Raw genomic sequence first — 55,037 nt, forward strand, 5'->3', positions numbered from 1 at the left:
CCGCCGCCCCCCCCCCCCCGCGCCCGCCGCCCCCGCCGGGCCGCCCCCCCCCCCCGGGGGGGGCGGCGGGGGGGGGGGCCGCCCCCCCCCCCCCCCCGGGGGGGGGCCCCCCCCACCGCCATGCAGTGTCTGAACTGCACTGTCGTCATACGGCTACCAGCGATACCAGCGGCCGCTACCGCCCTTCGGACGGGCCACGAAACCGATAAGCCACAGGACGAGGACTGCGATCGCGACCCACCAGAGAATCTTCACCGCGAAACCGGCGCCGAAGAGAAGCAGGACCAGCAGGAGAACAAGAAGCAGGGGAACCATAGTCATCAACCTCCGAAGCATCATCTGCCCGACCGCATCCGGGGCATGCATCCGATTTTTACTTGTTTCTTATCCTGGTGACCGGGCAGGAGAGCTCGCCCGCATTCCGTAGTTCTCCGAGAGGGCGCTTCGACGGAAACGTGCCGTTGGCCGGGCCGTCTGACGAGACTGCCTTACGCCGATCGGCCCAATCGGCCGCTCGGTGAAGCATTCTTCGGGCAGAACAACCTCCATGGACAGCAGCAATCGCGAGATGGACCCGGCGCACCAGGTGCCGGACGGTGTCGAGGAGAAGACGGTGCGCGCGCTGGGCGCGCTTTCGAAGGCGCTGGAGACCACGGAGCGGGCCCGGGGTCACCTCTACGGTTTCCACCAGCTGACCGGGACCGCGGACTTCGAGCTCGGCGACGCGGTCCGGCTCCTGCGGGAGGCGGGCCACGAGGAGGAGGCCGCACGGGTCGAGCGTGACATCGTCGGCCGCAACGTGATCCCAGGTCATTGGACGTTCCAGATCATCGAGGCGTACAACTCCACCTACTACGAGCCCTTCGTAGGGATGGAACGCGACGTCGTCGACGAGCTGGTCGGCGGGCGCGCTCACCTCCTGGAGGCCCGTCTCAAGACCATCCGCCGCACCCGCCACCATCCGGACCACACCGCAACGCCCCCCACCTCCTGATACGAAGGTCCGTTCCGGCGAGGGCGCGGGAACACGCAAGTCAGCTGACCGGCCGAGGCTCATCGGAGTCGGGCTTGCAGGGGGCACAGGGGTGTCCCTCATGTGGTGGCGTGCGCGCCGACGGCCTGTCGGTACGCCACGTGCCCGCCCAGCGCACCACTGACGGCCACGGCAGCCAGTCCGCCCAGGGACCACAGCCGCCCCTTCGCCGAGCGGCCGCGGAGCCGCGCCGTGAGGGACGCGGTGTAGCAGGCCACCGCAGCCACGTTGGAGACCGCGTGGGCCAGACCGACCCGGGCCTGCTCCGGTGGCAGGTCTGCCCAGTCCACCCAGCCGGCCATCGCTGCCGGGGCGACCCCTGCCAGTCCGACGGCGGTCAGGGTGGTCGTCGCGTGCTTTGCACCGGGTACGACGTCGAGTACAGAGGCTGACAGCCAGCACCCGATGGGCACCTGCACGAGGACGGGGTGCACGGGGTGGCCCAGCGGTCTGCCGTGCAAGGGATCGCGCATCCGGCCCAGGGGGAGCGAGCGGATGCCCCGCTGGAGCACCCGGATGGCCGGATCGGCCATCGTGGTCCGCTCGAGCCGGTCCAGGGTCGTCAGCCACCATGTCGAGGCGGTGTCGAGCACTGCTGTCTGCCTGGCGGTGGGCGAGGTGTCGGGGGTGTGTGAGTTCATACCCGACGCCTACCCGCCGGCACGCTGCCATCACGGCCTGGCCTGGACTGCACCCGAACGACAGGCCCGCCGATGGGGGAGCCTCGGTCTCGGTTCTGCGGTCGATGGACCCGGAGCGCCGTCCGGACGGCGGACGGCAACCAGCTGTTCGGCCCCATCTATGGCGTGGTGGACCATGCGGTGTCCGACCATGACGCACAAGCCGTGGCCGGCGTCCTCGTAGCGGGCACGGACGGTGGCGTCATCGGGGGCCGCGAAAGTACGCCGACGCAGGTCGCGGGGAAACGGGCGAGGTGATGGCGCAGGCTGTACGGGTCCGGCAGGAGCGCCGGCTTGGCCGGGTGGGCCGGGTGGGCTGTGGCAAGGGCATCATCGATCGCTGTCCGCAGAGCGGCCTCGGCTTTGGTCGCGCGGGTGGCCCGTCGCCGCGCGGGGCTGCGGCCGCCTGGGCGGTGCACTCAACGGGCGATGTCGGTGGCCCGGGCAAGGACCTGCTGCGCGGTCGCGGCACCGCAGGGGAGAAGGGCCATCAGCATGCATGCTGATGGCGCGCCCGACCTCTGGCGTCGGTGACGCGGGTACGACGCCTGACATCCCGGTGTCCTGCTCTGGCGCATGCGTCCGATCACTGCCTGGCTGTTGGCAGGTGCGGTGTGCCCGGCCACATCGGGGTGCGCAACGGCCAGTGAACGGGCAGAGGCGGCCGAGGCGGCAGCCCGGAGGTTCGAGCGGGCGCTGATGGCCGCCGACGACGTACGGATGTGTGACGCTCTCGCGCCCGCGACACGGGAGGAGCTGGTGGCCGAGGCGCCGTGCGGGCCGGCCGTGGCGCCCTTCTGCAGGCCCGACACGCCGCCCAGGAATCCCGGTCGGCGTATCCGCCTTCAGGCCCCGCCTCCCCAGTTCGTCCATCCCTGCGGCGGAAGCTTGACGGTCCCTGAAGACGGGGGCCTTCCCGTGCCGCACCTGCAGCCGGGCGGTTTCCGTCGCGCTGCTCTGGGGTCCGCCGTGCGGATCGCTGCGTACCTGTCAACGAATCGGCGGGCTCAGCCGGTCGGGTCGGTCGGGCTCACGGCCGGGGGTACTCCTGGTCTTTCTGGTCGTGTGCGTGCTCTTCCGGGGTTTGCCAGGAGTCCTCGCGGCGCTGTGCGACGGGGTTCTGCTCGGCGGGCGGTGCCTCCCGGCGCCTGCGTCGGCTGCCGTACCAGAAGGCACCGATCAGAAGGACGACCAGGACCACTCCGGCGAAGATGAGGAAGAGTGAGGCCTGGCCTTCGGCCGCGAGCGTTTGGATTGCAGTCATGCGCCGCCCCTACCCGCGATCCACGGACATACCAGACGCCGAACGGGTTTATGTCAGTTGGTATGCATGCGTGGTGGTTCGGTGCCCCCAGCGGACGGGGTAGGCGCGTCGTCCATCCGGGCCAATCCCTCGTTTCGGGCGAGCATCGCGAGCGTGTGCCGGGTAAACGGGCGTGGGGCGGCCGGCTGCGCCGCCCGGTACGGCGAAGCCTCGGAGGCGTTGGTGGACGGGATCGTGCTGCTCAAGGAAGACCACAAGACGGTCGAGAAGCTGTTCAAGCAGTTCGAGAAGGCCGGCGACGACGCTCACGCGGAGAAGCGGAAGATCGCCGACAAGGTCATCGACGAGCTGACCACGCATACGTGGATCGAGGAGAAGATCTTCTACCCGGCCGCCCGGGAGGCGGCACCTGAGACCAAGGACCACGTCCTGGAAAGCATCGAGGAGCACCACGTCGTGCTGTGGATGCTCTCCGAGCTCAAGGACCTCGACGCGGCCGACGAGCGGTTCGACGCCAAGATGAGCGTCCTCATGGAGAACGTCCGGCACCACGTCGAGGAAGAGGAGAAGGAGTGGTTCCCCGACGTACGCAAGGCCATGGGCCGCAACCGCCTCACTGAACTCGGCGGACAGATGGAGGCGGCGAAGAAGAAGGCTCCGGGGGAGCCCTTGGCCGTCCCGAGTGCCAAGCACTGACTGGGGGCGGGCCCTACCCGCCTCGACCTGCTTCCGCTCCCCGCGGCAGGTGCTCGCGCGCCGTGAACCGGCCCGGCCGACCCAGTAGTGCGTGCGGGCCCGACGGCTCCTTCATGAGGGGAGAGCAGGGCGAGCGGCGAGATGGATTACTTGAGGAAACATTCGAGCATCCGTATCGCCTTGCTCAGGGCGGCATCGGCCAGGTCCGAGTGGATGTGGGCGACGGTCGCGGGCGCCTCGTCACGCTCGCTCCCGGTTCTTCGCACAGCGCGGCGTAGATGGTCGGTCCGCTCTGTGGCCGCCAACCGGATCCTTCGCGTTGCATCCGCCCATCTGGGCAAAATCGACCAGCTCCGACGTCCGTCTGCCCCGCCGACCTGTGCTCAGTGGTCGGTTCACCGTCACAAGTGACCCCTCACGGAGTCACGGAGTGATACTCGCGCCCCCTCTGGTCGTGCTCGATGTCGGCGCGATCTTGTGCGAACTCCCGGGTCTACCAGGGTGAGTGGGCGCAGATGGTTTTGCCCCCCTCCGGGGTGGGCTCGATGTGAACGTGGGTGGTGAGGTGGTTGATCAGCAGCCATCCCCAGCCGCCGGTTCCGTCCGTGTGCGGCGGTCGGGGCTGGGGCCGGCAGGGGCTGGTGTCGGTGACACAGATTTCGAGGTGATCCACGTGCAGTTCCAGGTGGAGGGCGCAGGGTCCCCCGGTGTAGCGGAGCGCGTTGGTGACGAGCTCGGTGACGACCAAGAGGACGCTGTCAGCGTTCGAGGGCGGGGCAGGGGGTCTGACCTGGGCGGCGCGGAGGAGGAAGGCGCGGGTGGCGTCGCGTGCGGCTGTGGTGGGCTGACCGGTGCGGGGCACGGGCTGATGGAGAACGGGTGCGGCCATTGAGCCTCCTTCCGCTGGTGGACCTACACAGCGTCTGCCCCCTCTACGGCAAAAGACCCGCTCTGTCCCCACACGGTCGGTTCCGTGGAGAACGTGCTGCGGTGACTGTGCCGGTTCGGCGCAGCCGGTATGGCGGAACGTTCGCGTGCGGGCGACGGTGACTGCGGTGTCGGCGCCTTGACACGCGCCGCGTTCTCTCCGGAAGCCCGGCATGTCCGAACGCAACACCGTCCTGCGCAACATGCACGATGTGGGGTTCGCCGCGTGGTTCGGCGGGTCGCCGATGGGTGTGGTCGGCCCCCACGGCATGGCCAGGGGCCACATTGACGGTCGGCACGACAACGCCCCGGCGGCAGGTGTACCCCGGGCGATGCCCTGCCGCCGTTCCCCGCCTACCGTCCTGGCGCCGACCGCCCCGGGGCGGGCTGGCCAGGCTGCGGTGGTCAACCGGCGTCGTCGCCCGCTCTCCTCCTCACCGACGAGCCGGACCTCGAAGAGGACATCGCGTTCGGCTGCGCCGCGCGCGACCGACCTGCTCGAAGACCGTCTCGCCAGCCACATTCGCGAAGCCTGGTACCGCGAACGCAGCGCATTGCGCACGCCCCCGCCCGAGCCCCCCGCGGAGCACGGAGCCATCGACACGGAGCGACGCGTCGGCCTCAGGCCCGGAGTGCCGCTTTCACGTCCGGCGTGATGCGTAGCGTCCCCGTGGCGCCGCTGCGCTCCAGAAGCCGGCAAAGCTGCCGTCGACGGGGTCGAGGCGGGCGTGCACCAGGGTGCCGCTGGTCTCCATGGGCAGGATCGAGCAGGCCGCGTCGAGGGCGGTCAACGCGGTGGCTGGGCTGTAGGGCGGATGGTCGATGGTGGCCTGCCCCGGCATGCTGCGGATCTGGCCCATGATCGTGGCGGCGTGCATGTCGTGGCCGGTGATGTCGCCGACCGTGACCATGAGCGCCGGGGTCTCACCGTGGGAAGCGGCAGCACGGGGCAGGTGATAGGCGTCGTACCGGTCTCCGCCGATCATGTGGTCGTCCGCGGCAGGCTGGTACAGGGCGCTGATCTCGACGCCGTCGGCGAGGGGGAGGTCGGTGAGCATGGCGGCCTGGAGCTGCCGGGCGACCGAGATCCGTTCGGCCAGATACAGGGCGCGTTCCACCGCCTGCGCGACGTAGCCGCACGCGGCGGTGAGGTTGCCCGCTCGGTGACGCCCACCTCGTGCCGCTTGGCCCAGCAGATCGCGAGCACGCCCAGCAGATCGCGAGCACGCCCAGCAGGGGGCGGCTGCCCCAGAGCGGCAGGCACAGCATCGTGGTGAAGCCCATGCGGTCGAAGAAGCCGACCGCCTCGGGGCTGTAGTCGGCGACGAGCGCCTCGCGGTCGGGTACGAGGACCGCCCGCCGTTCCCGCATGGCCCGGGTGCTCGGGAACGCCGCGTCCACGGGCAGCGCGAGAACCTCCCGTTCCACCGAGTGCTCGACGTCCGGGTCGGGAACCCGGTGCAGTTCGTCCTTGTCGGCGACCAGCAGGCCGACGTACGACGGCTTCCCGACACCGACGAAAAGGTCCCGCACCCGTCGCCGGACGTCCTCCAGCCCCGACGTCTGGGCCGGCTCCTCCGAGGCCCTCAGCAGCAGCTCGGCATGGTCCAATCCAGCCTGGGCTTGCTGCTCCAGGCGCTGCGCGTCGCTTCTGGCCTGCTCGGCGGCGCCCGCGCGGTCTCCAGCACCTGCTGTGCGGACCGGTTCCGGGCCGACAGGATGCGCAGACGCAACTCGGCGGAGCAGGCGGCGGCCAGATCCTCCAGGTCGGAGAGCTCGCCCGGCTCCCACGTACGGGGCTGGTGGTCGATGGCGCACAGCGAGCCCAGGGGACGAGCCCGTCGGTATCGGTCAGCGGCATTCCGGCATACGCGACGATGCCGACGTCCGTGACGGCCGGGTGGGTGCTGAGGTGGTCGTCGGCGCGGGCGTCCGGTACGACGAGGGGCTGCCCGCAGGCCGGCACGTACCGACAGAGCGAATGCGGCAGCGGCAGCGCGCGGCGCCCCGCCCAGGGCTCCGGCAGACCGACCAGTCCAGGCAGGATCTACCGGTGTGCCTCGACCAGCGAAACGAAGGCCACCGGTACGTGCAGTACTCGTGAAACCAGCCGAGCGAACCGGTCCATCCCGGTATCGGCGGCAGCCGTGAGGCCGACCCACCGCAATGCCTCGTGCTGGGCGGCGCTGATCGGGTCAGCCTCCGATCCCCGGCCCTGCTCAGGCATGTGCCCTCCGGTCCCTCGTCCCGAGGCCCTCAACGGCATCGTAGGACAGCTGAGGGCTGCCGGTCACGCCATGCCGACGCCGGCAAGCGCGGAGGGAGGTGGTGAGTGGTTGCGGACCGACTGTCGGCCGATCGGAGGGGTATACGCGAGGCAGTGGGAGCGAGTCGGTCACGGCCTGCTCCAGCCCGTTCGGCGAAGGGCTTCCCCATGTGTGCCATGGTGACCGTTCCGGTACGCGGCGTCGACCCCATACAGGCCGGCCGGCCGCGGGCAGGCCGCCGGATGACGGTGGGCGTCGAGGAGGAATTCCTGCTCGTGGACCGGCACACGGGCACGCCCGTGGCCCGGGGCCCCCGTGTCGTTGAAGCCGCGATGCCGCTCTTGGGCGAACAGGCGCAGACGGAGTTCTTCGCACCACAGGTCGAGGTGTGCACCCGCCCTACGGCGACACTGGCCGTGCTGAGGTCCGAACTCGCCCTGCTGCGGAGGGTGATGGTGGAGGCCGCTGCCAGCGAGGGGTCCTTGCTCGTCGCCACCGGCACTCCCGCCGTCCCACCGCGGCGTCCGCCGACCGTGACCCCGGGCGAGCGTTACAGGCGGATGGCCGCCCGGTGGTCCTCACTGGTGGGTGGGTACGACGGGATGGTGTGCGGTTGCCACATCCACGTCGGAGTAACCGGACACGCCGAGGCGCTCGCGCTGGCCAACCACATGCGACCTTGGCTGCCGACGCTCCAGGCGATCGCCGCCAACTCGCCTTTCTCCCTGGGCCGGGACACCGGCTGGGCGAGTCACAGGTCGGTCGAGTGGGCGCGGTGGCCGGGCGTTGGTCCCGCGCCCCTGCTCGACGAGGCCGGGTACGAGCGCCTCGCCGGCCACCTGGTCCGCAGCGGCACCCTGCTGGACCGCCGGATGATCTACTGGCACGCCCGCCCGTCCGAGCACGTACCAACACTGGAGATCCGCGTCTGCGACGTGAACGCAGACCTCGACGTGGTCGTACTGCTCACCGCCCTGGTACGAGGCCTGGCCACCTCGCTCATGCCCGACATCGGCAACGGACAGCCACCTCCGGACCTTCGCGACCCGCCCCTCCACGCTGCCCACGCGCTCGCAGCCCGTCGCGGGCTGACCGGCGAGGGCCTCGATCCCGCCCGGGAAGAGTACGTACCGGCCGTGACGCTGGCGGAGCGGCTGCTGGAACGTGCGGCGCCCGGGCTGGCTGTGACCGGAGACCTGGACCTCGCGGAGGAGTTGTTCGACCGGGTGCGGCGCTCCGGCGGCGGAGCCGCCCGGCAGCGCACCGCGCACCTGCGCAGGGGGCGCCTGACCGACGTGGTGAGCGAGCTGGCGCGCACGACGGCTGCCGCCTGACCTGGCGCGTCGGGCCGAGCAGCAGCCGATCGGCCGTGTGCCTGGCACGTGGCCGGACTTCCGCCGCCTGTGCCGTGTGTGGAGTCGACGCGACCGCTTCGGTGGACGGTGGGACGATGAGAAGACCAACGGTAGACGCGCTGGCACCGATGCGCGCGCCCCTCCCGAACAGACAGCAGGCCAGGCCAATGACGAAGCAGCCGAAGCCGTCCCAGCCCGCCCACGGCAAGGGTCCGAGTCGCCACGAGGGCGCCAAGCAGCACGGCTGGTCGCCGGACGTGGACGAGACCCGCCAGCAGGACAACCCGAGCGCCCACCGTTCCTTCCACCCGGACGAATACGCCCGGGACAAGGGGTCCGGCCGGACCGTTTCCAAGGAAGAGGCCGGAAACCCGCACGGCAAACCGGTGAAGAGCAGGGGAGCGCGCGGGGAGGACCAGAGCAAGGGCTCTGGCTCTGGGGAGAAGGGCATGCACGATCTGGGTCCCCGGGGCCGGTCGCAGCGTCCCAGCGGAACGAAGGACGCTTCCGCCTCGACGGGCGTGGACCCCCAGGACCCGCCCGGCAAGCGCAGCGGCGGATAGCAGGGCCCGGACACGCCCGAAAGATGAGGCACTGAGAGGCGGAGGTCAGTGCCGCGGCCCGGCACGCCTGAGCATGAGCGCCGGTGGGTCACACGAAGTGACGTGCCCACTGATCCGGGTCGCCCGGCCGTCGACCAAGAGACCGCCGGCCGAGGGGGCGCACGCAGGGGCGCACGCAGCTGGTGCACTGTCCGGCTCGCGCGGCCCGCACACTGTCCGTTTCCGGCAGAAGGACTTCTCCCATGGCCGTCCGAAACCAGCTGATTCACCGGTCCCCCCAGGCGGTGTGGGCGGTGCTGGCCGATCCGACCCTGTACGGGGAGTGGGTGGTGGGACCCTCCGAGTCGACGCCGCTCGATCAGCTCTGGCCGGAGGTCGGATCCCGGCTGCGCTACACCGTGCGGTTGGGCCCCTGGTCGACCGAGGGGGTGACGACCGTCCGCCATCGGGAAACCGGCAGGGAGCTTGAGCTGGAGGCTTCGTTCAAGGCCCTCGGCACGGCGAGGATCTTCCTTCAGCTCCGGCCGTGGGGTGCGGAGACCCTCGTCGTCTGCGACGAACACCCGTTGCGCGGCATCGGCGGCACCCTCCACAACCCGGTGAGCGAAGCGGCGCTCCAGCTCAGGCACCGGGGCATGCTGGCCCGCCTGGCCGGCGTCGTGGAGCAGCGGCCCGGCGAGGTGCTCCGTGCCTGACGCGGTGGTGATCGGCGCGGGCCCCAACGGGTTGGTGGCCGCGAACGTGCTGGTCGACGCCGGATGGAGCGTGGAGGTACTGGAGGCGCAGCCGGAGCCCGGAGGGGCCGTACGAAGTGACCGCGGGGTGCACCCGGACTACATCTCGGACGTCTTCAGTGCCTTCTATCCGCTGGCCGCCGCCTCCCCGGTCCTCGCGCGTCTCGACCTCGCCGCCGAGGGGCTGCGATGGAGTCACGCCCCGTCCGTACTGGCCCACCCGCTGATGGACGGCCGGTGCGCGGTGCTGGAGCGCCGGGTGCGGGACACCTGCACCGGCCTGGCGGACTTCGCGGCTGCCGACGCCGAGGCATGGCAGAACCTGTACCGGACGTGGGCCCGGGTGGGGCCGGACCTCGTACAGGCCCTGTTCACGCCCTTCCCCCCGGTTCGCCCCGGGCTCCGGCTGGCCGCGAAACTCCGTACTTCCGGGGGGCTGCGACTGGCTCGGAAGCTGGCCCTGCCGGTGCGCCGCATGGGCGAGGAGGAGTTCGCAGGCGAGGGCGGGCGGCTCCTGCTGGCCGGGAACGCCCTGCACGCCGACCTGGGCCCCGAGGCCGTCGGCAGTGGCGGCTTCGGCTGGCTGATGTCCATGCTCGGACAGAGCCACGGCTTCCCGGTACCGGTCGGCGGAGCGGGCGCCCTGACCGCGGCACTGGTGAGCCGCCTCCGCCGCCGCGGGGGCGTCGTACGCTGCGGGGAGCGCGTCGCGTCCGTCGTCGTACGCGGCGGCACGGCGGTCGGGGTCGAAACGGCGGGCGGAGACACGATTGACGCGCGCCGGGCCGTGCTCGCCGACACCTCGGCACCGACCCTGTACCGGGACCTCGTCGGTGAGGAGCACCTGCCGTCCCGCCTCCTGCGGGACCTGCAACGCTTCCACTGGGACTTCGCGACGTTCAAGGTCGACTGGGCCCTGACCGGCCCGGTGCCGTGGACGGCGCCGCAGGCCGCCGGAGCGGGGACGGTCCATGTGGCCGACGGCGTCGACGGCCTGACCCGGTTCGCCTCGCAGATCGCCATGGGGCAGGTCCCCGACGAACCGTTCGCCCTGTTCGGCCAGATGACCACGGCGGACCCCAGCCGCTCACCGGCCGGCACGGAGTCGGCGTGGGCCTACACCCACCTCCCGCAGCGCATCACCTCCGACGCCGGCCCCGACCACATCACCGGCCGCTGGGACGCCCGCGAACAAGAAGCCATGGCCGACCGGATCGAAGCACAGGTGGAACGCTTCGCGCCCGGTTTCCGCGGGCTCATCGGCGCCCGCCGGATCCTGGCCCCCACCACGCTCCAGGCCATGAACGAGAACCTCGACAACGGCGCCATCAACAACGGCACCACCTCCCTGCACCAACAGGCGATCTTCCGCCCCACACCCGGCACCGGCAGGCCCGAAACCCCCGTCAAAGGCCTCTATCTGGCGTCCGCGGCCGCCCACCCGGGCGGCGGCGTGCACGGTGCACCGGGCGCGAACGCCGCCCGGGCCGCTCTGCGCGCCCACGGCCTCCACGCCCTCCTCCACCGCGCCCAACGGATCTGAACGGCCCTACCAGGGCCGCATCCCCAGGCCCATGGCGCATCCGCCGTACATGTCGCTGCTGCGGATGCGTTGCTGCAACGTGCAGTTGGAGGCGGCGGAGACGTCGATGCTCACGAGCATCGGGAACTCGGTGTGTCGAGGTCCTTTGCGCGCTCCGTGAACCGAAGGGCTGCCTTGCCCGGAAGCACCAGGTGGACGTGCACGTCCACGGCCAGAGGGACGGACCAGTCGGCGTGTCAAAGCCCTTCAGACCGTGCGGCCTTCCCGGCTGCTCCCTCGATCGGGCCAGTGTGGAAGGGGTGAAGCAGGGCAGACGAGTGCAAACGTGCAGCCCACCCCGGAGGCCTGTCGATGTCCTGTGTGTCTGCGTCCGCTCTGATCGTTGTCCGCCTCGACGCGGCGAGGGGCCGTGTGCCGCTCCTTGCCCGATTCTCCTACGACGCCGATGACCCGTACGTGGTCCAAGCCACGTTCTTCGACGGCCCCACAGTCCTGGCCCGTTGGAACTTCGACCGGCAGATGCTCGCCGAGGGTCTCCACCGTCCGGTGGGCGAGGGAGACGTCACCTTCAGTCCCCACACGGCAGCAGGCGCCGACGAGCTCCGCGTCGCATTGCGAGGCCCCAGCGCCGAGATGCAAGGCAATGCCGTTCTCTTCGTGGAGGCCCGCGCGATCGCATGCTTCCTGGAGCAGTCGTACGCCGTCACCGGCGCGGGGGAGGAGTTCCTCGACCTCGACAAGCTCCTCGACGAGTTCTTGGCCAGCTGACATACAGGCGATGAAGACGCCTGCCCGTCCAGCGGCGGCTGAGGAGGCGGCTGCGCCGAGCAAGCGGCCTCCCCAGCAGGTGAATACGAGGCCCTGCTGGGCACTCCCGCGCCTCGGGGCGGGGCCATCCGGGGCCATCCGGGGCCGTTCGGTGACCCTGCCCCGGCCCTCCGCGGACGTCCGCCCCGCTTTCCGCGTGCATGGAACGGCCTGCCGGGGAAGGTGTGCCGGGGACCCGTACACGCGAGAAGGGACGGACACCATGGCACGACCGAGGATCGTGGTCGTCGGCGCGGGCTTCGCCGGCGTCTCCTGCGTACGCCGCCTGGAGCGCACGCTGTCACCCGGGGAGGCGGAGATCCTGCTGGTCACTCCGTTCTCCTACCAGCTCTACCTGCCCCTGCTGCCGCAGGTGGCCTCCGGGGTGCTCACGCCCCAGTCCGTGGCGGTGTCGCTGCGCCGCAGCCGCCGCCACCGGACCCGGATCGTGCCCGGCGGGGCCGTGGGTGTCGATACCCGGGCCAAGGTCTGCGTCATCCGGAAGATCACCGGGGAGGTGGTGGACCAGTCGTACGACCACCTGGTGCTCGCGCCGGGGAGCGTGACCCGCACCTTCGACATCCCAGGCCTTGCGGAGCACGGCCGCGGCATGAAGACGCTGGCCGAGGCGGCCCACCTGCGCGACCACGTGATCGCCCAGCTCGACCTGGCCGACGCCGCCGCACCGGGCTCGGCGGAACGGGCCTCACGGCTGGGCTTCGTCGTGGTCGGCGGCGGTTACGCGGGCACCGAGACGGCCGCTTCCCTGGAGCGGCTCACCACGAACGCCGTCGGCCGGTACCCCCGGCTGGACCGGCGCGAGATCAGCTGGCACCTCGTGGACGTGGCCCCGAAACTCATGCCCGAGCTCGGCGACCGGCTGGGCCGGGCCGCCCTCGACGTGCTGCGCCGCCGCGGCATCGAGGTCTCGCTCGGCGCCTCCGTCGCCAAGGCCGGCCCCGAGGACGTCACCCTCACCGACGGGCGCGTGCTGCCCAGCCGCACCCTCGTCTGGACGGCCGGCGTCGCCGCGAGCCCACTCATCGCCACGCTGGGCGCCGAGACCGCGAAGAGCGGCCGGCTCGTCGTCGCTCCGGACCTGCGGGTGCCGGGAGCGGACGGCGCGTTCGCGCTCGGTGACGCGGCCGCCGTGCCCGACCTCGCCGGCGGCGGGGACGGAACGGTGTGCCCGCCCACCGCGCAACACGCCGAGCGCCAGGGCAGGATCGCCGCCGACAACGTCGTCGCCACGCTGCGGGGCACGCCGCTGCGCCCGTACGTCCACAAGGACCTCGGACTCGTCGTGGACCTCGGCGGCCGCGACGGCGTCTCCCGGCCGCTCGGCATCGGCCTGCGCGGGATGCCCGCCCAGGCCGTGGCCCGCGGCTACCACTGGGCGGCGCTGCGCACCGGGGCCGCGAAGACCCGGGTGATGACGAACTGGCTCCTGAACGCCGTGGCCGGCGACGACTTCGTCCGGACCGGCTTCCAAACGCACAAGCCGGCGACGCTGCGAGACTTCGAGTACACGGACCACTACCTCACCCCGGAGGAGGTACGGGCCCGCACCGCGGCCGACGGAGGCTGACCGTTCCGGCGAGCGAGATCGCCGTCAGCGGCAGTCGGACCACCAAGACCGGCAGCGCCCGCCGAACACCGAGCAAGGGCGCTGCCATCGTCACGACCTGGCCCCGCCCGGCGGAACACCGCGTCCCCCTCCGCAGCAGCCCTGTATTTCATGCCTGGTGGAAATCCCAGCCGAGGCGGAGTACCGCGAGGTCGTCGGTGTGTCTTCCGGCGTTGAGCGCTCTGGTCTGGCGGATGAGGCTGTCCAGGTGCGCCGCGGGATCCGCGGACGGTGTGGTGTTGATCAGGGGCAGGAGCCCCTCGATGCCGAGCCGGCCGCCGGCGTCCCCGTTGTGCCCTTCGGTGAGGCCGTCGGTGTAGAGAGTGAGCGCTCCGGCGTCCGGGAGGAGGATGACCGTCGCGGGCCAGTCGTGGTGGCCGGGGTCGATGCCGAGCGCGATGCCGTGCTCGGCGGCCACCTCCAGGGTCTTCTCCGAGGTGGTGAGCAGGGGTTCGTGGTGGCCCGCCAGGTAGAGGGTGGCAGCGGCGGCCTTCTGATCGAGGGTGAGGAGCGTGCACGTGGCGAACATGGGCTGGGTGCCGCGCTCCGCCACCAGGAGACGTTCCATGAGGTGCAGCAGTTCGGTGCCGTCGTGTCCGGCCAGGACGAGTGAGCGCCATGCGATGCGCAGGCAGACGCCGAGGGCGGCGGCGTCGGGACCGTGTCCGCTGACGTCACCGACGACGGCGTGCAGCAGTCCGTCGTCACCCTCGACGACATCGAGGAAGTCGCCGCCGAGCAGGGCCTGTTCGGCGCCGGGCAGGTAGCGGGCGGTGACCGTGACGGTGGAGGTGCCGAGGAGGGGCTGGGGCAGCAGTCCGCGTTCCAGCCGGGCGTTCTCCTCCGCGCGCTGCCGGGCCGACTGGGCTTCGGCCGCCACGCGCTCGGTGTGGCTCCGGTAGACGGCGTAGCGGACCGTGCGGCGCAGCAGTTCGGCTTCGACCTTGCCCTTGACGAGGTAGTCCTGGGCCCCGGCGGCCATCGCCTCGGAGCCCGCCTGCTTCTCGGACAGGCCGGTCAGGACGATCACCGCGGTGTGCGGGGCCATGGCGCGGACGGTGGTGACCGCATCGGTGCCCGACACGTCGGGCAGGTGCAGGTCGAGGAGGATGCAGTCGACGGCGCGGGATGCGAGCTCTGAGCGGGCTTCGGCCAGCGAGATGCTCGTCATGAGCTCGAAGCGCAGCTCGGTGTCGTGGAGGAGCTCCTCGACGAGCAGGGCGTCGGCGGCGTCGTCCTCTATGAGGAGGATGCGGTAGAGCGGTTCGTCCGCAGCGGTGCCGTCGATGTGGGTGAGAGTTGCGGTCACGGCGCCGGCTCCGCGGTGGCCCGGGTCGCTTCCGCGATGGTCGACGGGGCCGGGGGAGGTACGGGGGCGAGGGTGAAGCTGATGCGCGTTCCGTCCCAGTACTCCGGGTCGACGGCGATGGTGCCGCCGTGGAACTCGACGATCTTCTTGCACATCGCCAGGCCGATTCCACTTCCGGGATAGGCGTCCTTGGTGTGGAGTCGCTGGAAGATCACGAATACCTTGTCGGCGTACTCGGGCGCGATGCCGATGCCGTTGTCGGTCACCGTGAACCGCCACAGCTCCCCGACGCGGTCGGCTGTCACGTGAATGTTCGGTGCTCGGCCCGGGCGGTGGAACTTGACCGCGTTGCCGATCAGGTTCTGCCAGAGCATGCCCATCTGGGTGGGGTCGGCGACCAGGGTCGGCAGCGGGTCGTGGGTGATGGTCGCCCCGGCTTCTTCGATGCCGAGGCTCAGGGAGGACGCGGTCTGCTCCATGACCGCTTCGAGGTCCACGCTTTCGTGGTCGTGGTGGACACGGCCCACGCGGGAGAAGTCGAGCAGGTCGTTGATGAGGGTCTGCATACGGTTGGCACCGTCGACGGCGATGCCGATGTACTGGTCCGCCTTGGCGTCGAGCTGCCCTCCGTAGCGCCGCTGGAGAAGCTGAGTGAAGCTGGAGACCTTGCGCAGCGGCTCCTGCAGGTCGTGGGAGGCAACGTACGCGAACTGCTCCAGCTCGGCGTTGGACCGCTGCAGGTCGGCGGTCTGCGCGTCGAGGTGCCGCCGAGCCTCCTCGCTGAAGGCGAGCTCCCTGACGAGGCGTCGGCGCATGAAGTCGATCTCGCTGCTCAGCCGCCTCAGGTCCGCGGGGCCTGTAGGGGTGATGGGCCGGTCGAAGTCGCCGCCGGCGATGGCGCGTGCGTCTGTGCCGAGCCGCTCCAGGGGCGTGGTGATGCCGCGGCGCAGGGCTTCGAAGACCAGGCCCGCGAGAAGGGCGATGACCGCAGCGATGGCTCCGAAGACCCAGTTGCGCAGCCTCATCGTGACCATGAGATCGTCTCTCGCCCGGGTCCGCTCCTCGAGCAGCCGTTCTTGCTGGGCGGTCAGGGCCGCGCGGACCTCGTCGAAGGCCGTCTTGCCCTCCGCCGAACGTTCCGCGGCCAGAGACGAGGGCGCGCCGGCGGGAGTGGCGGCGACCGGCCGGGCGATCCTCTCCTGCCAGGCCTTCGCGGCCTCCTGCACCGCACCAAGGTCCCTGAGGCCCGCGGCGTCGGCGCGCAGCAGTTCCGAGAGCCGGGCACTGTCCCTCTCCTGGTCGGTGAGGCCCTGCCGGTAGGGGCCGAGGAAGTCCGAGGTGCCGGTCAGGCCGTAGCCGCGGATGCCGGTCTCCTGGTTCAGCAAGGCCGACTCCAGGCGTATCGCGGTGGACAGCGCGGGAGACTTCACGTCCACGAGGTCCTCGCTGAGGGACGTCGTGCGCCCCAGCATCCACGCTCCCGTCACTCCGAGGAGGGCCAGCACGGCCAGCGCCGTGGCCACCCCGACCCGCAGCCATCGCCGGGTCGTCCATGTGGAAGGCCCCCGCGCCTGTGGCGACCCCGTGTTGCCGGTCATCCGTGAATCCCCTCCGCTGAGACATCCGCCTCGAAAGAAAGCGCAGCGCACACTGTAGAGGGCTTCGGACAACGTTTGTTGTCGTCATCCGGTTTGGGACCTAAGCTGCGGTCCATGCCAGGCAAGAACTTCGTTTTGCGAACCACGGCGCCGGAGACGGCCGCTGTCGCGGATGCGGCTGTCTCCGACCTCGCACGGCGCTTGGCCCTCCATCTGCAGAAGGACCTCGGAAGCCCGGCGGCTGACGGCCGGGCCCGCGCCCTGGTTCGATTGCACGTACTTGAGCAACTCCAGCAGGCAGCCGGACGGCTCCAGCAGGACGCGGCTCTGGATGCGGCCCGCGCGGGTGCCGGGTACCCCCAGATCGGCCGGGCATGCGGCATGACCCGTCAGGGCGCCCGGCGCCGCTGGCCGGGACTCTTCAACCACACCGACGACGCACCTACGGAGCATCCGATGATGACCGGCCCCGCCCGCCCTTTCGACGTTCTGCTCGTGGAGGACGACGCCGCCGACGCCATGCTCATCGAGGAGGCCCTCTCCGAGCGCGGTACCCGCAACCTGGTCCAGGTCACCGACGGGCTCGCCGCCCTCGAACACCTCCGCGCTCCGGGCACCGTACGCCCCGACCTCATCGTGCTGGACCTGAACATGCCCCGGATGAACGGCCGTGACCTGCTCCGGGTCCTGAAGAGCGACGAGACGCTGCAGACCATTCCCGTGGTGGTCCTGACCACCTCCTCCGCGCCCGATGACGTCGTCGGCGCGTACAGCAGCCACGCCAACGCCTACGTGACCAAGCCGGTCAACCTGGAGGAGTTCGAGCGGGCCGTCCAGAGCATTGACTCCTTCTACCTGGACACCGCCACCCACCCGCCCCGGGCGTGACACCCCTGGCAGCGAAGCTCCGGCTCACCGGTAACCAGGATCCTCCGGCCGACCAGCAGGGTACGTACCGGAGTCCCTACCGCCGCCTGAAGCCCGTCCAGTCCTCTTAGCGTTCCGCTGCTCCGCCATCCCCCAGCCGGGAGGCCTTGATCTCGGCCCACACGGCCTTGCCGGTCCCGTACGTGTGGGTGCCCCAGCGATCGGACAGGCGCTCGACTATGTACAGACCGCGGCCGCCCGGGATGCCGCGTTGGGGCGCCGAGTGGCGGACGGGAGGGGTCGTCGTGCCGTCGTGGACCTCGATGTGCAAGGCCGTCTCGTCGGCGGTCAGGGCGAGTTCGTGGCAGCCGTCGGCATGCAGTGACGCGTTGGTCAGCAGTTCGGACACGAGGAGGAGGGTGTCCTCGGAGGTCTCGGTCCTGTCCCAGCCCCAGTCCCGGAGTGCTTGGCGCGTGAAGGCGCGGCCCTTGGCGACCGGCCCCGGGACGCCCGCGAGCGTGAGCCGACGGCGCTGCCTCCCGGAGGGAAGACCAACGCTCATCGGACCGCCCGCCTCCGGTTCCCTGGCCTCCATTGTTGCCCCACCCCCGCGTTCGCCCCTCACCTCGTCTCCCGACACCCGGCCCCGGCCCACGCCATGCTCGCTGCCGGCGCCCCGGGTCGGATGCATGCCCCCGAGTGGTGCGGGAAGCCTCAGCATGGACGTGACAGTGTAGGTGACCCCCCGTCTCAGGGCATTGCCTTGTGAAGCCGCAGCGTGAAGCTGCTGCAGGTGGTGCGGAACGCGACCAGATCGCCAAGACGGCGGGTCGACCTCAGACGGCGGCACCGCGCTCCCCGGTAGGGACGTCATCGGTCGCCCCTACCCGGTGAGCATGCCGGCGCGAAGCCGGACGAGAGTTCGGGACAGGAGGCGGGAGACCTGCATCTGGGAGATGCCCAGTGCGGCGCCGATCTCGGCCTGGGTCTTCTCCTGGCCGAAGCGCATCCGCAGGATCAGCCGATCGCGCTCGTCCAGTTGTCGCAGCAGCGGTGCGAGGGTGTGGAAGTCCTCGAAGAGTTCCATGGCGGGGTCGACATCGCCGACGAGCTCCGCCAGCGGCCGGGTGGTCCGGCTGGTCGGGGACGGAACGTCACTCTCACCGGCGGCGGTGTCGAGGGAGCCGCTCGTATAGCCGTTCGCTGCGATGAGTCCGTCGATGACCTGATCCTCGGTCAGTTCGAGGTGCCCGGCGACCTCCTTGACGGTCGGTGCCCGGCCCAGGACGTCGGTCAGGGCCTCCTGGGCTTTGGCCAGCTCGCTCCGCAGTTCCTGCAGACGGCGGGGGACGTGCACGGCCCAGGTGGTGTCGCGAAAGTGGCGCTTGATCTCACCGATGATGTAGGGGAGGGCCAGGGTGGAGAATTCGACCTCGCGCTCGAGTTCGTAGCGGTCGATCGCCTTGATGAGGCCGATGGTCCCCACCTGGATGATGTCGTCCATGTCCAGACTCCCGCCGAGCACTCGGGCGCGGAAGCGCCGTGCGGCGAACTGCACGAGGGAGAGGTTCATCTCGATCAGGGTGTTGCGCGTGTACTGGTACTCGCGCGTGCCCTCCTCCAGCGTTCGCAGTCTGCGGAAGAAGACACGCGAGAGCTCGCGTGCGTCGCCGGGTGCCATCTCACGGGCGTTCTCCACTCGAACCGGCTCCCGGTCCTCCGCCGGCGTTCCTGGCGTACCTGTAACGTGCGCTTCTTTTGCCCGAACGGGGCCCATCATGCTGGTCGAGCGAGACATGACGACCACTCCCTCCCAGTTGACCGACGGCTGTCCGCACCTTCTGCCCCGTCTTCGCGGTTGTACGCACTTGCCGGGTGCCGGCTGTCGCCGCGGGGGTCCGGCCTGCCGGCAGACCCGGAAGCAGGGGGTGATTGCCTTGCCTCCGTGGAACGCATGGACGTCGAGCGAGTCAGCCGGATTGTCGACGATCCATCGTGCGCGACTGCGTCGTCGGCCGGCAGACCTTCGGCGGCTGGACCAAGACGTTCACCGACCCCCGCCTCTGCGCGGCCATCGTCGACCGTCTCACCTTCAACGGCACCATCATCGAGACCGGCACCGACTCCTACCGCCTCGCCAGCACCCGCGCCCGCGCCGAGGAATCGGCCAAGGCGGGCTGACCGCCCGGACAGCCGACCAGGGATGCCGGACTACCGGCCCGGCTTGGCCCAGAACTGACGCGGCGCGAAACCCTCGCGCCGCAGCCAGTGCTCGGTATAGACGATCCGCTCGGCCTCGATTACCACGAGAGGTCCCGATGCTGGTTCATCGAGAGAACGCGACCGTTCGACATGGTCGGACTGCCAGCGGAACGCCGGCCAGTAGTGCTCGAAATCGGGGTCGTCCTCGGACAGCACGCGAGCCCGCCCGAAGAGCTGAGCACCTCGGCTGCTGGCCTGTCCGACCAGCGGCGCAAAGATCCCCACCGACACCCTTGGGTCAGCGGCGAGGTTCCTCATCTTCGGCGAACCGGGAGCCGTGGAGAAGATCACCGCGAAGTCGAGGTGGAAGTACCGCACCGGCGTCGCCAGAGGCCCTTCCGGCCCTGCCGTCGCGAGCACGCACATGTTCTGCGATGACAGCAGATTGAGTATCCGCTCTTCCAAACGATCTCGATCGAGGCGCTTCTTCGGTGACGGGCCGGCCAGCCACGGGTTAGTCACAGGCATGATCAAGTATCTCATGCCTCCCCTCACTCTCCGGGGTCTGGCAGCAGGCTCAGCCGTCAGCAGTACCGTCGCAACTCGTCATCATCTCCGCAGCCGTTGATCACCAACTGCCGCGGCAAGTCATCAACAAACGCTGTCGAATGCTTCCTGCGGGCGGCGGACGTTCGTCGAGCAGATAGCAGGGCTGACGCGTCGCCACGGCCAGTGGACGGAACGGCTTCGCTCAACGCTGGCCGACATCGGGCTGGCTTTGGCCGGGCGGGCCGGTGCCCGTATGGCCCAGGTGCTCGGCGTCGGCGTCAGACGGAGCACGGTCCTGCGCCTGGTCGACGCTCTGCCAGAGCCTGATCCGCCCGCCCCGCGGGTGGTCGGTGTCGATGAGTACGCGACCCGCAAGGGACGGCACTACGGGACTGTCCTGGTTGATGTCGAGACCCGCCGACCGGTGGACCTGCTGCCCGACCGGGAAGCGGCCAGCCTCGCAGCATGGCTGGCAAAGCGGCCGGGGATCGAGGTGGTCTGCCGGGACAGGGCTCCGTTCTTCGCCGAGGGCGCCACCGCCGGCGCGCCCCAGCCGGTCCAGGTCGCCGACCGGTGGCACCTCTGGCACAACCTCAGTGAGGCGGCCGAGCGGAGCGTCTCCCAGCACCGCCGTTGCCTGCGCGTTCTCGTCCCCGCCGCTCCGCAAGCCGAGGCTGAACCTGCGCCGGAAGCCGAGGCCTCGGCCTCGCCGTGGACGACCAGCAGCCGCTTCGCCGACCGCACCAGGGCCCGGCATGCCACGATCCATGCCCTGCTTGAGGCCGGGCACAGTCGGCGCTCGATCCAGCGGCAGCTCGGCATGACCTACCGCACCGTCCAGCGTTTCGCCGACGCCGCACGGCCGGAAGACCTCTTCACCGGCCAGTGGCAGAACCGGTCCTCCGTCCTGGACGACTACAAGTCCTACCTTGACGGCCGCTGGCGCGAGGGCTGCACCAATGCCTGGAAGCTGTGGGAGGAGATCGTTCCCCTCGGCTACCAGGGGAGCTACGCGCGTGTCCGCGCCTACCTGCATCTCAAACGGACATCGCCACGGCCGGTGGCGGCCCGACCGCCGTCGCCCCGCGCGGTCGCCGGATGGATCCTCCGCCGCCCCGAGACCCTCAGCGAGTCCGAACAGCTCCAGCTCAAGACCGTCTCGACCAACTGCCCGGAGATCGCCGCCCTCACCCGCCACGTTCGGTCCTTCGCGACCATGCTGACCGAGCTCCAGGGCGAGCGTCTGCCGGATTGGCTCGACGCCGTCCGACAGGACGACCTTCCCCGTCTCCACGCCCTCGCGACAGGGTTGGAACGCGACCGGGATGCTGTGATCGCCGGCCTGACCCTGCCCTGGAACTCGGGCGTCGTCGAAGGACATGTCAACAGGATTAAGATGCTCAAGCGCCAGATGTTCGGCCGCGCCGGCTTCGAACTCCTCCGCAAGTGCGTCCTTCTGTCCTGACGCTCTGTGATCGCCGACAAACATTGGCCGCCTCTGGGTATCGACAGGCCAGCAGTGGCATAACCGCATGCGGCAGGTCAGTTGCACCTCTGAGAATGGTGCCCATGGTCCACCGAATCGAAGCGCCCAGTCCCGACGATGCTGCATCCGTGGGCCGTATGCAGCTCACGGCCTGGCTCCAGACCTACCCCAACGAAGACGCCGGCATTGATGAGACGTGGATCCGCGAGCAGCGAGGGTCCGCTGTCACCACCGAGGGCATTGTGCAGTGGCGAGAGTTCATTGACGAGGTCGCACGCCACCCTGACCGGCTTTTCTGCCGTGTCGTCCGATCCGGGGCTGAGATCACTGGCGTCCTCTGTGGCCGCCGGGACGAATTGGTGACCCTTGGACCGATGTATCTGCTGGACGAAGCCCGAGGCCAGGGCATCGGCGGTCAGCTGATGGGTGAGTTCTTCCTATGGGCGGACGGTGCTCCCCTGCACCTGTGGGTGACTGAGTACAACGGGAGAGCGATCCGGTTTTACGAGCGCCACGGGTTCCAGCTCACGGGTGAGCGTGAGCTGTGGCGAGACAGGTTGCCCAACGTGCGTATGGCGCGCGGTCTCGTGCAGCATCCTCGGATTGCATGAGACGCGGGCGATGCACAAGGTGATCGACCACAAAACTTGAGCCAGAACCGCTTGAAGTGAACAAAGCCACTCGCCCCGTCCGGGCACAGTCGATCACCTCGCAAGCCCCGTGTTCCCCGCCGCCCGGTATCAAACGCCGGTGGCGGGGAGCCGAATGGTCAGGAGGCTGCGGTCCGCTGCACGGGCTCCTTCTGGTCGGCTTCGATCTCGGCGCGCTCCTGTGCGATTTCGCGGGTGAGGAAGAAGTTGAGGATGGTGCGGATGGCGGCGATGGCCGCCAGCTGGCCGATCTCGGTGAAGCTGGGAGCGACCGCCGTGCGCAGGACGTCGCCTGCCAGCTGGAATTCCAGTCCCAGGACGAGGAAGCGGCCCAGGCTGAGGCGGATCTTGTTGGACTCGCCGATGAGGGAGCGCCTGCGCAGACCGGTCGTGGCGAACCGGGCGAAGGCCCAGACGGCGCCCGCGAAGATGATCAGTGCGCCGCCTGCCTCGATGACGTGCACCAGCCATCCGATCAGCTCCCGCACTCCGGACTCGGACACCAGTTCACTCGACGCGTTCATGGGGATGCTCATCACCCGCGTCTGCGCGCCTACACGAGCCTGCTCCGGTGTCTCCCGCCACACAGCGGACGCAGGACGAGAGCCGGCTGCGGGCGCATGAAATCGGGCTGGTGAAGCATGCGCGGGAGATGGAATGTGTCATGTACGACCAGGGCTCGGGCCGGTCGGAGCACGTGGAGTGCGAGCTGCCGGACGACGCCTGTCAGTCCGTCCTCAAGCGGCTGCGGGGCTTGGGCGAAGGCGAGTTCGCCTGGGTCCGGCTGGCGGACCCCTCGGAAGGCGAACTGGTCCAGCTGGCCGAGGAACTGGGCCTGCACCCGCTGGCCGTCGAGGACGCGCTCCACGGACGACAGCGTCCGAAGCGCGAGCGCTTCGGCGACGTCCTGGCCGTCGCGCTGAAGACCCTCCGATATGTGGAGGAACAGACGGCGGTGGAGACCGGCGACATCATGATCTTCGTAGGACATCGCAGCGTACTCACCGTGAGCCACGGAACGATCGATCCCTGCACCGAGGCTGCCCGCCGGCTGGACGCCGATCCGGACATGCTGAGCCATGGCCCCTGGGGGGTGCTGCACGCCGTGCTGGACGTGGCCGTCGACGCGTACAGCGACGCCGCCCGGAGGGTGCGCGCCACGCTCAACCGGCTCGAAGACGAGGTGTTCTCGACTTCCCGCGTCGACCACACCGAGAACATCTACTCCCTCAAGCGGGAAGTGCGCGAGTTCCGTGATGCCGTGCAGCCGCTCGTTCCGGTGGTCCAAGGCCTCCTGAGCGGCGGCCCGGGCGAGGAGGACCGCCAGTCGAAGATCGCCCCGTACATCCGCGACGTCGCCGATCACCTTCACCGCACGGACATCGAGGTGCGGACCCTGGACGAACTGCTGGACTCGGTCCTCGGCGCGCAGCAGGCCCGCGTGGGCACCTGGCAGAACGACGACATGCGACGCATCTCGGCGTGGGCGGCGATCTTCGCGATCCCCACGATGGTCGCAGGCGTCTACGGCATGAACTTCGAGCACATGCCGGAACTCGGCTGGACCTACGGCTACCCGCTCGCCGTCGGTCTCATGGCGCTCGCTGCTGGCGCCCTCTACCGTGCCTTCCGCCGCAACGGCTGGCTGTAGAAGCCGGCACCGGGGCCCGGGCCGCGCCGGCCCCGTGTCCTGGTGTTGTGCCGAGGGCCGGGGCGGCGGCGGCCACCGCCGAGACGTGGGGCAATCGATGCACCCCTGTGGGCAAGGCCCCGGTCCTCGCGTGCCTTCGCGTGCCCTCGCGGACATGAGTGGCGCCGCGGTGGAAAGTCGCAGGGTATGCCACGCATCCGTATGACACGCATACCCAAGCCAGGACCAGGCGGAGACGACCATCGCGGGGACACCGGCCACGAGAGCACGGCGGGCCCGGACCCGCGGGTGGAGGAGCGGGCACCCGACCGGCCCGCCGAGCTGCCCAGGCGGTCGTGGAAGGCCGTGCTGCGCGGCACCGTGAAGGAGTTCAAGGATGACGAGCTCGCCGACCGGGCCGCGGCGCTGACCTACTACGGGGTCCTCGCCCTCTTCCCCGCGCTGCTCGTGCTGGTGTCCCTGCTGGGCATCGCGGGGGAGTCCGCGACGCAGCAGGTCCTGGACAACCTGCGGAAACTGGCACCCGGCTCGGCGCGGGACGTGATCACCGACGCCGTGCAGCAGCTCCAGGCCCACTCCGGCGTCGGATCGCTCCTGGCGGTCGTCGGCCTCGTCGTCGCCGTGTGGTCGGCGTCCGGCTACATCGCCGCCTTCATCCGCACCTCGAACGCCGTCTACGACATGCCCGAAGGCCGACCCGTGTGGAGGGTCCTCCCGCTGCGCCTGGCCCTCACCGTCACGCTGATGGTCCTGGCCTGCGCCAGCGCGCTCATCGTCGCCTTCTCCGGCTCTCTCGCCCGGCAGGCCGGCACCGCCCTGGGGATCGGGGACACCGCCCTGACCATGTGGTCGATCGCGAAGTGGCCGGTGCTGGTCCTCCTCGTGACCGTCATGATCGCGATTCTCTACTGGGCCGCCCCGAACGCGAAGGGCCGCGGCTTCAAGTGGGTGACGCCCGGCAGCCTGCTGGCGCTGGCGATCTGGATGGCAGCCTCGGCAGGCTTCGCCTTCTACGTCGCGAACTTCGCCTCCTACAACAAGACCTACGGCACCCTCGCAGGCGTGATCATCTTCCTTGTGTGGCTGTGGATCACCAACCTCGCGATCCTCCTCGGGCTGGAGTTCGACGCGGAAATGGCCCGGCAGCGTGCGATCGCCGGCGGACTGCCCGAGGACGAGGAACCCTATGCCGAGCCGCGCGACACCCGTGCCTGGAGCGACGCCGACCGCCGTCGCATGGAGCACTGACCCCTGCGTGGAAGGCGCTCGCCGCGAGACCAGCACGGCACGGCCGCTCCGGCGTCGCCTGCGGCCGCCGACCGAGGGCGCGGCCCAGCACCCCATGGCCGTACGAGGCCGGCCTCCGGGCCGCTGTCGAGCCACCTTTCGTACAACGCCGGTCGCCGCGCGGGTGACGGCGCGGTTGCGGGGTAGTCGCGCCGTGAGGACGACACGGCAACCTGTATCGCCGCTCTCGCGCTCGTTCTGCCCGTGCGGGTGTCCGCCCTCGTCATCACCGCGGTCCTGGGGATCGTGGCGGCCGGGACCGCCCTGGCCGGAAAGGAGCAGCTCGCCCGGGCCGGAACCCCGGCTCCCGAGCAGACCATCGACAGCGTCAAGGCCGACCGGGCCGAGATCAAGGAGAAGGCACACCGATGAACGACGACGCCCGAACCAACATCGGCACCCCCGCCCCCACCCCTGCCGGCCCCGGCTCCGCCGAACTGCGCGATCAAGTCGAGCGCACCCGCGACGAGCTCGGCCAGACCGTCGAGGAGGCCCTCGCCGCGAAGGCCGACATCAAGGCCCCGGCCAAGGAGAAGACGGCCGCCGTCAAGAGCCGGGCCGCCGGGAAGGCAGCGCTGGTATCCGACCAGATCCGCGAGAAGGCGGGGCACGCCGCCCAGCTGGTGAAGGACAAGACCCCCGACCCCCTCCTGGAGAAGACCGCGCAGGCCGCAGCACGGGTACGGGAGAGTGCGGCCAAGGCGGGCCAGTACGCGACGGACAAGACGCCCGACCCGCTCCTGGAGAAGGCCGGTCAGACAGCGACGGCTGCACGCGCCAACCGCACCCCGCTCCTGGTGGTCGGAGCCGCCGTAGCGGTCCTCCTGCTGGTCCGCCGCAGCCGAGGACGTCGCCGATGAAGGCATCCAAGATCGCCTACAAGCCCGTCGGGCCGGCTCTGGGCCCTCTCAGCGGTGTGATCGCAGGCGCCGCCTTCAAAAAAACAGGCGTGGAAGATCCCTTGAGGGCGAGGGCGATGCTCCCGACGCCACCGACGAGCACCGGACCTGGAAGCAGATCCTGCTCGCCGCGGCCATCCAGGGTGCGGTCTTCGCCGTGGTCAAGGCCTCGGTCGACCGGTCGGGGGCCTCAGCCATACGGCGTCTGACGGGAACCTGGCCGGGCTGACCGGCCGCGGTGCCGGCCACCTTCCCCGAGCCGGCCGGCAGCGCCCGCGCGACACACCCCGTACCACCAACGCTCCCTTCACGGAGGAAGCCATGGCCGTACAACACGGTCTGCACGTCCTGGCCGCCGCGTCCGCCGCAGCCGTCACCACCGGCATCCTCACGGGGCGTTGGTGGCGCACCCGCGCCCGACGCAACAACGGACACGTCGCCGGCGCCGCCCGCCGCCCCGTACGCCGGACTGCATCCGCCCGGGCGGAGGCCGGCGCGGGTCACGAGCGTGTGGTCAGCCTGCACGCCGCCTTCCTCGACCTGACAGGAAATCAAACGCTGAAGGCAGCTGACGCGCACCTCGACCGGTACTGGGCGAGGATCGCCCCGCTCTACCCGCGCTCGGACACAGGCCGCGCCCAGACCTGACAGCTGCCGCCGGTCGGGCTGGGGGCCTCGGGCGTACGGCCCGTGGATGTACGTCCCTTCCCGATCACGGGTCACAGCACAAAGCGCCGGCCGTGCCACCAGGGACGGCCCGGCTCCGACACCGCGCTCCCGGCCCGCGGGCCGCGTCCGGCCCACTGGGCCCGGCCCCGGCTCCGGCAGGCCGATCACGGGAGGAGAGCCATCGGTGCTCGGCTCTTCTCATCCATCCGGGGCCGAGCGGTCGAGCCGGGCCGTGACGGGTGTGGCCGCGACGCCGTGCAGGAGAACCGAGAGCAACACGGTGAAAGTCACCACGGCCCACAGCTCGCGCGCGGGCGCGGCGAAATCGGCTTCGCCCAATGCGTACGCAAGACAGAAGAACGAGCCGATGCCCCGGATGCCGAACAGCGCGATGGACATGCGCTCTTTCCCCGTGGCATGGCCCCGCATCTGGACGGCCCAGCCGACGGCCGGGCGGATCAGCAGGAACAGCGCCAGTCCCAGAACGGCTCCCTGCCAGGTCAGCGCAGCAAGGCCAGACCGTCGTTGAGCCCTGCCTCGCTGGTCAGCGCGAAGCGGACTTCGTCCTCGTCGTCTTCAGCGTCGGTCGGCTCACCCACACGTACTTCTGCGGCCAGTACCGGGTCCGTAGGAGCAAGGGCAGCCGCCACCATGAGCGCGACGGCCGGCGGCCAACCCACCGGCCACCCCGCCACGGCTGCGGTGAGCAGGATCGTCAGGGGCATGGCCAAGCCCAGCAGCCGCCACGTCGTAGACCAGGCACGCCGGCCCGGAGGCCTGTTGATGGCCAGCCCCGCGCCCATCAACGCGACCACGACGCAGACCTCCGTGAGGTGCTCCACCAAGCTCCGGTGCCGGACGGGATCCAGTGCCGGAAGCGCGTCGAGCGGCAGCAGGAACACCAGGAAACCCGCTGCCAGGAACACCATGGGCAGGGACAGGGGCCGCTTCGCCAGGGCGGTCGGAAGCACCGCCGCGCACAGAGCCCCCGGCCCCGCGCAGGCGTACACGACGTCGATCCCGGTCAAACCCGGCAAGCCGATCACCATTCCCGTACGAAACCCTCGTGGGACCGTCTGCCCGATCTTGCAACGGGCAGCCTCGGTACACCTCTGCTGCTTCGGTGCGCGATGACCGTCGGCGCAGCGCGGGAGGACGCATGCCGGTTGGGAGGCGTGGTGAGCCGGGATGCCACGAGCGGCGGAGCCGACGGGCGCGGCGTCGCCCCAACGCTTGGCGGGCTGCGATGGTGTCCTGCTTTGCCCCGTCGTCGTCGAACAGTGCGGCAGCCGGGCCGGCGCGTCCGCGCGGGAGCGCATGCCCCCGCGGCCGGCCGTGTCCTCGACCCCGGGAAGAGAAATGGGGCCCGGCCCTCCCGAGTGGTCTCGGGAGGGCCCGGCCCGTGTCATGCGCGGCCGATCGCCGCCGTTCTCACCAAGGGCTCCGCACCCTGACGCCGAGGGCCCGGACGCGGTCCTGGGCCTGCGGGTCGAGCTTCAGCAGCAGGTCCTCGCCGACGACTCCGTCGCGCCGCCAGATGGTGCAGAGGGTCTCCAGACCCGCTTCGGCGACCTCCGGCTCCGCGTCGGCCGAGGTCTGCACCAGGGCTTCGACGACCGGCCTGCCCTGCAGTCCCGCGACCGCCCGTGCCATCCGGGCCCGCTGCTCCGCTGGCACGGCCGGGTCGGCGAGCGAGCGCAGCACGTCCGCCGTGTCGCGGGCGTCCTGGCAGGGCAGCACCCACACCAGGTACACGAGCTGCGCGCCGAGCACGATCAGGTACTGCAGTGGCACGAGCAGGGCCACGGGCAGCAGCAGGACCAGGGGCAGCACGATCAGCCAGCCGCCCCGGATCCGCGAGGGACCGCCGGTCGGCGGCTCGAACCGCCGACCGGCCAGCAGGACGAGTACGAACATGGTCACGACCGTCAGGAGCGGCACCACGATCAGCCCCGCTCCCAGCCCCGCGCCGAATGACGCCCAGAAGGGATCGTCGCCCAGAACGGGCAGCACCAGGGCCGCGGCCACCCAGCCGAGAGCGGCGGTCATGACGTAGCGCTGTAGGCAGACCCACAGCCATCTTCCCGCGCTCATGGCAGCTTCCTCGTCTCAGCAGCTCTTCGTGCAGGTGCCGTTGACCCACGTCCGGTCGTCACGGTCCTTGTGGAAGAGGCCGTCGAGACCGTCGGGGGCATAGTAGCCGCCGGTGTGGGCCATGCTGTCGTGGGCGATCCACCGCGGCTTCTGGTGCGGTCGAACTGGATGGGGACGGCCGGGACCATCTGGGAGGCCACGTCCACCTCGATAGGGGCGCCGCCGGTCGCGTACGACGAGATGGTGGGCTTGCCCGGCATGGTGTGGGACGGCGCCACGTTGAAGACGACCTCGCTCCGCGGTCCTCGCCCGGGTCCACGTACGTCGTGAAGGTCTGGCCCCGTCCTCCGTGCCGCCGTGCATCGCGTCGTCCGCGTCGTTGTAGTCCTCGTTGTCCTCCGGCTTGCCGAGGAACCGCCGGCCAGTTGGCCGCCGCCGGTCCGCGTGCGGAGCCGAAGGGGGGCGTGTACCGCTTGGACACCGTCTGGGTGTCGTCCGCGGAGACCGCGAGGGACGACGTTCCGTGGGCGTCGCCTGTCACGAAGGAGAGCTTGGCGGTGCCGGATTCGTTGGTCAGGACCGCGGCCTTGACGCCCGAGATGCTGTACGAGCGGGCGGCCCACTTCATGGCGCTCTTGAGGTGCACCTCGTTGGAGCCGGCGTACAGGATCGTCTCACCGGCCGGGTCGCGGCGGATCAGGAGTTCGCCTCCGCGTCGTAGACGTAGTCCGTGGCGGCGGCTCCCTCTGTCAGGTTGCCGAGCTGCTGCGGGCATGGGCCGATCGGGCCGGGCAGGAGCGACCCATCGCGTTCGTCACGGTACGGGCGGGCCGGCAGGACGCCCGGCTTCGACGGCAGCGCCATGGTGGACCGGGTCCTGACGGAGCTCGCCGGTATCGACGACCCCATCACCCTGGTCCTCGGCGACCTCCACGAGCTCGACTCGTCGGAGGCCCTCGAACAGCTCACCTCGCTTCTGACCCGCCTTCCCACCACGCGTACGTGGTACTCGCCACCCGCCGTGATCTTCCCCTGCGACTCCACAGGTTGCGTCTCATGGGCGATCTGGGCGAGATCCGCGGCCCGCAGCTGCGCTTTGCCGAGGCCGAGGACGAGGCCCAAGCCCGCGCATTGCTGGCGGCGTCCCGCCTGGAGCACCGAAGGATGAGGCCGATGCGATCTCCAGGGCCAGAGGATCAGTCGAGGACCGGCCGCAGCTGACGGTGGTCTCACACCCCGATGGCAGGGCACGGCGTGCCTGCGAGGACGCATGGGATCCAACGCGCACAATGCCCGTAAATGTTCTATTCATGAGCGAATCCATGCCGAGTTGATGACACAGGAGTGCGTGCCGATGGATCTGGAGCTCACTGGCAAAGTCGCCGTCGTCACCGGTGCCAGCAAGGGCATCGGCCTGGCCATCACCGAGTCGCTCTCGCGTGAGGGCGTGCGTGTGGTCGCCGGCAGCCGTTCCGAGACCCGTGAGCTGGCCGCGTTGCGCGAGAGGTATGACGTGGCCTTCGTCGCCGGCGATCTGGCTACCAGCGAAGGCGTGGATGCACTGATCCGGGCGGCGGTGGAACGCCATGGCAGGATCGACGTCCTGGTCAACAATGTCGGAGCCACCGAGCCCCGCACCGATTTCCTCGCCATCGACGACGCACAGTGGCAGCGGGGCTTCGACCTGAATTTCTTCAGCGCCGTCCGCGCCAGCCGCGCCGCGCTGCCGCACCTGCTCGCGGACGGCGGAGGCGCGGTCGTCAACATCAGTTCCATCAACGCCCGGCTGCCCTTCCCCACGGTGGTGGACTACTCGGCGGCCAAGGCCGCGCTGACCAGCCTTACCAAGGCGCTGTCGGAAGAGTTCGCGCCGCGCGGCGTACGGGTGAACGCCATCGCTCCGGGACCGGTCCGCACCCCGTTCTGGACCGCCCCCGGTGGCTTCGCCGACGCCGTGGCGGCCGGCGCAGGGACCACTGCCCAGGAGGCCATGGACGTGGTCGTGCCCCGGCAGACGGGCATCACCACGGGCCGCTTCACCGAGCCTCAGGAGGTCGCCGACCTCGCGCTCTTCCTGGCCTCGCCCCGCGCCGCGAACATCACAGGCGCCGAATTCCTCATCGACGGCGGCCAGACCAAGACGACCTGAGCCCGGGCGCGACGGTGCCGCGGGGACCGCGCGGATCGACGACATCGCCGATTGCGCGGCCGCCGGGCTTGCCGGCCTGATCGCCGACGGGCACCTCGATGTGCCGATCGCGAACGTCTATCCGCTGGAGCAAGTGCGCCTACTCCAGTGAGACTTCTCCAATTGTCCTGGTCAACGGTCGGGTCGCGGGCAGCGCAGTGAGGCTGCGGCGGTGTCACAGGCTCCAGGCAGGCTTCGGGCGCGACGCATCTCCACGGATCAGCAGTAGCGCTACAGAAGGGGGTCCTGGCCGCGGTGGCGTGACGAGGGCAAGGCAGGGCGCACCCGGTTCTCGGTGCGGGGCGGACGCGCACGGTGCGATGGCTCGGGGTGCGGGCGACCGGTCCTTCGCGGGGGCCCGCCTACGTACCCGGCGTTGGGGCCACGGGCACCGGTCGCTGGTGGGCGTAGCGGCTGCGCATGGCGTCGCTGGCCGCAGGGCCCGCTGCGAAGACGTAGGCACGGCTGTCGTCGAGCCGGCGGCCGGTCCCGGCGTCGACGACCACGGGCTGGACCTCCTCGCCGCTTTCCGCGTCGACGAGAATCATGCTGCGTTCGTCCGGCTCCAGCCGGGAATTGCCCCACGCGGCCAGGGCGACGATCACCGGGCGCAGGGAGCGCCCGAGATCGGTCAGCACGTACTCGTGGCGGACCGGGTTGGTCTGGTAGGGCCGACGCTCCAGCAATCCGTCCGTCACCAGTGTCTTCAGGCGGGCCGTGAGCATGCTGGAGGAGATGCCCAGGTTCTCCTGGAACTGATCGAAGCGGGTGTAGCCGTCGAAGGCGTCGTGGAGGATCAGCAGCGTCCACCATTCACCGACGTGTTCCACCGTCGTGGACAACGGGCACTCCCGGTCCTCCAGCCTGATGCGGCTCGCCATGGTGACCATCCCCTCGGTTACTGCTAAAGTCGAAGTCAGTAGCTGCTATTTTAGCAGTAACCGAGTGTGGTGCCGAACGTGCGCACCAGGGATCGGAAGACATCATGACCAGCCCCGTCAGTGAATCACTCGAAGGCCGCCGTGCCCTGGTCACCGGCGGCACCAAGGGCACCGGAGCCGCCATCGCCCGACGGCTCGCCGGCGCCGGCGCCGAGGTGCTCGTCACCGGCCGCGGCCGGCCCGAGGAAGTCGAGGAAAAGACCTTCATCGCCGCCGACCTGTCGACCGCCGATGGCGCCGACCGGGTGATTGCCGACGTGCAGGCACGCTGGGGAGGTGTCGACGTCATCGTCCACACCCTCGGCGGCTCCGAGGCGCCGGCCGGTGGATTCGCGGCGCTCGACGAGGAGGACTGGGCGAAGGAGCTCAACGTGAACCTGCTGGCCGCGGTCCGCCTGGACCGCGGCCTGCTGCCCGGCATGATCGCGAGGGGCAGGGGCGTGATCCTGCACGTCACCTCGATCCAGCGCCGCATGCCGCTGTGGAACGGCACGCTGGCCTACGCAGCGGCCAAAGCGGCACTGACCACCTACAGCAAGGGCCTGGCCAACGAGGTCGCCCCGCACGGCGTCCGCGTCAACACCGTCTCGCCGGGCTTCATCCAGACCGCCGCCGCAGACAACCTGGTCGCCCGGATCGCCCAGGAGTCCGGCGTCACCCGGGAAGCCGCCCTTGACCGGCTCATGGACTCGCTCGGCGGCATTCCCCTCGGCCGCCCCAACCGACCGGAGGAAGTCGCCGAACTCGTCGCCTTCCTCGTCTCCGACCGGGCCTCGGCCATCGTCGGCGCCGAACACGTCATCGACGGCGGCACCACCCCCACCGTCTGAGCCCCCACAGTCAAGAGGACCGTCATGTCGAGCCATCAGCCCCACACCATCACCCCGAGCGACTTGCCCAAGACGATCACCCGCTACTTGCGGGCCCACCACGATCACGACACCGCGACCGCAGTCGCCGCCTTCACCGGCGACGCCACCGTGACCGACGACGGCAGGACGTACCAGGGCGCCACCGCGATCGAAGAGTGGCTGAACCGCTCCGCCACTGAATTCACCTACACCATCGAACTCACCGAAGCGCAGCAGACCAATCCGACCCACTACGTCGCCACACATCACCTCGAAGGCGACTTCCCCGGCGGAAGCGTCGACCTGCGCTATCAGTTCAGCCTCCGCGACGATCTGATCGAGCGTCTGGTCATCGAGCCCTGATCCACCTGCGCGGCATCACGGAAGCGCGCATCGCACCTCTTCTCCCCGGTCGTCTTCGACGACCGTCAATGCACTGCCTCAGTCAGTGCGGCGTGAGGTGTGAGACGGCCGTGGTGACGGTGTCGAAGTGCAGGGTGGTGCGGGATTGCCGGTCGTACCGGTCCCAGTGAGGCATGGTCGGGTGGTTGGGGTCGCCGGTGCGGATGAACGAGATCCATGCCCGGTGCATGGTCCTCGCGAGGCCGTCCCCGGTCTCGCCGTCCATTCCCGACAGGAACGGCGCGTGCGACCACTTGTCGAAGTTGTCGAAGACGAACGGCAGGTCCAGGCAGTGCGGGGCACCCAGGCGGCCGTCGTGCGCGGGGGTGGGGAGGGTGAACTCGTACGTCCAGACCGGGCGGCCCCGGGCCGCCCGCGCTTGCGCGAATGCCAGGGTGGGCTTCCTGAACAGTTCGTCGGTGGTCAGGTCGACGAGCACGTCGACGGGCCGTGCGCCCGGGCGGGCGGCCTCGTACGCGGCGTACGCTTCGGCGGCGCCGTCGCCGAAGCTGTCCCGTGCCCGGCGCAGCACCTGTTCCCTGGTCGCCGACGCGTACGCCTCGCCCAGCGCGAAGGTGAACGCGGTCTCCTCCGCGGTCCAGCCGATGAGGACGTCGATGTCCGCGCCCGGACCGTCGAGCAGGTTCTCGACCGGTTGCCGCGCCGCCGTCACGCCGTCGAGCACCGGCACGAACGGGGTGGTCCAGTGCCCCCATTCCATGGTGGAGGCGAGCAGTGCGGCGGTGGCTCCGACCAGTCGCGGCCACGGCAGCCTGCGTAGCTCGTCCACGTCCTTCGCGCCGACGATCTCCAGATAGGCGGCGGTGCGGGCCAGGGCCTCGTCAGGTGTGGCGAGGGGCATGGCGAGCGGGACGCTCTGGAGGATGGCCCGGCAAAAGAGCCGCCCGCCACCGGCGTGGCCCGCGAGCGCCGCCGTGGACAGGGCGCCGGCGGACTGGCCGGCGACGGTGACGTGGTCGGGATCTCCGCCGAAGGCGGCGATGTTGTCCCGGACCCAGTGCAGCGCGGCGAGTTGGTCGGTCAGCCAGACGTTGTGGTGCTCGGTGCCGTCGTCCGATGCGCAGGACAGGAGACCGAGCGGTCCGAGCCGGTAGTTGAGGTTCACCACCACCAGGTCGCCGTCCCGGGCGAACGTCTCGCCCGAGTAGTTCGGCATCGCGCCGGACCCGGAGACGAAGGCGCCGCCGTGGATCCAGACCAGGACGGGACGGCGGGCGTCGTCGGTGCCCGGAGTCCACACGTTGAGCGTCAGACAGTCCTCGTCGAAGGGCGGGAGGCCGTGACTGCCGAGTATCGGGTCGCCCTCGCGTACGACCTGCGGCGAACCGGGGCCGTACGTCGTCGCATCGAGGGTGCCGCTCCACCCCTGATGCGGCTCTGCCGGGCGCCACCGGAGGGCCCCGACGGGCGGCGCCGCGTACGGCACGCCCCTGAACACGGCCAGGCCGTCCTCGACGGCTCCGCGGACCGGGCCCGAGCGCGTGTGCACGACGGGCGCGGTGCCGTCCTGAGTGAAACCCATGCGGTGCGTCCTTCCAGACCGGGATCGAGGGTCTTGGGCTCTTCAATTTATTGCGAATTTATGGCGAACGTCAATATTATTCGATCCATCATCGAGTGGAGGATCGAATGGCGACGTGGCGTATCGGTGCGACGACGGTTCACAAAGTGCTGGAGGCGGAGGTGCCTGTTCCTTGTGCGGGGGCCCTGCGGACGGATGACACCGCGCTCCTGAAGAGGTACCCGTGGCCCGCTCCTGACTTCAGCAGGGCCGACGGCACCTTCGTGCTCTCGGTGCACGGGCTCGTCGTGGACACCGGCACGCGCAGGATCCTCGTGGACACGTGCGTGGGCAACGCCCGGCCGTCGGTGCCGTTCCTGCAGATGCTGGACACCACGTGGCTCGACGACCTCACCGCCCTCGGCTATCCGCCGGAGTCGATCGACACCGTGGTGTGCACCCACCTTCACTTCGACCACATCGGCTGGAACACGCGGCTGGTGGAAGGAAAGTGGGTGCCGACCTTTCCCCGTGCACGTCACCTGGTCACACGCGAGGAATGGGACCACTGGACGAACGAGGCGGATGCGGACCTCCACGACACGATGCAGCCGTTGATCGATGAGGGTCTGGTCGACTTCGTCGGAACCGATCACCAAGTGTGCGACGGCGTACGCCTGGAAGCCGCTCCCGGGCACACCCCGGGCCAGGTCGCGGTCGTGGTCGAGTCCGGCGGGGACCGTGCGGTGATCACCGGTGACCTCGTGCACCACCCGGTGCAGTTCATCGAACCCGATGTGGCCGGTCTCGCCGACACCGACGTGGCGCAGGCCGCAGCCACTCGGCGGGCATTCGTCGACCGGTACGCCGACACGGGAACGCTCGTGATCGGCAGCCACTTTCCCGCCCCCACGGCCGGCCTGCTCCGGCGCGGCGGTGACGGGAGCGTGCGGTTCGTCGCGGACGGCCTGCGCTGAATCGTGGACTTCCGGCAGCTGACGTACTTCCTCGCCATCGTGGACCAAGGCGGCTTCAACCGCGCGGCCGCGGCGCTCTACGTGTCGCAGCCGTCCCTGTCGCAGGCCATCCAGGGCCTGGAACGCGACCTGGGCAGCCGCCTGTTCCACCGGATGGGCAGGAGGGTGGTCCTGACCGAGGCCGGTACCGCCCTGGTTCCACGGGCCCGGGAAGCCCTGCACGCCCTGGAATTGGCCAGGGCCGGCGTAGGCGCGGTCCGCGAACTGCGCGCTGGGCGCCTGGAGATCGCCGCGATGGCCTCACCCACGGTCGAACCCCTCAGCACCATGGTCCAGCGCTTCACCGAGCGCTATCCAGCGGTGTCGCTCAGCCTGCGCGTCGCCCTCACCCGCGAGGACGTGGTCGAGATGGTGCGCACCGGAGGCTGCGAACTCGGACTGCTGACCACCTCGTCGCCACTGACGAGCCGGGACGTCGTCCCGCACCATATCGGAGAGGACCGGCTCGTCCTGGTCACCCCGATGGACGGCCCCTTCCCGGCCGGACAGGCCGTTCAACGCGAACAGCTCGAAGGGCATCGGCTGATCGTCGGGCAGCGGGGGACCGGGATCCGCGCCTACGTCGACGACCTGAAAGCACAGGGCGTCGGCGTCCGCATCGCGGTGGAGACCGAACACCGCATGGCCTTCCTGCCCCTGGTACTCGGGGGTGTCGGGCTGGCGGTGGTGACGCAATCCTGGGCCGAGCTGTCCGAGCGGGCCGGCGCCCTGGTCCTCGACCTGGAACCGGCCTCCGTCCAGCACAACGTCCTGGTGAGCCGCAAGGGGCAGCTGACACCGGCTGCCGGCGCGTTCTTGGAGATCGCCGTCCCGCCCGGCCCATAGGAGCAGCCTATGAGGGACATCGGGGATACGTGTTGGACCCGGACTGCGCCCGGTTGCTGGAATGCGAGACATGACGAACCACAGCATCGCCCTCATACCCGGCGACGGCATCGGCACCGAGGTCCTCCCGGCGGCACGGGAGGTCCTCGACACGGTCGGGAAGCGCCACGGCATCGCGTTCACCTACGAGCAGTTCGACTGGTCCTGCGAGCGGTACCTGCGCCTCGGCTCGATGATGCCCGAGGACGGCCTGGATCAGCTCCGTTGCCACGACGCGATCCTCCTCGGCGCAGTCGGCTACCCCGGCGTGCCGGACCACGTCTCCCTGTGGGGGCTGCTCATCCCGATCCGCCGGGCCTTCAGCCAGTACGTCAACCTGCGCCCGATCCGCGTGTTCGACGGCCTTCCCAGCCCGATCCGCGCGGCGGTGTCCGGCGAGGTGGACTTCGTGGTCGTCCGGGAGAACACCGAGGGCGAGTACAGCGAGATCGGCGGCCGGATGAACCGCGGAGGCCCCGATGAAATGGCGGTCCAACAGGCCGTGTTCACGCGCAGGGGAGTGACCCGGGTCCTGGACTTCGCCTTCGGCCTCGCCGAACGGCGCGGCGGCCCCCTCACCTCGGCGACGAAGTCCAACGGCATCGTGCACACCATGCCGTTCTGGGACGAGCTGGTGGCCGAGCGTTCCGCCGAGCACCCCGCGGTCGACTGGAACCAGGAGCACATCGACGCGCTGGCCGCCAAGTTCGTCCTCGACCCCGCCCGCTTCGACGTCGTCGTCGCCTCCAACCTCTTCGGGGACATCCTCAGCGACCTGGCGGCGGCCATGGCCGGCGGCATCGGCATCGCCCCGTCCGCCAACCTCAACCCGGAGGGCGAATACCCCTCCATGTTCGAACCGGTCCACGGATCGGCCCCGGACATCGCCGGGCAGGGCGTCGCCAATCCGATCGGCGCGATCTGGTCCGCCGCCATGATGCTCGACCACCTCGGCCACCCCGAGGCCGCGGCCGGCATCACCGACGCCATCGCCCGCGTCCTGGCCGGCACCCCGGTGCGCACCCGCGACCTCGGCGGCAGTGCCTCCACCGCCGCATTCACCTCCGCCGTCCTCCAGCACCTCTGACGGGGCGCCGAGGCCAGGCACCGCACACAAAGGTGAGGGCGGAGCGCACATGCGCTCCGCCCTCATCCGATGGCACGTGTCAGGGGCGCAGCCCGGCGAGCAGGACGCTCGTCGCGGCGAAGTGGGCCGGCCCGGCGTTCCAGTCGGCGGACATGGGGCTGATCGCGATCTTGTCGGCGATGACGGCCTCTACGTCGCCGCCCTTGGCGGGAGGCTGCGGCGCGAACTTCACCGCCACCTTCCAGGTTCCGTCCCCGGAATCGGTGAAGTCAGGCTTCAGCGGCTGCTGGGCGTCCTGGAAGGTCATGGCGACGCCTGCGGCGGTTCCCTTGCCGTCCGCCCCCACGACGGGGTGGTTGATGTTCAGCCCGACGCCCTCGGGCAGCAGCGGGCCGGACTTCGCCCGGTTCCGCAGCCGGTCGATGAGCTTGACCGCGAAATCGACGGTGGGGCTCATGGCGTTGACGGTTGCGACCGGATCAGGCGCGGCGAAGCCGCCCGTGCTGAGCGCAATGGCCGGCACGCCGTACTCAAGGGCGGCGACGGCGCCGCCGACCGTACCGGAGTGGGTGGCGAGCCCTGCGAGGTTCGGACCGAAGTTGGTGCCGGAGACCACCAGGTCGGGAGCCCGGCCCTCGAAGACCTCGGAGAGACCGAAGGCCACCGAGTCGCCAGGAGTGCCGTCGACGGCCCACACCTTGGGCTCGGGGTGCTTGACCGTCACGGTCGGGCCGCTGAGCATCTTCGTCCCGGTGCCGCTCTGGTTGGTCAGCGGCGCGACGATGGTGACGTCGTGCCCCGCGGCGGTCAGGATCTGGAAGGCCGTACGGATACCGGGGGCGTTGTAGCCGTCGTCGTTGGTGAGCAGGATCCGCAGCGGGCCGGAGGGCGCACCCTGCGGTGACGCCGCCGCGGGCGCCGTCCCGGCGAGGAGGGGCGTACACAGCAGCAGGGTGGCCATCGGCAGAACTCGCTTGCGTCTCACGTGGTGCTCCTTCGAGAAGTGAGGGATGAACGGAGGGAGCCGGTGGGCGTACGACCCTCGGCGTACGCCCGCCGGAGCAGGGGCCGGGCCACCCGCCGCGCTGGGGAGGCGGCCCGGGGGGAGATCAGCGCACGGTGCGGATCGGCAGGATGGCGAGCGCGCCGAACAGCGAGAGCACGCCGCCGACCAGGAAGAGCGGGGTGTACCCGCCGAAGGCGGTGACGATCGCCGAGGCGACGAACGGGGCGATGATCTGCGGTCCGGCATTGGCCATGTTGAGGACACCCAGGTCGCGGGCGGCGTCCTCGGCCCGCGGGAGGACCAGGGTGACGAGCGCGGTGTCGACGGCCATGAAGCAGCCGAAGGCGAGTCCGTTGAGAGCGTTGAAGACGAGCATGCCGGTCCAGGTCGGGCTGATCACGGGGACCACCATGACGAGTCCGGCGAGCGCGGCGGAGACCCCGACGAACACCTTGCGCCGGTTCCAGCGGTCCGACAGGACACCTCCGACCACCGTGGACACCGCCATCGCGACCATCGTCACCGGAGTGAGGACGGCCATCGCGGCGGCGGGGGAGAGGCCGGCCGGCAGCTCGATGTGGTCGTCCAGGATGTACAGCTGGTATCCGATGACCGAGAAATAGCCGAGCACCATGAGCGCACGGCCGATGAAGGCCCAGCGGAAGTCGTGGCTGGCCAGTGCCGAGAGGAATGCGGCGATCTTCTGGCGCATGGGCACGGCCGGTGCCGGTGCGGACCGGGGGACATCCCGGAAGAACGCGCTCAGCAGCAGTGCCGAACCGGCGGCCAGGGCGCCGAAGACGAGGTATCCCGTACGCACCTGCCCCACGGTCTGCGAGGCGATCAGCACACCGACGGTGCCGCCGATCGGCAGCGCCAGCCCGACCACCGCGGATGCGGTGCCGCGCTTCGCCACGGGGATCCGGTCGGGCACGACGGCGGTGACGGCGGCCTGGTAGACGTTCATGGTGGCCTGGATCAGGCACCAGGCGATGCCGACGAGCAGTGCGGTCCGGACGGAACCGAGGAAGGCCAGTCCGGCCAGGGAGGCCAGGGCGCCGCCCAGGATCCACGGGTTGCGACGGCCGGACCTGTCGGACAGGGCGCCGGCGATCGGGTTGAAGGCAGTCGCGAAGACGGCGCTGATCCCGCCGATCAGGCCCAGGAGGGCGACCTTGTTCTCCGGGTCGATCGCTGCGATCTGTGTGGGCAGCAGCACCGAGCCGACACCCATGTAGACGGCCAGCATCGAAGAGTTGGCTACCAACAGCAGCAACAGGAGTCCGCGCTGCCGGGGCGCTTCGAGCGCCTCAGGGGTGCGCGGCTCGGTCAGTTCGTCGGCGGTCATGACGACTCCTCGGAAAGGGAGCGGAGGGGGAGGGGAGCCGCGGTATCGAGTGGCGCGCGGCGAGGATGGCTCCTGGACCGGGGCGCATCTAGTTACACGTGTTAGCGACGTGTGTGGACACTGTGTAGCACGCGATCGACGATCTCGGCTAGGGCGGGCGTGAAGCTTCGCGATGACTGCGGGACGGCCGGTGGTGTTCGCATGCCGGGAAGGCGGTGAGGAGCGGAGCGGCTGCGGGCCTCGCCTACGCGCTCGAACGCCCGAGGCCGCCGCATCCGTTGGCGCTGGTCAACGACGGCTCGTACCCCTCCGGTCAGGTGTTCACGGCCGTGACGCTCGTGATCGTGGCCGGTGTGGTGCTGTTTCGTCCCCGCGCGAGGCGCTGGTGGTGGCTGTTCGGTGCCCTGTACGTCGCAGCCGTGCCGTGAAGCCGGACCCGGCTGCACGCCCAGTGGCTCAGCGATGTGGTCGCCGGAGCCCTCGCGGGAGCTGGGGCGTGTCTGCTGCTGCGGCGGGCCTTCCCCCGGCTGCTGGAGCGGGAGGCGGTGCTCGCCGCGGAGAATCGGCTGTGGCTCTAGGGTCGGGTGAGTTACACGTGTAATCTCTCTGTCGGGGACGCCGCGACGGGGGGAGCGGCGGGCCGGCCCCGGGTGTCGTGGGAGCGCCCGGGGCCGGTGAGACGATCGCAGGCGGTCCGCCTGGAGGCGGCGGCCCCCCAGCAGGGGCCGGCCCATGGGGCCCGCAGTCCACGTGGTGCAGTCCATACGCCCTTTGAAGCTCGGAGGAGCATTCGATGCCGCGTACTCCGGCGGCCCGGCCCGGCCCGGCCCGGCCCGGCCCGATCTGATCGTGGAACTCGTGCGCACCGGCCGGGTGACGGCTGAGCGCATCGGCCGTTCGGTCACGCGGCTGTTGAGGGAGAAGTCCGTCCTCGGCCTCTTCGGCGATCCGTACGTGGACCCCGACAGGGCTGCCCGGATCTGCGGCAACCCGGAGTTCACCGCGGCCGGCCCCGCCGCGCAGAGCCGCTCGATCACCGTACTCAAGGACCGTCCCGCCGGTGCCACGGAAGCCTTGCTGCCGTTCGCTCCCGGGATCAGGATCTACGCTGAAGGCCTCGACCCCGAGGTCGCGGCACGGTACGCGACCGTGGTGGAGACCCCGGAAGAGGCCGATGTCGCCGTGCTGCGCATCGCGGCCCCGTACGACAAGGAGCGGACGACCGGCTTCGAGTCGTTCCTCCGGGCCGGCCGCATCGACTTCACCGAGACGAGCTGTGGCCCGTGCTAGAGGTCGCTTCCGCCGTTCCGGCCGTCGTCGACATCTTCTTGGACCGGGCGGCGGGCATACCCGAAATCGCGGACCGGGCGGCAGCCCTCGTGGCCGACTTCGGCGCCTCGGACACGGCGCTGCCGGACGTTCTCTTCGGCCGGGCGGCGGCCGCTGGGCGGCTGCCCTTCGAGCTCCCGTGCTCGATGGCGAGTGTCGCAGCCGGGCGCGAGGACGTGCCCAACGATTCCGGAGACCCGCCGTTTCCCTACGGGCACGGCATCCGGCTCGGCTGACCGCATCCGGCTCGGCTGACCGCAGCCGACCTCGGCTGCGCCAGGGCGTGGCCGCCGCCCAGGAGCGGCCGCCCCGAGCGAGGACGGGCTGGTTCCGGTGAGTCGTCTCACCAGCCGTTCATGGAGTTCCACCAGCCCCATGCCTGCTGGGTCGGGCTGCTGTCGGCTGCCCGCGCGCCCCGCCGCTTCTCCGGTACACCCATCACGGTGGGGACCACAGGCGCGGCGGCCGCGGTGTTCGGGCCGGGTTGGATCGGTGAGAACGCCACCGGCAGTGCGTCCGGGGTGCCGCTCCACAGGGAGGGCTGCCAGCACAGAGCGGTGTCGGAATCACCGGGGCGGACCAGGCTCAGCCGACGCACGAGGACATCGACGGCTGTTTCGGCGATCGAACGGGCCGCTTCCTTGGCCGGGCATCCGTGAGAACCGGTTCCCCAGGACAAGTGGGCTCGGCTTCCGAGGTCTTGCGCGTCGTGGACGAGAAGGTCGGCGTTGGCGGCCGTCAGGCAGGGGATGAGCAGGTCTCCGGCGCGGACCTGGCATCCTGCGAAGGTGAGATCGCTCCGCGCCCAGCGCCCGGCGACATTGGGCACCGGCGAGCCGTCCCACAGTGCGCGATCGGCGGCGTTCGTGACCGTCGGCCGACCGTTCGCCACCGCGGAATTCAGGCGGGCGTCGCCCATCAGCAGGCGCATCGTGCCACTGATCCAGTTGACGGTGCTCTCCCCTCCCGCGAAGAGGATCGCCGCCAGGTTGTGAGCGACCTCGGCCTCGGTCAGCTGGGCGGAATGGGCCAGCAGCCACGAAGGGAGATCCGGGCCGGGCGCGTCACGCTTCTCGGCGACCAGACGATGCAGCGTCCGCATCAGTTCGGCCTCGGCGCGGGCCGTGTCGTGGGCTGTCGCGGCGATCGAACCGAGCAGCGAGGCAACCTTGCTCTCCTCGGACTCGGGAAGCCCGATCAGCACCCTGAAGGCGTACCCCACCAGGGGGCGCGCGTACTGGGTGACGAGATCGGCCGTGCGGTTCATTCCCCATCCGTCCACCAACGTCTCGGCCTGGCGCCTGACGGCACTGCGCAGCCGGCGCGTGTCGACGCCGTTCAAGGTCTCGGTCACGGCCTGGCGGTGACGGCGATGCGCCTCGTCGTCGAGGCGGTTGAGGGCCGGACGCCAGCCCAGAACCGCCAGGAGAGGCGAGTCCTCGGGCAGGGAGGCTTGGACGATCGTGTTCCACCGCCGTGCGTCGCTGGAGAAGGCCCGCTCGTTCCATACGAGCTCAAGTACTTCCTGGTAGCCCATCACGAGCCAGGCTTCGACCCCGGGGCCGAGTTCCACGGGCGCGATCGCCCCCCAGCGCCGGCGCAGGGCCTCGTAGACATGGCGCGGATCGTGGGCGAGCAGGCCGCCGTGCAGCGGAACCAGACCGCCGTGAACCGGGAAGGGGCATTCATGTGGTGACTGGCTGCTCTGATCCATCGGGCTCCGTCCATGAGTGTTCAGACAATCCGGCGATCGTCGATGAATGGCGAGGAATGTCAGGAATGCCAAGAGGTCTGCTGTGGCGGCAATGCCCTGGCGTTAAACGTGTAACCTTGGAGGAGAAGCGGTCGACCGGCCGGAAAAGCGATCGAAGGAGGACGTCATGGCCAAAGAAACGCCCGGCGCTGCCTCCATCACCAGCACGGAGGTGGCCCGCCTCGCAGGGGTGTCCCGCGCCACCGTGTCCTTCGTACTGAACGACACCCAAAGCCACCGGGTCGGCGACAGCACCCGGGCCCGGGTGCTGGCCGCGGCCAAGGACCTCGGATACGTGCCGCACGCCGCCGCCCGCTCTCTGCGTGCCGGACGCAGCAACCTGGTGCTGCTGCCGGCCTCGGTCTCCGCGATCGGCAGCCTGGTCAGCAGCTGGGTGGAGGACCTGCAATGCGAACTCGACCGCCACGGCTATACGACGGTGCTCCACACGGGCCGCTTCCCCGACGCGGCGACGGCCGCGCGCGCGTGGGCGGAGCTGCGGCCCGCGGCGGTGCTGGCCATGAACGGCGACCGGCTCACCCGTGAGGCCGGTGGCATCCTGCGCCGCGCCGGTGTGCGCGGGCTGCTCGCTGTCGCCGCCCGTCCGGTGGACGGAGTCCACACCGTCGCGTTCGACCACGGGCGTATCGGCGAGGTCGCCGTGGAGCACCTCATCGCCCGTGGACGCAAGCGGATCGGTGTGGTCCTGCCGCAGGAGCGCGGCCTCGACGCCTTCGGCCAGCCGAGGCTGGCCGGTGCCCAGCGAGTCGCGGCCCGGCACATGGCCACGGTCACGCCGATGGAACTCGCCTACACGCGCGAGTCCGCCGCGGCCCTGGCCGCGCGCTGGGTGGACCTGGGTCTGGACGCCGTCTTCGCCTTCAACGACGAATACGCCACCCTTCTCATGCACGCACTTCGAAATGCGGGCATCGCCGTCCCGGAGGAAGTCGCCGTCGTCGGCTGCGACGACCTCGTACTCGCCACTCTGCAACAGCCGCCGCTCACCACGGTCCGCCTGCACCTGCCCGCCGCGGCAACCATCGCCGACGCCCTCCACGCGCTGATCGAGCAGGGCGCCGCACCTGCGGTGCCGGACGTGGAGGCCGAGTTGGTGCACCGGCTCAGCTCCTGAAGCGGCCTCAGCCCTGGGAGGCGGCGCCCTCGCGGGCCAGCCCCCGTCTGAAGAGCCACCAGAACAACAACGCGGCGCCGGCGCCGACCGAGGCGCCCGCCACGGTATCGCTGAGCCAGTGGGCGTACAGCCACGTACGACTCCACATCATGGCCAGGGTGAACAGCGCGCCCGCCATCCACCATGCGCGACGCCGCGCCGCCGGTACGAGGAGCGCGCCCACGATCACCACGAGCAGCGCGGCCCCGGCGGCGTGACCCGAGGGGAAGGAACCGTGGTCCACCCGGACCAAGGGGTTCGCCGGTCGGGGCCGGTCCACCAGGTGCTTGAGGAACGTCACGCAGGCCATGCTTCCCACCAGGTAGGTGGTGAGCAGGTAGGACAGGGACCACCAGCGCTTCCGCACGATCAAGAAGATCAGCAGGCCGACAGGGACGACCACTCCCAAGGGCCCTCCGAACCAGTTCAGGACGGCTGCCACGGCGGCGTAGAGGCCGTCGTGGGGACCTGTCATCCAGGTGAGCCAGCGCTCGTCGAGCCCTTGGAAGGGGGGACGTTCGGGACGTGAACCGACAGCCGTCCCCAGCAGCACGGTGACGAGGAGGAAGAGGATTCCCAGGGAAAGTACGCCGCCCCGCGGGGGAGCCGGTGTGGACCGGCGGTTCCTGGGAGCGGCCGGGGCGGACGGGGGAGCAACCCGGATACCGGTCATGACAGCCTCTCGGGGCCGCGGCAATGCCCGCGGCCCGTATCTGTGTGTCGTACGTGGAGGTGCGGCGCGAGGACCGGAAGGCATGGGGCGCCGCGGTGCAGCGCGCGGCGCCCCACGCGGCGACAAGCGCCGGGAGTGCGGTCAGGCGCCCAGGTGGCGGGCCAGGAAGGCGACGCTCCCGGTGATGATCGGAGTGACGTCGGGGACGCCGAGGAAGATGTGGTCGGCACCCTCCACGGGCTGGAGGGTGGCCTCGCCGCCGGCGCTCCTCAGCGCCTCGGCGAGCACCTCGCTCTGGCTGTAGGGCACGAGCTTGTCCGCGGTCCCGTGAATCAGCAGGAACGGCGGGGGAGTCGCTCCCTCCGCGTAGGTGACGGGGCTGGCGGTCCGGGCCAGTTCAGGCCGCTCCTCGGGGGTGCCGCCCAGGAGTGCGGTGAGCGGGTCGGGGAATGCGTCCCCTGGCGGAGCCGGCGGCAGGGGACGGGGGAGCAGGGACGCGAGCTCGGACACGCCGTACCAGTCCACCACGGCGCGTACCGCGGTGTGCCCGTCGCGCACCCCCACGCTGCCTTCCAGGGCCTCACCGGCCGGGCCGTCGGGGCGGGTGAGCCCGGCGAGCGCGGCCAGGTGGCCGCCCGCGGACTCGCCCCAGACCCCGATCCGCTCCGGGTCGATGCCGAGGGTGTCGGCGAACCGCCGGACGTAACGGATGGCGGCCTTCACGTCGTGCAGCTGTGCGGGGAAGGGGGCCTCAAGGCTGTGCCGGTAGTCGATCGAGACCAGGGCGAGCCCGGCCCGCAGGACCGAGCCGTGCAACAGGTCGACGGGAACGGTCGGCGGGGGATGGCGCCGGTCGCCGTCCAGCCAGCCGCCGCCGTGTATCCAGACGACGGCCGGGACCGGCCCGTCGCTCGCGGGCACGTGGACGTCGAGGAGTCGGGGCCGGTAGCCGGGGGTGGTCGCGTAGGTGACCCCGTCGAAGTGACGTACGCCGTTCTCGGCCACCACGGGCGCCACAGGAGCCTGGTAGGCGGGCGGAGGCCACCCCGGGTCGAGCCCGGCCGGACGTGTTTGCGGCATCGAAGCCTTCTCCAATCGACAGTGATCCAGAAGTTCACGCTTCGCGACGTTTGTCCGAAATGCTTGAACTTCTTCAGGGGAGATGCCTAGCATGTTACACGTGTAACAGCATGGCGGCCGGGGTGCCTGCACTTCTCGGCGTCTGCGGGTGGCTGCGCAACACGCTGTTAACAAAATCAAATATCGCGCATCATTGACGATCGCAAGTTTGGCGAGATACTTACTTCACTCTCCCCGCTGCCCCGAGATTGAGGTGCCGCCCCATGGAGCTCTCCCTGTCTGCTCATGTCGACACGTTCTGTCGTGATCGACTCCCGCCCTTCGCCCTCTGGCCCGAACTGCACTTCGATCTACCGGAGTTGGACTACCCTGACCGGCTCAACTGCGCCCAGCGACTGCTGGACGACGCCGTGGCGCGCTGGGGTCCCGACCGGCCCTGTCTGCTGACTCCCACGGAGCGGTGGACCTACGGTGACCTGCTGGAGCGTGCCAATCAGGTCGCCCAGGTGCTGACCGAGGACTTCGGCCTCGTTCCGGGCAACCGTGTCCTGTTGCGCGGCCCCAACAACCCCTGGCTCGTGGCCACATGGCTCGGGGTGCTGAAGGCCGGCGGCGTCGCCGTCACCACCATGCCGCTGCTGCGCGCCAGTGAGCTCGCGGAGCTGAACGGGATCAGTCGGCCGACCGTCGCCGTGTGCGACCACCGCTACCTCGACGAACTCGCCGCCATCGGCGCTCCCGGCCCGGCCGTGCTGGCCTACGGCGGTTCCGGCGAGGAAGACCTGGTCGCGCGCTGCGCGGCGAAGGACGGGCGGTTCTCCGGTGTCGCCACTGCGGCGGACGATGTCGCGCTGATCGCCTTCACTTCGGGAACGACCGGCCGGCCGAAGGCGACCCTGCACTTCCACCGGGACGTACTGGCCAACGCCGACACCTTCTCCCGCCATGTCCTGCGGCCTCACCAGGACGACGTCTTCACCGGAACCCCGCCCCTGGCCTTCACGTTCGGGCTCGGCGGACTGGTGGTCTTCCCCCTGTCCGTGGGTGCGGCCACCCTGCTCATCGAGCAGGCCGCGCCTCAGCAGCTGGCCGACCTGGTGGAGGAACACGGAGTCACCGTGCTCTTCACGGCGCCCACCGCCTATCGGGCGATCATGGCGGCCGGCGCGGTCCGCCAGCTGTCCGGCCTGCGTCGCTGCGTGTCCGCCGGAGAGGCGCTGCCGGCGGCCGTGTGGGAGGAGTTCCACGCCGCCACCGGACTGCGCATCATCGACGGCATCGGCGCCACCGAGATGCTCCACGTGTTCATCTCGGCCTCCGACGACGAGATACGTCCCGGCTCGACGGGCAGGCCGGTTCCCGGATACCGCGCCCGCGTGGTCGACGAAGCGGGCGAGCCCGTTCCCGACGGGCAGCCCGGTCTCCTCGCCGTCACCGGCCCCACGGGCTGCCGGTACATGGAGGACCCGCGCCAGACCGTATACGTCCGCGACGGCTGGAACATCACGGGCGACACCTACGTCCGGGACGCCGACGGCTACTTCTGGTACGTGGCCCGGAGTGACGACATGATCGTCTCCTCCGGCTACAACATCGCCGGCCCCGAGGTGGAGAAGGCCCTCGCCATCCACCCCTACGTCGAGGAATGCGGCGTCGTCGGGGCCCCCGACGACAAGCGCGGAATGCTCGTCAAGGCGTACGTGGTCCTGCGCCCCGGTGTCGCGTCCGACGCGGCGACCGTCAAGGAGCTCCAGGACCACGTGAAGCGGACCGTCGCGCCCTACAAGTACCCGCGCGCCGTCGAATTCGTCACCGACCTCCCGCGCACGAGCAACGGAAAGCTCCAGCGCTCCGAGCTGCGCAAGCGCGCCCAGCACACCCCTTAGCGACCGAACGAAAGGCACGACCATGGACACATCCAGCCCGCAGCGGGCGGATTCCGCGGCGACGGACAGCTGTGCCGCAGGATGCCCCGAAGCCCTCGCGGAGAACCTGCCCGGCGTCGTCATCGAGCGGCGCGTCGAATGGCCCGACACGGATGCGGCCGGCCACTACCACCACTCCACGGTGGTGCGCTGGGTGGAGGCGGCAGAGGCGGTCCTGCTGCGGAGGCTGGGACTGGCCCATCTCTTCGGCAGCACCCCACGCGTCCACTTCGAGGCCGACTACCGGGCCCGGCTCTGGTTCGGCGAGACCGTCCGTACCGAACTGCGGGTCACCAAGGTCGGCACCAGCTCCCTGCACTACGCCTTCACCGTCCGCGGCGAGGGGGAGGAGCCGGCCGCCACCGGACGCATGGTCATCGCCCACTCGGCCTCACGCGCCACCGGGTCCACGGCCTGGCCCGACGACGTCCGGGAGGTCCTCACGAAGGCCGGTCCGCAGGCCCCCGAGCTCTTCGCCTGATCCGAGGCGACGCGCCAGACGCACCACACGGAATGTGTTGAATTCTTGACGCTCGCCAAATCTGCAGCATATTCTGTTTCCGGAACCACTAGGAGGAACACCGTGCGTGTAGCAGTCATCGGAGGAGGGCCCGGCGGGTTGTACTTCGCGGCCCTGGCCCAGCAGCTCTCACCGGAGTGGGAGATCACGGTCTGGGAGCGCAACGCCCGCGACGACGCGTTCGGCTTCGGCGTCGTGTTCTCCGACGAGACGCTGGACGGCATCGCGCAGGCCGACCCCGCGGTGTTCGCGGCCATGTCCGCGGAGTTCGCCCGGTGGAGCGACATCGACGTCCGCTATGACGGCGAGGTTCACATATCCGGCGGCCACGGCTTCGCCGCCCTGGACCGCAACCGGCTGCGCGAGATCCTGCAGAAGCGCTGTGCGGAGCTCGGGGTGCAGGTGCACTACGGGACCCAGGCACCGCCCGTCGAGGAGCTCTCCGCCGGCTACGACCTCGTGGTCGCCGCGGACGGAATCCGCTCCACTGCCCGCGAGACGTATGCGGGAAGCTTCCGCCCCGACTTGGACGAGCGCCACTGCCGCTACATGTGGCTGTCCACCGACCGCGTCTTCGAGGCGTTCACCTTCATCGTCGAGAAGCGGGACTTCGGCAGCATCCAGGTCCACGCCTATCCCTACGACGACAAGCGCAGCACCTTCATCGTGGAGATCGCGGAGGAGGACTGGCGCCGGGCCGGATTCGAAGCCTTCGCCGACCGGGAGTTCGCACGCGGCGAGAGCGACGAGGCGAGCGTGCGGCTGTGCGAGGAGATCCTGGCCGACCACCTCGACGGCCACCGCCTCATCCCCAACGCCTCGAAGTGGATCCGCTTCACGACCGTCCGCAACGCCACCTGGCGCCACGGCAACGTCGTCCTGCTCGGCGACGCCGCCCACACCGCCCACTTCTCCATCGGCTCCGGCACCAAGCTCGCCATGGAGGACGCCCTCGCGCTGGCCGCCTGCCTGCACGAACACCCTGACGTGGACTCGGCGCTCGCCGCGTACGAGAGCGAACGCAGGCCGGTCGTCGAATCCACCCAGCGCGCCGCCCAGGCCAGCCTCGAATGGTTCGAGAACGTCGGCCGCTACACGGCGCAGGAGCCCCCGCAGTTCGCCTTCAACCTCCTCACCCGCAGCCGCCGCGTCACCTACGACAACCTGCGCGTGCGCGACGAGGAGTTCACCACCGCCGTCAACGCCTCCTCGCCCGTGCCGCCCATGTTCCGCCCCTTCCGGATCGGCGGACTGCTCCTGCGCAACAGGGTCGTCGTACCGCCCATCGCGCTGTACACCGCACGCGAAGGGGTCCCGGGCGACTTCGACCTCGTCCACCTGAGCACCCAGGCCCTCGGCGGCAGCGGCCTCGTGTTCGCCGGAATGACCGCCGTCAATGCCGCCGGGCGCGCCACCGCGGGTTGCCCCGGGCTGTACACCGACGAACAGGAGGCTGCCTGGCGGCGCATCATCGACTTCGTCCACGGCCAGCTCGACACCTGCCTGGGCATCCAGCTCACCCACGCCGGCCGCCGTGCGGCAGCCCACGCCGACGGGCCGCCGATCGCCGCCTCTTCGCTTGCCTGGGACGAGCTCAGTCCGGCGCCGCGCGAGGCAACCCGCGCCGATATGGACACCCTCGTACGGGACTTCGTACGGGCGGCCCAGCGAGCCGACCGGGCAGGCTTCGGCGCTCTGGAACTCCAGTACGGTCACGGCCACTTGATTTCCGGATTCCTCTCCCCGTTGACCAATCAGCGCACCGACGAGTACGGCGGAAGCCTGGCCGGCCGGCTTCGCTTCCCCCTGGAAGTGCTACGGGCCGTGCGGGCGGTGTGGCCGGCCGGGAAGGCGCTCCTCGTGCGGTTTTCCGCCGCCGACTGGGCCGAGGGCGGTACCAGCGAGGCCGACGCGGTCGCCATCGCCCGCGCGCTGGCCGATGCGGGCGCCGACGCGATCGACGTCTCCACCGGCGAGGTCGTCGCCCACGAGCGGCCCCGCTACGGCCGCAGCTACCAGACCCCGTACGCGGACCTGATCCGCAATGCCATCGGGGTCCCCACCATCGCCGTCGGCGCGATCTCCACGTACGACGACGTGAACTCCATCATCCTGGCCGGCCGGGCGGACCTGTGCGGCGTCGGCCGCGCCCAGCTCCACGACCCGCTGTGGACCCTGCACGCCGCCGCAGCCCAGGGCTACAGCGGCCCGGGGGCACCATGGCCCGCCTCCTGGCGGGCAGGCAGCGGGCGCCCGCCAGGTGCACGCACCGACCGGATCGCGCCCCGGCTCCAGCTGCTCCGCGAGACTTCCGCCCCCGTGCACCAGCGCTGGGTTCCGCCCCTCCCCGCTGCCGCAACCGCTGCCGCATCCGCCGGCTGACCTGGAGAACCGATGGACAATCTGCCACGCTTCACCGCCGCGGCCGTGCAGGCGGCTCCCGTGTACCTCGACCCTGCGGCGACCGTCGACAAGGCGATCGCCCTCATCGCGGAGGCGGCGTCCGCCGGCGCCGAACTGGTCGTCTTCCCCGAGGTGTTCGTCCCCGGATACCCGTACTGGAACTGGACGATGAACCCGGTCCAGGGCTCGCCCTGGTTCGAGCGCCTCCAGCGCGCCTCCATCGACATCCCCGGCCCGCACGTCGACGCCCTGCGGGCTGCCGCCCGCCAGTACGGTGTCGTCCTCGTCATCGGGGTCAACGAGCGGGCCGCGCACAGCCTCGGCGTCCTCTACAACACCCTGCTCACCATCGGACCCGACGGCGCACTCATCGGCGTCCACCGCAAGCTGGTGCCGACCTGGGCCGAGAAGCTCACCTGGACCGGCGGGGACGGCAGTTCGCTCAAGGTGCACCAGACGCCCGTCGGCCCGCTGGGCGCGCTGGCCTGCGGCGAGAACACCAACACCCTGGCCCGCTTCGCCCTCCTCGCGCAGGGCGAACTCGTCCACGCCTCCTGCTACATCGCCCTGCCGGTGGCCCCCGCCGACTACGACATGGCGGACGCCATCGCCGTGCGCACGGCGGCGCACAGCTTCGAGGGCAAGGTCTTCTCCGTCGTGGCCTGCTCGACGATCTCCCCCGAGATCGTGGACGCCATCGCGGGTGACGACGAGGACGTGCGCCGCATGCTCGCCCGCCCCCGCAGCGCCCTGTCCGGGATCTTCGGCCCCGACGGCCGGCCCGTCACCGAGCCGCTGATCGACACCGAGGGCATCGTGTACGCCGAGATCGACCTGGCCAAGTGCATCCAGCCCAAGCAGATGCACGACATCGTCGGCCACTACAACCGGTTCGACGTCTTCCAGCTCCACGTCGACAACCGCCCGCGTACCCCGGTGACCTTCGCGACGGACCCGGCGCACACCACGACGCCCTTCTCACCCCTCTCCACCGAGACCACCGGCACCACGAAGGAGGACGCATGACCACCGAGTACGACGACAGCAGGCTGGGCCGGGCCCGGGTATCCGACTCCCCTGAACTCGCCGCGTTCTACAGCGAACTCGCCCAGCTCGAAGCAGGCGCGCTGTGGACCGTCGCCAACGACATTGAGCCCTGGTACCCGCAGCCGAAGTCCGTCCCCGTCCTGTGGCGCTACAGCGAACTGCGCCCCCACGTCCTCAAGGCCCTCGACCTGGTCAAGGCCGACGACGCCGGCCGCCGCGTGGTGATGCTCGTCAACCCGGGCCGCAAGGACGTCAGCGCCGCGGTCGGACTCCTCTACACGGGCCTGCAGATCATGGGCCCCGGCGAGGCCATGACCGCCCACCGCCACCAGGCCGCGGCCCTGCGCTTCGTCCACGAGGGCACGGGCGCCTGGACCATCGTCGACGGTCAGAAGCTGAAGGTCGGTCCCGGAGACTTCGCCATCACTCCGAACGGCACCTGGCACGAGCACGGCAACGAGGCTGCCGACGCCCCCGTCATCTGGCAGGACGGACTCGACATCCCCCTGGTCAACGCCCTGGACGCCGGGTTCTACGAGGTCCACCCCGAGCTGTACCAGACCCCCGGAAAGATCATCAACTCCTCCGTGCTGACGTACGGTGCGAACCTGCTGCCCTATGGCGTGGAGAAGTGGACCAGGCCGTACTCTCCGCTGCTGGCGTTCCCCTGGGAGCCCACCTACGAGGCCCTGCGCAATCTGGCCAAGGCCACCGAGGGATCCCCGTACGACGGGGTGATCGCCGAGTACACCAACCCGGTCACGGGCGGCTCGGTCATGCCCACCATGGGTGCGCACATGCAGCTGCTGCGCCCCGGTCAGGCCACGCAGGCGCACCGCCACACCGGGTCGGTCATCTACACCGCGGCCAAGGGGCACGGTGTCTCGGTGATCGCCGGACAGCGCTTCGAGTGGAAGAAGGGCGACATGTTCTGTGTCCCCTCCTGGGCCTGGCACGAGCACCACAACCTCGACGAGTCCGAGGACGCCTGCCTCTTCTCCTTCAACGACTTCCCCGTCATGCGCTCGCTCGGCTTCCACCGCGAAGAGGCGTACACCGACAACGGTGGGCACCAGCCCACCGCCTGAACCGCTCCCCCTGAACCGCTCCGCCGTACCGGACGCCGCCGGCCCTGACACCGGCGCCGGCACGGCGGAGCACCGAGCCGGGCGCGATGCAACGCCCCGCACCGCCCGGACCGGGTCGGCGGCGGCACCACCTGAGTGACGCCGCCGGCCCGCCCCCTCCGCACCATCCCCTCATACGCAAGGAGCCCCCCATGCGGCTGGTCAGCTACACCCTCAACGATGCGTCCCCGCGCCTCGGGGCACAGGTCGACGACCTCGTCGTCGACCTCGCCGTCCTGGCCGAGCGGGCCGCCGTGGAACTGCCCCTGGACCTGCTGTCGTTCATCCGGGCCGGCGCGGCCGCCCAGGAAACCGCGCGCGGCCTGCTGGCCGACGGCCCCGCGGCCTGGCCCGCCGAGGCCGTCCACCGGCTCGACGAGGTGTCCCTGCGGGCCCCACTGCGCCCCGGCAAGATCATCGGAGTCGGACTGAACTACGTGGAGCACGTGGAGGAGTCCAGCCGCAGCCTGGACACCGACAAGGAGCGCCCCTCGCGACCGGTGCTGTTCAGCAAGCCCGCCACGGCCGTCACCGGACCGGGCCAGCCGATCCTGCACAACGCCGACCTGACCACGCAGCTGGACTGGGAGTGCGAGCTCGCCGTCGTCATCGGCCGCACGGCCTTCCGGGTGAGCGAGGAGGAGGCGTACGACCACATCTTCGGCTTCAGCATCGTCAACGACATCAGCGCCCGCGACCAGCGCCGCTCCGGCCAGTGGTTCTTCTCCAAGGGCCAGGACTCCTACGCCCCCTTCGGCCCGGTGGTCGTCACCCGCGACGCGATCCCCGACCCGATGGCCCTCGACCTCTCGCTGCGCGTCAACGGCGTCACCAAGCAGAAGTCGAACACCCGGCACATGCTCTTCCCCGTCGCCCGCCTCATCGCCGACATCTCCTCCGGCGTCACCCTGGAACCCGGTGACGTCATCGCCACCGGATCGCCCGCCGGTGTCGGAGCGGGCATGGTCCCGCCCGAGTTCCTGCAGCCCGGTGACACCGTCGAGGCCACGGTCGAGCTGATCGGCACCCTGACCAACCCCGTCGTCGACGCCCGCTGAGGAGCGACCGTGCCCGACCGTACCTCCCGCACTGCCCGTGCCTCCCGCACCTTTCGCATCGGCCAGATCGTGCCGAGCTCCAACGTCACCATGGAGACCGAGGTCCCGGCGATCCTGCGCGCCCGGGAAACCGTCGCCCCGGAGCGCTTCACCTTCCACTCCAGCCGGATGCGCATGACCCATGTGACCGCGGAACAGCTCAGGGCCATGGACGCCGACTCCGACCGCTGCGCCGTCGAGCTCTCCGACGCGCACGTGGACGTACTCGGCTACGCCTGCCTGGTCGCCATCATGAGCATGGGTCTCGGCTACCACCGCACCTCCGAGGAGCGCCTGCACCTTCGTACGGTGGAGAACGGAGCCGCCGCCCCCGTCGTCACCAGCGCCGGCGCCCTGGTCCACGGCCTGCACACCCTCAAGGCGAAGAAGATCGCGCTGATCGCTCCGTACATGCGCCCGCTGACGAAAACCGTCGTCGACTACCTCACCCACGAGGGCATCGAGGTCCTCGACTACACCGCCCTGGAGATCCCGAACAACCTCGATGTCGCCGCGCACGACCCCGCACGCCTCCCCGGGCTCGCCAAGGCCCTGGACCACAGCGGCGCCGACGCCGTCGTGCTCTCCGCCTGCGTGCAGATGCCCTCGCTGGGCGCCATCGAGGAAGCCGAACAGCTCCTCGGCAAGCCCGTCGTCTCGGCGGCCGTGTGCACGGCCCACCAGATGCTGCGCGCCCTGGACCTTCCGGCAGTGGCTCCCGGAGCGGGCCACCTCCTGGCCGGCGCCTATGCGGAAGCACCGGTGTGGCAGTCGCCCGCGGCGCGATGACGAGGACCCGCCGGCCCCTCGTTGCGCACCTGCCGGGCCAAGGCCATGGCCATGGCCCGGCAGGTGCCTCGTTCCGCCGGCTCGGTAGGATCGCGACCGCATACGACGGAAGGCGAT

The 55,037-nt window shown here is 70.3% G+C and carries 54 protein-coding genes and 4 pseudogenes; 35 read left to right on the forward strand and 23 right to left on the reverse strand.

Translation table 11 applies throughout. The features are described from left to right. Positions 1-153: 153 nt before the first annotated feature. Entirely contained in the window at positions 154-315 is a 162-nt protein-coding gene (locus ACFY0D_RS33940) for a hydrophobic protein (RefSeq protein ID WP_323186139.1), read from the reverse strand. 232 nt (positions 316-547) lie between these two features. Here ACFY0D_RS33940 and ACFY0D_RS33945 point away from each other — a divergent pair, with 232 nt between their 5' ends. Further along, positions 548-994, forward strand: coding sequence for a hypothetical protein (locus tag ACFY0D_RS33945; protein WP_390801761.1), 447 nt, complete (start codon positions 548-550; stop codon positions 992-994). A 98-nt stretch (positions 995-1,092) separates the two neighbouring features. Here the strand turns inward: ACFY0D_RS33945 and ACFY0D_RS33950 are convergent, their stop codons facing one another. The 3 genes from ACFY0D_RS33950 to ACFY0D_RS33960 form a co-directional block, all read right to left on the reverse strand. Further along, entirely contained in the window at positions 1,093-1,674 is a 582-nt protein-coding gene (locus ACFY0D_RS33950) for a DUF2231 domain-containing protein (protein WP_390801762.1), read from the reverse strand. A 30-nt stretch (positions 1,675-1,704) separates the two neighbouring features. Further along, positions 1,705-1,947 carry a DUF5133 domain-containing protein gene (locus ACFY0D_RS33955; protein WP_390801848.1) on the reverse strand — a complete coding sequence of 81 codons (243 nt, stop codon included), beginning with the start codon at positions 1,945-1,947 and terminating at the stop codon, positions 1,705-1,707. 796 nt (positions 1,948-2,743) lie between these two features. Next, positions 2,744-2,977, reverse strand: a complete 234-nt coding sequence (locus tag ACFY0D_RS33960; protein ID WP_390801763.1) for a DUF6479 family protein — start codon at positions 2,975-2,977, stop codon at positions 2,744-2,746. 222 nt (positions 2,978-3,199) lie between these two features. On the opposite strand from ACFY0D_RS33960, the gene ACFY0D_RS33965 reads away from it, so the two are divergent. Then, positions 3,200-3,673: a hemerythrin domain-containing protein gene (locus ACFY0D_RS33965; protein ID WP_390801849.1), complete on the forward strand. Its 474-nt coding sequence runs from the start codon at positions 3,200-3,202 to the stop codon at positions 3,671-3,673. Positions 3,674-4,166: 493 nt separating this feature from the next. On the opposite strand, the gene ACFY0D_RS33970 is transcribed toward ACFY0D_RS33965, so the two are convergent. From ACFY0D_RS33970 to ACFY0D_RS33980, 3 genes and pseudogenes are all read right to left on the reverse strand, one after another. Next, positions 4,167-4,562 (reverse strand): ATP-binding protein, encoded by a 396-nt coding sequence (locus ACFY0D_RS33970; RefSeq protein WP_390801764.1) that lies wholly within the window; start codon positions 4,560-4,562, stop codon positions 4,167-4,169. A 679-nt stretch (positions 4,563-5,241) separates the two neighbouring features. Beyond that, positions 5,242-5,718 carry a SpoIIE family protein phosphatase gene (locus ACFY0D_RS33975; RefSeq protein ID WP_390801765.1) on the reverse strand — a complete coding sequence of 159 codons (477 nt, stop codon included), beginning with the start codon at positions 5,716-5,718 and terminating at the stop codon, positions 5,242-5,244. A 779-nt stretch (positions 5,719-6,497) separates the two neighbouring features. Further along, a pseudogene (locus ACFY0D_RS33980) lies at positions 6,498-6,566 on the reverse strand (hypothetical protein); the annotation flags it as partial. A 477-nt stretch (positions 6,567-7,043) separates the two neighbouring features. Between ACFY0D_RS33980 and ACFY0D_RS33985 the strand changes: the two are divergent. The 6 genes from ACFY0D_RS33985 (at position 7,044) to ACFY0D_RS34010 (ending at position 13,457) form a co-directional block, all read left to right on the forward strand. Further along, a complete protein-coding gene (locus tag ACFY0D_RS33985) occupies positions 7,044-8,201 on the forward strand; it encodes a glutamate--cysteine ligase (RefSeq protein WP_390801766.1) in 1,158 nt (385 codons plus the stop codon). A gap of 188 nt (positions 8,202-8,389) precedes the next feature. After that, positions 8,390-8,785, forward strand: a complete 396-nt coding sequence (locus tag ACFY0D_RS33990; RefSeq protein ID WP_390801767.1) for a hypothetical protein — start codon at positions 8,390-8,392, stop codon at positions 8,783-8,785. A gap of 242 nt (positions 8,786-9,027) precedes the next feature. Continuing rightward, positions 9,028-9,480 (forward strand): SRPBCC family protein, encoded by a 453-nt coding sequence (locus ACFY0D_RS33995; protein ID WP_390801768.1) that lies wholly within the window; start codon positions 9,028-9,030, stop codon positions 9,478-9,480. After that, entirely contained in the window at positions 9,473-11,062 is a 1,590-nt protein-coding gene (locus ACFY0D_RS34000; protein WP_390801769.1) for a phytoene desaturase family protein, read from the forward strand. Before ACFY0D_RS33995 ends, ACFY0D_RS34000 begins: the two co-directional genes overlap by 8 nt. 360 nt (positions 11,063-11,422) lie before the next feature. Further along, positions 11,423-11,830 (forward strand): SsgA family sporulation/cell division regulator, encoded by a 408-nt coding sequence (locus ACFY0D_RS34005; RefSeq protein WP_390801770.1) that lies wholly within the window; start codon positions 11,423-11,425, stop codon positions 11,828-11,830. Between the two features lie 262 nt (positions 11,831-12,092). Then, on the forward strand, positions 12,093-13,457 hold the full coding sequence (locus ACFY0D_RS34010) for an NAD(P)/FAD-dependent oxidoreductase (RefSeq protein WP_390801771.1): 1,365 nt from the start codon (positions 12,093-12,095) through the stop codon (positions 13,455-13,457). A 148-nt stretch (positions 13,458-13,605) separates the two neighbouring features. Here ACFY0D_RS34010 and ACFY0D_RS34015 read toward each other — a convergent pair whose 3' ends face one another. Next, positions 13,606-14,805 carry a PP2C family protein-serine/threonine phosphatase gene (locus ACFY0D_RS34015; protein ID WP_390801772.1) on the reverse strand — a complete coding sequence of 400 codons (1,200 nt, stop codon included), beginning with the start codon at positions 14,803-14,805 and terminating at the stop codon, positions 13,606-13,608. Continuing rightward, the gene (locus tag ACFY0D_RS34020; RefSeq protein ID WP_390801773.1) at positions 14,802-16,403 is read right to left on the reverse strand and encodes a CHASE3 domain-containing protein; all 1,602 of its coding nucleotides are present in this window, start codon (positions 16,401-16,403) and stop codon (positions 14,802-14,804) included. The genes ACFY0D_RS34015 and ACFY0D_RS34020 overlap by 4 nt, the downstream gene beginning before the upstream one ends. A 114-nt stretch (positions 16,404-16,517) precedes the next feature. Here ACFY0D_RS34020 and ACFY0D_RS34025 point away from each other — a divergent pair, with 114 nt between their 5' ends. Beyond that, positions 16,518-17,291 (forward strand): response regulator, encoded by a 774-nt coding sequence (locus ACFY0D_RS34025; protein WP_390801774.1) that lies wholly within the window; start codon positions 16,518-16,520, stop codon positions 17,289-17,291. A gap of 106 nt (positions 17,292-17,397) precedes the next feature. On the opposite strand, the gene ACFY0D_RS34030 is transcribed toward ACFY0D_RS34025, so the two are convergent. Next, complete coding sequence (locus tag ACFY0D_RS34030) at positions 17,398-17,832, reverse strand: ATP-binding protein (RefSeq protein WP_390801775.1); 435 nt, start codon at positions 17,830-17,832, stop codon at positions 17,398-17,400. Between the two features lie 321 nt (positions 17,833-18,153). Beyond that, entirely contained in the window at positions 18,154-19,068 is a 915-nt protein-coding gene (locus ACFY0D_RS34035; RefSeq protein ID WP_390801776.1) for a SigB/SigF/SigG family RNA polymerase sigma factor, read from the reverse strand. Between the two features lie 227 nt (positions 19,069-19,295). On the opposite strand from ACFY0D_RS34035, the pseudogene ACFY0D_RS34040 reads away from it, so the two are divergent. Beyond that, positions 19,296-19,451 (forward strand): annotated as a pseudogene (locus ACFY0D_RS34040) (ATP-binding protein); the annotation flags it as partial. A gap of 30 nt (positions 19,452-19,481) precedes the next feature. Here the strand turns inward: ACFY0D_RS34040 and ACFY0D_RS34045 are convergent. Then, the gene (locus tag ACFY0D_RS34045) at positions 19,482-20,000 is read right to left on the reverse strand and encodes a pyridoxamine 5'-phosphate oxidase family protein (protein ID WP_390801850.1); all 519 of its coding nucleotides are present in this window, start codon (positions 19,998-20,000) and stop codon (positions 19,482-19,484) included. A 133-nt stretch (positions 20,001-20,133) separates the two neighbouring features. Between ACFY0D_RS34045 and ACFY0D_RS34050 the strand changes: the two genes are divergently transcribed. Together ACFY0D_RS34050 and ACFY0D_RS34055 are read left to right on the forward strand one after the other, a co-directional pair. Continuing rightward, positions 20,134-21,486: an ISL3 family transposase gene (locus ACFY0D_RS34050; RefSeq protein ID WP_390801851.1), complete on the forward strand. Its 1,353-nt coding sequence runs from the start codon at positions 20,134-20,136 to the stop codon at positions 21,484-21,486. Between the two features lie 104 nt (positions 21,487-21,590). Next, on the forward strand, positions 21,591-22,118 hold the full coding sequence (locus ACFY0D_RS34055) for a GNAT family N-acetyltransferase (RefSeq protein WP_390801777.1): 528 nt from the start codon (positions 21,591-21,593) through the stop codon (positions 22,116-22,118). Between the two features lie 158 nt (positions 22,119-22,276). On the opposite strand, the gene ACFY0D_RS34060 is transcribed toward ACFY0D_RS34055, so the two are convergent. Then, positions 22,277-22,681, reverse strand: a complete 405-nt coding sequence (locus ACFY0D_RS34060) for a DUF1622 domain-containing protein (protein ID WP_390801778.1) — start codon at positions 22,679-22,681, stop codon at positions 22,277-22,279. A 140-nt stretch (positions 22,682-22,821) separates the two neighbouring features. Between ACFY0D_RS34060 and ACFY0D_RS34065 the strand changes: the two genes are divergently transcribed. The 6 genes and pseudogenes from ACFY0D_RS34065 (at position 22,822) to ACFY0D_RS34090 (ending at position 26,642) form a co-directional block, all read left to right on the forward strand. Next, on the forward strand, positions 22,822-23,808 hold the full coding sequence (locus ACFY0D_RS34065; protein ID WP_390801779.1) for a magnesium and cobalt transport protein CorA: 987 nt from the start codon (positions 22,822-22,824) through the stop codon (positions 23,806-23,808). Positions 23,809-24,009: 201 nt separating this feature from the next. After that, the gene (locus ACFY0D_RS34070; RefSeq protein WP_390801780.1) at positions 24,010-25,056 is read left to right on the forward strand and encodes a YihY/virulence factor BrkB family protein; all 1,047 of its coding nucleotides are present in this window, start codon (positions 24,010-24,012) and stop codon (positions 25,054-25,056) included. Between the two features lie 207 nt (positions 25,057-25,263). Then, a pseudogene (locus tag ACFY0D_RS34075) lies at positions 25,264-25,467 on the forward strand (phage holin family protein); the annotation flags it as partial. Continuing rightward, the gene (locus ACFY0D_RS34080; RefSeq protein ID WP_390801781.1) at positions 25,464-25,955 is read left to right on the forward strand and encodes a DUF3618 domain-containing protein; all 492 of its coding nucleotides are present in this window, start codon (positions 25,464-25,466) and stop codon (positions 25,953-25,955) included. The pseudogene ACFY0D_RS34075 and the gene ACFY0D_RS34080, both read left to right, overlap by 4 nt. Before the next feature lie 160 nt (positions 25,956-26,115). Next, on the forward strand, positions 26,116-26,223 hold the full coding sequence (locus tag ACFY0D_RS34085; RefSeq protein WP_390801852.1) for a DUF4235 domain-containing protein: 108 nt from the start codon (positions 26,116-26,118) through the stop codon (positions 26,221-26,223). 92 nt (positions 26,224-26,315) lie between these two features. Then, positions 26,316-26,642, forward strand: a complete 327-nt coding sequence (locus ACFY0D_RS34090) for a hypothetical protein (RefSeq protein ID WP_390801782.1) — start codon at positions 26,316-26,318, stop codon at positions 26,640-26,642. A 219-nt stretch (positions 26,643-26,861) separates the two neighbouring features. On the opposite strand, the pseudogene ACFY0D_RS34095 reads toward ACFY0D_RS34090, so the two are convergent. The 3 genes and pseudogenes from ACFY0D_RS34095 to ACFY0D_RS34105 form a co-directional block, all read right to left on the reverse strand. Then, positions 26,862-27,712: pseudogene (locus ACFY0D_RS34095) on the reverse strand (cation:proton antiporter). 382 nt (positions 27,713-28,094) lie between these two features. Beyond that, positions 28,095-28,757: a hypothetical protein gene (locus tag ACFY0D_RS34100; RefSeq protein ID WP_390801783.1), complete on the reverse strand. Its 663-nt coding sequence runs from the start codon at positions 28,755-28,757 to the stop codon at positions 28,095-28,097. Positions 28,758-29,453: 696 nt separating this feature from the next. Next, the gene (locus ACFY0D_RS34105; RefSeq protein WP_390801784.1) at positions 29,454-29,666 is read right to left on the reverse strand and encodes a hypothetical protein; all 213 of its coding nucleotides are present in this window, start codon (positions 29,664-29,666) and stop codon (positions 29,454-29,456) included. Positions 29,667-30,111: 445 nt separating this feature from the next. On the opposite strand from ACFY0D_RS34105, the gene ACFY0D_RS34110 reads away from it, so the two are divergent. Then, a complete protein-coding gene (locus ACFY0D_RS34110; RefSeq protein ID WP_390801785.1) occupies positions 30,112-30,906 on the forward strand; it encodes an SDR family NAD(P)-dependent oxidoreductase in 795 nt (264 codons plus the stop codon). Positions 30,907-31,307: 401 nt separating this feature from the next. Here the strand turns inward: ACFY0D_RS34110 and ACFY0D_RS34115 are convergent, their stop codons facing one another. After that, complete coding sequence (locus ACFY0D_RS34115; protein ID WP_390801786.1) at positions 31,308-31,826, reverse strand: winged helix-turn-helix transcriptional regulator; 519 nt, start codon at positions 31,824-31,826, stop codon at positions 31,308-31,310. Positions 31,827-31,930: 104 nt separating this feature from the next. On the opposite strand from ACFY0D_RS34115, the gene ACFY0D_RS34120 reads away from it, so the two are divergent. Next, a complete protein-coding gene (locus ACFY0D_RS34120; protein WP_390801787.1) occupies positions 31,931-32,716 on the forward strand; it encodes an SDR family oxidoreductase in 786 nt (261 codons plus the stop codon). Positions 32,717-32,740: 24 nt separating this feature from the next. Further along, a complete protein-coding gene (locus ACFY0D_RS34125) occupies positions 32,741-33,100 on the forward strand; it encodes a nuclear transport factor 2 family protein (protein WP_390801788.1) in 360 nt (119 codons plus the stop codon). Positions 33,101-33,182: 82 nt separating this feature from the next. Here ACFY0D_RS34125 and ACFY0D_RS34130 read toward each other — a convergent pair whose 3' ends face one another. Continuing rightward, positions 33,183-34,682 carry a carboxylesterase/lipase family protein gene (locus ACFY0D_RS34130; protein ID WP_390801789.1) on the reverse strand — a complete coding sequence of 500 codons (1,500 nt, stop codon included), beginning with the start codon at positions 34,680-34,682 and terminating at the stop codon, positions 33,183-33,185. Positions 34,683-34,789: 107 nt separating this feature from the next. Between ACFY0D_RS34130 and ACFY0D_RS34135 the strand changes: the two genes are divergently transcribed. The 3 genes from ACFY0D_RS34135 (at position 34,790) to ACFY0D_RS34145 (ending at position 37,649) form a co-directional block, all read left to right on the forward strand. Next, positions 34,790-35,638, forward strand: coding sequence for an MBL fold metallo-hydrolase (locus ACFY0D_RS34135; protein WP_390801790.1), 849 nt, complete (start codon positions 34,790-34,792; stop codon positions 35,636-35,638). Positions 35,639-35,641: 3 nt separating this feature from the next. Further along, positions 35,642-36,523, forward strand: coding sequence for a LysR family transcriptional regulator (locus tag ACFY0D_RS34140; protein WP_390801791.1), 882 nt, complete (start codon positions 35,642-35,644; stop codon positions 36,521-36,523). 70 nt (positions 36,524-36,593) lie between these two features. After that, positions 36,594-37,649 (forward strand): tartrate dehydrogenase, encoded by a 1,056-nt coding sequence (locus ACFY0D_RS34145; protein WP_390801792.1) that lies wholly within the window; start codon positions 36,594-36,596, stop codon positions 37,647-37,649. 79 nt (positions 37,650-37,728) lie between these two features. Here the strand turns inward: ACFY0D_RS34145 and surE are convergent, their stop codons facing one another. Continuing rightward, positions 37,729-38,634 (reverse strand): 5'/3'-nucleotidase SurE, encoded by a 906-nt coding sequence (surE, locus tag ACFY0D_RS34150; RefSeq protein ID WP_390801793.1) that lies wholly within the window; start codon positions 38,632-38,634, stop codon positions 37,729-37,731. Between the two features lie 124 nt (positions 38,635-38,758). Next, positions 38,759-40,003 carry an MFS transporter gene (locus ACFY0D_RS34155; protein ID WP_390801794.1) on the reverse strand — a complete coding sequence of 415 codons (1,245 nt, stop codon included), beginning with the start codon at positions 40,001-40,003 and terminating at the stop codon, positions 38,759-38,761. Positions 40,004-40,218: 215 nt separating this feature from the next. Between ACFY0D_RS34155 and ACFY0D_RS34160 the strand changes: the two genes are divergently transcribed. From ACFY0D_RS34160 to ACFY0D_RS34170, 3 genes are all read left to right on the forward strand, one after another. After that, complete coding sequence (locus ACFY0D_RS34160) at positions 40,219-40,431, forward strand: hypothetical protein (protein WP_390801795.1); 213 nt, start codon at positions 40,219-40,221, stop codon at positions 40,429-40,431. A gap of 304 nt (positions 40,432-40,735) precedes the next feature. After that, positions 40,736-41,293 (forward strand): hypothetical protein, encoded by a 558-nt coding sequence (locus ACFY0D_RS34165; RefSeq protein ID WP_390801796.1) that lies wholly within the window; start codon positions 40,736-40,738, stop codon positions 41,291-41,293. Beyond that, positions 41,287-41,568: a hypothetical protein gene (locus ACFY0D_RS34170; protein WP_390801797.1), complete on the forward strand. Its 282-nt coding sequence runs from the start codon at positions 41,287-41,289 to the stop codon at positions 41,566-41,568. Before ACFY0D_RS34165 ends, ACFY0D_RS34170 begins: the two co-directional genes overlap by 7 nt. A gap of 107 nt (positions 41,569-41,675) precedes the next feature. On the opposite strand, the gene ACFY0D_RS34175 is transcribed toward ACFY0D_RS34170, so the two are convergent. Then, positions 41,676-43,118 (reverse strand): cytochrome P450, encoded by a 1,443-nt coding sequence (locus tag ACFY0D_RS34175; protein WP_390801798.1) that lies wholly within the window; start codon positions 43,116-43,118, stop codon positions 41,676-41,678. A gap of 94 nt (positions 43,119-43,212) precedes the next feature. On the opposite strand from ACFY0D_RS34175, the gene ACFY0D_RS34180 reads away from it, so the two are divergent. After that, on the forward strand, positions 43,213-44,220 hold the full coding sequence (locus ACFY0D_RS34180) for a LacI family DNA-binding transcriptional regulator (RefSeq protein WP_390801799.1): 1,008 nt from the start codon (positions 43,213-43,215) through the stop codon (positions 44,218-44,220). 7 nt (positions 44,221-44,227) lie between these two features. Here the strand turns inward: ACFY0D_RS34180 and ACFY0D_RS34185 are convergent, their stop codons facing one another. Beyond that, positions 44,228-44,734 (reverse strand): phosphatase PAP2 family protein, encoded by a 507-nt coding sequence (locus ACFY0D_RS34185; RefSeq protein ID WP_390801800.1) that lies wholly within the window; start codon positions 44,732-44,734, stop codon positions 44,228-44,230. A gap of 339 nt (positions 44,735-45,073) precedes the next feature. Then, complete coding sequence (locus ACFY0D_RS34190) at positions 45,074-46,012, reverse strand: alpha/beta hydrolase fold domain-containing protein (protein ID WP_390801801.1); 939 nt, start codon at positions 46,010-46,012, stop codon at positions 45,074-45,076. Between the two features lie 263 nt (positions 46,013-46,275). Between ACFY0D_RS34190 and ACFY0D_RS34195 the strand changes: the two genes are divergently transcribed. The 7 genes from ACFY0D_RS34195 (at position 46,276) to ACFY0D_RS34225 (ending at position 54,920) form a co-directional block, all read left to right on the forward strand. After that, positions 46,276-47,898, forward strand: a complete 1,623-nt coding sequence (locus ACFY0D_RS34195) for an AMP-binding protein (RefSeq protein WP_390801802.1) — start codon at positions 46,276-46,278, stop codon at positions 47,896-47,898. 22 nt (positions 47,899-47,920) lie between these two features. Then, positions 47,921-48,418, forward strand: coding sequence for an acyl-CoA thioesterase (locus ACFY0D_RS34200; RefSeq protein ID WP_390801803.1), 498 nt, complete (start codon positions 47,921-47,923; stop codon positions 48,416-48,418). A gap of 102 nt (positions 48,419-48,520) precedes the next feature. Continuing rightward, complete coding sequence (locus ACFY0D_RS34205; protein WP_390801804.1) at positions 48,521-50,839, forward strand: FAD-dependent monooxygenase; 2,319 nt, start codon at positions 48,521-48,523, stop codon at positions 50,837-50,839. Between the two features lie 12 nt (positions 50,840-50,851). Continuing rightward, on the forward strand, positions 50,852-51,886 hold the full coding sequence (locus ACFY0D_RS34210) for a carbon-nitrogen hydrolase family protein (RefSeq protein ID WP_390801805.1): 1,035 nt from the start codon (positions 50,852-50,854) through the stop codon (positions 51,884-51,886). Further along, complete coding sequence (locus ACFY0D_RS34215) at positions 51,883-52,995, forward strand: cupin domain-containing protein (RefSeq protein WP_390801806.1); 1,113 nt, start codon at positions 51,883-51,885, stop codon at positions 52,993-52,995. The genes ACFY0D_RS34210 and ACFY0D_RS34215 overlap by 4 nt, the downstream gene beginning before the upstream one ends. 191 nt (positions 52,996-53,186) lie before the next feature. Beyond that, on the forward strand, positions 53,187-54,092 hold the full coding sequence (locus ACFY0D_RS34220) for a fumarylacetoacetate hydrolase family protein (protein WP_390801807.1): 906 nt from the start codon (positions 53,187-53,189) through the stop codon (positions 54,090-54,092). Positions 54,093-54,182: 90 nt separating this feature from the next. Further along, positions 54,183-54,920, forward strand: coding sequence for an Asp/Glu racemase (locus ACFY0D_RS34225; protein WP_390801853.1), 738 nt, complete (start codon positions 54,183-54,185; stop codon positions 54,918-54,920). The last annotated feature ends 117 nt before the right edge of the window (positions 54,921-55,037 follow it).

This window comes from Streptomyces sp. NPDC001502 (assembly GCF_042894785.1).
Lineage (GTDB): Bacteria > Actinomycetota > Actinomycetes > Streptomycetales > Streptomycetaceae > Streptomyces > Streptomyces kutzneri.

Excerpts from the sequence above, each read along its gene's own strand:
- ACFY0D_RS33945 (WP_390801761.1), top strand. The coding sequence starts at position 548 with ATGGACAGCAGCAATCGCGAGATGGACCCGGCGCACCAGGTGCCGGAC.
- ACFY0D_RS34010 (WP_390801771.1), top strand. The coding sequence starts at position 12,093 with ATGGCACGACCGAGGATCGTGGTCGTCGGCGCGGGCTTCGCCGGCGTC.
- ACFY0D_RS34190 (WP_390801801.1), bottom strand. The coding sequence starts at position 46,012 with ATGCCGCAAACACGTCCGGCCGGGCTCGACCCGGGGTGGCCTCCGCCC.
- ACFY0D_RS34195 (WP_390801802.1), top strand. The coding sequence starts at position 46,276 with ATGGAGCTCTCCCTGTCTGCTCATGTCGACACGTTCTGTCGTGATCGA.
- ACFY0D_RS34215 (WP_390801806.1), top strand. The coding sequence starts at position 51,883 with ATGACCACCGAGTACGACGACAGCAGGCTGGGCCGGGCCCGGGTATCC.
- ACFY0D_RS34225 (WP_390801853.1), top strand. The coding sequence starts at position 54,183 with ATGGAGACCGAGGTCCCGGCGATCCTGCGCGCCCGGGAAACCGTCGCC.
- ACFY0D_RS33985 (WP_390801766.1), top strand. The coding sequence starts at position 7,044 with ATGGTGACCGTTCCGGTACGCGGCGTCGACCCCATACAGGCCGGCCGG.
- ACFY0D_RS34030 (WP_390801775.1), bottom strand. The coding sequence starts at position 17,832 with ATGAGCGTTGGTCTTCCCTCCGGGAGGCAGCGCCGTCGGCTCACGCTC.
- ACFY0D_RS34155 (WP_390801794.1), bottom strand. The coding sequence starts at position 40,003 with ATGACCGCCGACGAACTGACCGAGCCGCGCACCCCTGAGGCGCTCGAA.
- ACFY0D_RS34115 (WP_390801786.1), bottom strand. The coding sequence starts at position 31,826 with ATGGCGAGCCGCATCAGGCTGGAGGACCGGGAGTGCCCGTTGTCCACG.
- ACFY0D_RS34130 (WP_390801789.1), bottom strand. The coding sequence starts at position 34,682 with ATGGGTTTCACTCAGGACGGCACCGCGCCCGTCGTGCACACGCGCTCG.
- ACFY0D_RS34135 (WP_390801790.1), top strand. The coding sequence starts at position 34,790 with ATGGCGACGTGGCGTATCGGTGCGACGACGGTTCACAAAGTGCTGGAG.
- ACFY0D_RS34200 (WP_390801803.1), top strand. The coding sequence starts at position 47,921 with ATGGACACATCCAGCCCGCAGCGGGCGGATTCCGCGGCGACGGACAGC.
- ACFY0D_RS34220 (WP_390801807.1), top strand. The coding sequence starts at position 53,187 with ATGCGGCTGGTCAGCTACACCCTCAACGATGCGTCCCCGCGCCTCGGG.
- ACFY0D_RS33950 (WP_390801762.1), bottom strand. The coding sequence starts at position 1,674 with ATGAACTCACACACCCCCGACACCTCGCCCACCGCCAGGCAGACAGCA.
- ACFY0D_RS34180 (WP_390801799.1), top strand. The coding sequence starts at position 43,213 with ATGGCCAAAGAAACGCCCGGCGCTGCCTCCATCACCAGCACGGAGGTG.
- ACFY0D_RS34125 (WP_390801788.1), top strand. The coding sequence starts at position 32,741 with ATGTCGAGCCATCAGCCCCACACCATCACCCCGAGCGACTTGCCCAAG.
- ACFY0D_RS33940 (WP_323186139.1), bottom strand. The coding sequence starts at position 315 with ATGGTTCCCCTGCTTCTTGTTCTCCTGCTGGTCCTGCTTCTCTTCGGC.
- ACFY0D_RS34120 (WP_390801787.1), top strand. The coding sequence starts at position 31,931 with ATGACCAGCCCCGTCAGTGAATCACTCGAAGGCCGCCGTGCCCTGGTC.
- ACFY0D_RS34110 (WP_390801785.1), top strand. The coding sequence starts at position 30,112 with ATGGATCTGGAGCTCACTGGCAAAGTCGCCGTCGTCACCGGTGCCAGC.
- ACFY0D_RS34025 (WP_390801774.1), top strand. The coding sequence starts at position 16,518 with ATGCCAGGCAAGAACTTCGTTTTGCGAACCACGGCGCCGGAGACGGCC.
- ACFY0D_RS34105 (WP_390801784.1), bottom strand. The coding sequence starts at position 29,666 with ATGGGGTCGTCGATACCGGCGAGCTCCGTCAGGACCCGGTCCACCATG.
- ACFY0D_RS34065 (WP_390801779.1), top strand. The coding sequence starts at position 22,822 with ATGTACGACCAGGGCTCGGGCCGGTCGGAGCACGTGGAGTGCGAGCTG.
- ACFY0D_RS34090 (WP_390801782.1), top strand. The coding sequence starts at position 26,316 with ATGGCCGTACAACACGGTCTGCACGTCCTGGCCGCCGCGTCCGCCGCA.
- ACFY0D_RS34045 (WP_390801850.1), bottom strand. The coding sequence starts at position 20,000 with ATGCCTGTGACTAACCCGTGGCTGGCCGGCCCGTCACCGAAGAAGCGC.
- ACFY0D_RS34055 (WP_390801777.1), top strand. The coding sequence starts at position 21,591 with ATGGTCCACCGAATCGAAGCGCCCAGTCCCGACGATGCTGCATCCGTG.
- ACFY0D_RS33995 (WP_390801768.1), top strand. The coding sequence starts at position 9,028 with ATGGCCGTCCGAAACCAGCTGATTCACCGGTCCCCCCAGGCGGTGTGG.
- ACFY0D_RS34100 (WP_390801783.1), bottom strand. The coding sequence starts at position 28,757 with ATGAGCGCGGGAAGATGGCTGTGGGTCTGCCTACAGCGCTACGTCATG.
- ACFY0D_RS34210 (WP_390801805.1), top strand. The coding sequence starts at position 50,852 with ATGGACAATCTGCCACGCTTCACCGCCGCGGCCGTGCAGGCGGCTCCC.
- ACFY0D_RS33990 (WP_390801767.1), top strand. The coding sequence starts at position 8,390 with ATGACGAAGCAGCCGAAGCCGTCCCAGCCCGCCCACGGCAAGGGTCCG.
- ACFY0D_RS34185 (WP_390801800.1), bottom strand. The coding sequence starts at position 44,734 with ATGACAGGTCCCCACGACGGCCTCTACGCCGCCGTGGCAGCCGTCCTG.
- ACFY0D_RS34035 (WP_390801776.1), bottom strand. The coding sequence starts at position 19,068 with ATGTCTCGCTCGACCAGCATGATGGGCCCCGTTCGGGCAAAAGAAGCG.
- ACFY0D_RS34165 (WP_390801796.1), top strand. The coding sequence starts at position 40,736 with ATGGGGCCCGCAGTCCACGTGGTGCAGTCCATACGCCCTTTGAAGCTC.
- ACFY0D_RS34060 (WP_390801778.1), bottom strand. The coding sequence starts at position 22,681 with ATGAACGCGTCGAGTGAACTGGTGTCCGAGTCCGGAGTGCGGGAGCTG.
- ACFY0D_RS33960 (WP_390801763.1), bottom strand. The coding sequence starts at position 2,977 with ATGACTGCAATCCAAACGCTCGCGGCCGAAGGCCAGGCCTCACTCTTC.
- ACFY0D_RS34145 (WP_390801792.1), top strand. The coding sequence starts at position 36,594 with ATGACGAACCACAGCATCGCCCTCATACCCGGCGACGGCATCGGCACC.
- ACFY0D_RS34070 (WP_390801780.1), top strand. The coding sequence starts at position 24,010 with ATGACACGCATACCCAAGCCAGGACCAGGCGGAGACGACCATCGCGGG.
- ACFY0D_RS34020 (WP_390801773.1), bottom strand. The coding sequence starts at position 16,403 with ATGACCGGCAACACGGGGTCGCCACAGGCGCGGGGGCCTTCCACATGG.
- ACFY0D_RS33970 (WP_390801764.1), bottom strand. The coding sequence starts at position 4,562 with ATGGCCGCACCCGTTCTCCATCAGCCCGTGCCCCGCACCGGTCAGCCC.
- ACFY0D_RS34080 (WP_390801781.1), top strand. The coding sequence starts at position 25,464 with ATGAACGACGACGCCCGAACCAACATCGGCACCCCCGCCCCCACCCCT.